The 51,892-nt window shown below is 35.4% G+C and carries 44 protein-coding genes and 2 pseudogenes; 25 read left to right on the top strand and 21 right to left on the bottom strand.

The window, feature by feature from the left end; genetic code table 11:
- Together ACRDEC_RS13525 and ACRDEC_RS13520 are read left to right on the top strand one after the other, a co-directional pair.
- Nucleotides 1-475: MarR family winged helix-turn-helix transcriptional regulator (locus ACRDEC_RS13525; RefSeq protein ID WP_431498891.1), on the top strand; the 475-nt coding region annotated here is incomplete at its 5' end.
- A 94-nt stretch (nucleotides 476-569) separates the two neighbouring features.
- Nucleotides 570-1,154: an HD domain-containing protein gene (locus ACRDEC_RS13520; protein WP_431498890.1), complete on the top strand. Its 585-nt coding sequence runs from the start codon at nucleotides 570-572 to the stop codon at nucleotides 1,152-1,154.
- A gap of 2 nt (nucleotides 1,155-1,156) precedes the next feature.
- On the opposite strand, the gene ACRDEC_RS13515 is transcribed toward ACRDEC_RS13520, so the two are convergent.
- From ACRDEC_RS13515 to ACRDEC_RS13480, 8 genes are all read right to left on the bottom strand, one after another.
- Complete coding sequence (locus ACRDEC_RS13515) at nucleotides 1,157-1,954, bottom strand: mechanosensitive ion channel family protein (protein ID WP_431498889.1); 798 nt, start codon at nucleotides 1,952-1,954, stop codon at nucleotides 1,157-1,159.
- Nucleotides 1,955-1,993: 39 nt separating this feature from the next.
- Nucleotides 1,994-2,491, bottom strand: coding sequence for a GNAT family N-acetyltransferase (locus tag ACRDEC_RS13510; RefSeq protein ID WP_431498888.1), 498 nt, complete (start codon nucleotides 2,489-2,491; stop codon nucleotides 1,994-1,996).
- 6 nt (nucleotides 2,492-2,497) lie between these two features.
- Complete coding sequence (locus ACRDEC_RS13505) at nucleotides 2,498-3,382, bottom strand: bifunctional 5,10-methylenetetrahydrofolate dehydrogenase/5,10-methenyltetrahydrofolate cyclohydrolase (protein WP_431498887.1); 885 nt, start codon at nucleotides 3,380-3,382, stop codon at nucleotides 2,498-2,500.
- A 69-nt stretch (nucleotides 3,383-3,451) separates the two neighbouring features.
- Entirely contained in the window at nucleotides 3,452-4,801 is a 1,350-nt protein-coding gene (gene ffh / locus ACRDEC_RS13500) for a signal recognition particle protein (RefSeq protein ID WP_431498886.1), read from the bottom strand.
- Between the two features lie 552 nt (nucleotides 4,802-5,353).
- Nucleotides 5,354-5,857, bottom strand: coding sequence for a hypothetical protein (locus tag ACRDEC_RS13495; RefSeq protein WP_431498885.1), 504 nt, complete (start codon nucleotides 5,855-5,857; stop codon nucleotides 5,354-5,356).
- A 165-nt stretch (nucleotides 5,858-6,022) separates the two neighbouring features.
- Nucleotides 6,023-6,487 (bottom strand): DoxX family membrane protein, encoded by a 465-nt coding sequence (locus ACRDEC_RS13490; protein WP_431498884.1) that lies wholly within the window; start codon nucleotides 6,485-6,487, stop codon nucleotides 6,023-6,025.
- Between the two features lie 8 nt (nucleotides 6,488-6,495).
- Nucleotides 6,496-7,578, bottom strand: a complete 1,083-nt coding sequence (locus ACRDEC_RS13485) for an HmuY family protein (RefSeq protein WP_431498883.1) — start codon at nucleotides 7,576-7,578, stop codon at nucleotides 6,496-6,498.
- 12 nt (nucleotides 7,579-7,590) lie between these two features.
- Nucleotides 7,591-9,708, bottom strand: a complete 2,118-nt coding sequence (locus ACRDEC_RS13480) for a TonB-dependent receptor plug domain-containing protein (protein ID WP_431498882.1) — start codon at nucleotides 9,706-9,708, stop codon at nucleotides 7,591-7,593.
- Nucleotides 9,709-9,818: 110 nt separating this feature from the next.
- Here ACRDEC_RS13480 and ACRDEC_RS13475 point away from each other — a divergent pair, with 110 nt between their 5' ends.
- Entirely contained in the window at nucleotides 9,819-10,718 is a 900-nt protein-coding gene (locus ACRDEC_RS13475; RefSeq protein WP_431498881.1) for a DUF6607 family protein, read from the top strand.
- 7 nt (nucleotides 10,719-10,725) lie between these two features.
- Nucleotides 10,726-11,073: a DUF6686 family protein gene (locus ACRDEC_RS13470; protein ID WP_431498880.1), complete on the top strand. Its 348-nt coding sequence runs from the start codon at nucleotides 10,726-10,728 to the stop codon at nucleotides 11,071-11,073.
- Between the two features lie 60 nt (nucleotides 11,074-11,133).
- Here the strand turns inward: ACRDEC_RS13470 and argS (ACRDEC_RS13465) are convergent.
- Nucleotides 11,134-12,324, bottom strand: a pseudogene (argS, locus tag ACRDEC_RS13465) (arginine--tRNA ligase); the annotation flags it as partial.
- Nucleotides 12,325-12,387: 63 nt separating this feature from the next.
- Nucleotides 12,388-13,074, bottom strand: a pseudogene (argS, locus tag ACRDEC_RS13460) (arginine--tRNA ligase); the annotation flags it as partial.
- A gap of 209 nt (nucleotides 13,075-13,283) precedes the next feature.
- Here argS (ACRDEC_RS13460) and ACRDEC_RS13455 point away from each other — a divergent pair.
- Nucleotides 13,284-17,591 carry a choice-of-anchor L domain-containing protein gene (locus ACRDEC_RS13455; RefSeq protein WP_431498879.1) on the top strand — a complete coding sequence of 1,436 codons (4,308 nt, stop codon included), beginning with the start codon at nucleotides 13,284-13,286 and terminating at the stop codon, nucleotides 17,589-17,591.
- Between the two features lie 166 nt (nucleotides 17,592-17,757).
- Nucleotides 17,758-20,274, top strand: a complete 2,517-nt coding sequence (locus ACRDEC_RS13450) for a TonB-dependent receptor domain-containing protein (protein ID WP_431498878.1) — start codon at nucleotides 17,758-17,760, stop codon at nucleotides 20,272-20,274.
- Nucleotides 20,275-20,338: 64 nt separating this feature from the next.
- Here ACRDEC_RS13450 and ACRDEC_RS13445 read toward each other — a convergent pair whose 3' ends face one another.
- The 4 genes from ACRDEC_RS13445 to ACRDEC_RS13430 all read right to left on the bottom strand — a co-directional run bounded on the left by ACRDEC_RS13445 (nucleotide 20,339) and on the right by ACRDEC_RS13430 (nucleotide 23,692).
- Complete coding sequence (locus ACRDEC_RS13445; protein WP_431498877.1) at nucleotides 20,339-21,346, bottom strand: 3-oxoacyl-ACP synthase III family protein; 1,008 nt, start codon at nucleotides 21,344-21,346, stop codon at nucleotides 20,339-20,341.
- A 112-nt stretch (nucleotides 21,347-21,458) separates the two neighbouring features.
- Nucleotides 21,459-22,403 carry an ABC transporter ATP-binding protein gene (locus ACRDEC_RS13440; RefSeq protein ID WP_431498876.1) on the bottom strand — a complete coding sequence of 315 codons (945 nt, stop codon included), beginning with the start codon at nucleotides 22,401-22,403 and terminating at the stop codon, nucleotides 21,459-21,461.
- Nucleotides 22,404-22,504: 101 nt separating this feature from the next.
- Nucleotides 22,505-23,200 (bottom strand): OmpA family protein, encoded by a 696-nt coding sequence (locus ACRDEC_RS13435; protein WP_431498875.1) that lies wholly within the window; start codon nucleotides 23,198-23,200, stop codon nucleotides 22,505-22,507.
- Nucleotides 23,201-23,212: 12 nt separating this feature from the next.
- A complete protein-coding gene (locus ACRDEC_RS13430) occupies nucleotides 23,213-23,692 on the bottom strand; it encodes a lipocalin family protein (protein WP_431498874.1) in 480 nt (159 codons plus the stop codon).
- Nucleotides 23,693-23,873: 181 nt separating this feature from the next.
- On the opposite strand from ACRDEC_RS13430, the gene htpG reads away from it, so the two are divergent.
- From htpG to ACRDEC_RS13405, 5 genes are all read left to right on the top strand, one after another.
- Complete coding sequence (htpG, locus tag ACRDEC_RS13425; RefSeq protein WP_431498873.1) at nucleotides 23,874-25,775, top strand: molecular chaperone HtpG; 1,902 nt, start codon at nucleotides 23,874-23,876, stop codon at nucleotides 25,773-25,775.
- 282 nt (nucleotides 25,776-26,057) lie between these two features.
- Nucleotides 26,058-27,914 carry a tyrosinase family protein gene (locus tag ACRDEC_RS13420; protein WP_431498872.1) on the top strand — a complete coding sequence of 619 codons (1,857 nt, stop codon included), beginning with the start codon at nucleotides 26,058-26,060 and terminating at the stop codon, nucleotides 27,912-27,914.
- A gap of 21 nt (nucleotides 27,915-27,935) precedes the next feature.
- Nucleotides 27,936-28,973, top strand: coding sequence for a hypothetical protein (locus tag ACRDEC_RS13415; protein WP_431498871.1), 1,038 nt, complete (start codon nucleotides 27,936-27,938; stop codon nucleotides 28,971-28,973).
- 67 nt (nucleotides 28,974-29,040) lie between these two features.
- Nucleotides 29,041-30,150 (top strand): SCO family protein, encoded by a 1,110-nt coding sequence (locus ACRDEC_RS13410; RefSeq protein ID WP_431498870.1) that lies wholly within the window; start codon nucleotides 29,041-29,043, stop codon nucleotides 30,148-30,150.
- Between the two features lie 115 nt (nucleotides 30,151-30,265).
- Nucleotides 30,266-31,537 (top strand): patatin-like phospholipase family protein, encoded by a 1,272-nt coding sequence (locus ACRDEC_RS13405; protein ID WP_431498869.1) that lies wholly within the window; start codon nucleotides 30,266-30,268, stop codon nucleotides 31,535-31,537.
- A 15-nt stretch (nucleotides 31,538-31,552) separates the two neighbouring features.
- Here the strand turns inward: ACRDEC_RS13405 and ACRDEC_RS13400 are convergent, their stop codons facing one another.
- The 6 genes from ACRDEC_RS13400 to ACRDEC_RS13375 all read right to left on the bottom strand — a co-directional run bounded on the left by ACRDEC_RS13400 (nucleotide 31,553) and on the right by ACRDEC_RS13375 (nucleotide 38,819).
- Nucleotides 31,553-32,512, bottom strand: a complete 960-nt coding sequence (locus ACRDEC_RS13400) for a hypothetical protein (RefSeq protein ID WP_431498868.1) — start codon at nucleotides 32,510-32,512, stop codon at nucleotides 31,553-31,555.
- A 7-nt stretch (nucleotides 32,513-32,519) separates the two neighbouring features.
- Complete coding sequence (locus ACRDEC_RS13395) at nucleotides 32,520-33,092, bottom strand: hypothetical protein (RefSeq protein WP_431498867.1); 573 nt, start codon at nucleotides 33,090-33,092, stop codon at nucleotides 32,520-32,522.
- Nucleotides 33,093-33,157: 65 nt separating this feature from the next.
- Nucleotides 33,158-33,823, bottom strand: coding sequence for a hypothetical protein (locus tag ACRDEC_RS13390; RefSeq protein WP_431498866.1), 666 nt, complete (start codon nucleotides 33,821-33,823; stop codon nucleotides 33,158-33,160).
- Nucleotides 33,824-34,063: 240 nt separating this feature from the next.
- Nucleotides 34,064-35,113 (bottom strand): TonB-dependent receptor domain-containing protein, encoded by a 1,050-nt coding sequence (locus ACRDEC_RS13385; protein WP_431498865.1) that lies wholly within the window; start codon nucleotides 35,111-35,113, stop codon nucleotides 34,064-34,066.
- Nucleotides 35,114-35,214: 101 nt separating this feature from the next.
- The gene (locus tag ACRDEC_RS13380; RefSeq protein WP_431498864.1) at nucleotides 35,215-36,186 is read right to left on the bottom strand and encodes a toxin-antitoxin system YwqK family antitoxin; all 972 of its coding nucleotides are present in this window, start codon (nucleotides 36,184-36,186) and stop codon (nucleotides 35,215-35,217) included.
- An 89-nt stretch (nucleotides 36,187-36,275) separates the two neighbouring features.
- Nucleotides 36,276-38,819 (bottom strand): fibronectin type III domain-containing protein, encoded by a 2,544-nt coding sequence (locus tag ACRDEC_RS13375; RefSeq protein ID WP_431498863.1) that lies wholly within the window; start codon nucleotides 38,817-38,819, stop codon nucleotides 36,276-36,278.
- Nucleotides 38,820-39,424: 605 nt separating this feature from the next.
- Here ACRDEC_RS13375 and ACRDEC_RS13370 point away from each other — a divergent pair.
- From ACRDEC_RS13370 to ACRDEC_RS13360, 3 genes are read left to right on the top strand one after another with little or no spacing between them, the layout of a single operon-like run.
- Nucleotides 39,425-39,853, top strand: a complete 429-nt coding sequence (locus ACRDEC_RS13370) for a hypothetical protein (RefSeq protein ID WP_431498862.1) — start codon at nucleotides 39,425-39,427, stop codon at nucleotides 39,851-39,853.
- Nucleotides 39,854-39,878: 25 nt separating this feature from the next.
- A complete protein-coding gene (locus ACRDEC_RS13365; RefSeq protein WP_431498861.1) occupies nucleotides 39,879-40,232 on the top strand; it encodes a hypothetical protein in 354 nt (117 codons plus the stop codon).
- Nucleotides 40,229-41,416, top strand: coding sequence for a hypothetical protein (locus ACRDEC_RS13360; protein ID WP_431498860.1), 1,188 nt, complete (start codon nucleotides 40,229-40,231; stop codon nucleotides 41,414-41,416). Before ACRDEC_RS13365 ends, ACRDEC_RS13360 begins: the two co-directional genes overlap by 4 nt.
- Before the next feature lie 64 nt (nucleotides 41,417-41,480).
- Here ACRDEC_RS13360 and ACRDEC_RS13355 read toward each other — a convergent pair whose 3' ends face one another.
- Nucleotides 41,481-42,068: a murein L,D-transpeptidase catalytic domain-containing protein gene (locus ACRDEC_RS13355; RefSeq protein WP_431498859.1), complete on the bottom strand. Its 588-nt coding sequence runs from the start codon at nucleotides 42,066-42,068 to the stop codon at nucleotides 41,481-41,483.
- Nucleotides 42,069-42,213: 145 nt separating this feature from the next.
- Here ACRDEC_RS13355 and ACRDEC_RS13350 point away from each other — a divergent pair, with 145 nt between their 5' ends.
- From ACRDEC_RS13350 to ACRDEC_RS13300, 11 genes are all read left to right on the top strand, one after another.
- A complete protein-coding gene (locus ACRDEC_RS13350) occupies nucleotides 42,214-42,660 on the top strand; it encodes an SRPBCC family protein (RefSeq protein WP_431498858.1) in 447 nt (148 codons plus the stop codon).
- Nucleotides 42,661-43,058: 398 nt separating this feature from the next.
- The gene (locus ACRDEC_RS13345) at nucleotides 43,059-44,051 is read left to right on the top strand and encodes an inorganic phosphate transporter (protein WP_431498857.1); all 993 of its coding nucleotides are present in this window, start codon (nucleotides 43,059-43,061) and stop codon (nucleotides 44,049-44,051) included.
- An 84-nt stretch (nucleotides 44,052-44,135) separates the two neighbouring features.
- Nucleotides 44,136-44,942 (top strand): hypothetical protein, encoded by an 807-nt coding sequence (locus ACRDEC_RS13340; protein WP_431498856.1) that lies wholly within the window; start codon nucleotides 44,136-44,138, stop codon nucleotides 44,940-44,942.
- A gap of 96 nt (nucleotides 44,943-45,038) precedes the next feature.
- On the top strand, nucleotides 45,039-45,950 hold the full coding sequence (locus ACRDEC_RS13335; protein ID WP_431498855.1) for an EamA family transporter: 912 nt from the start codon (nucleotides 45,039-45,041) through the stop codon (nucleotides 45,948-45,950).
- Nucleotides 45,951-46,006: 56 nt separating this feature from the next.
- Nucleotides 46,007-46,360 carry a DoxX family protein gene (locus ACRDEC_RS13330; RefSeq protein WP_431498854.1) on the top strand — a complete coding sequence of 118 codons (354 nt, stop codon included), beginning with the start codon at nucleotides 46,007-46,009 and terminating at the stop codon, nucleotides 46,358-46,360.
- Nucleotides 46,361-46,397: 37 nt separating this feature from the next.
- On the top strand, nucleotides 46,398-47,105 hold the full coding sequence (gene aqpZ / locus ACRDEC_RS13325; protein WP_431498853.1) for an aquaporin Z: 708 nt from the start codon (nucleotides 46,398-46,400) through the stop codon (nucleotides 47,103-47,105).
- Nucleotides 47,106-47,170: 65 nt separating this feature from the next.
- Nucleotides 47,171-47,773, top strand: coding sequence for an alpha-ketoglutarate-dependent dioxygenase AlkB family protein (locus ACRDEC_RS13320; RefSeq protein ID WP_431498852.1), 603 nt, complete (start codon nucleotides 47,171-47,173; stop codon nucleotides 47,771-47,773).
- A gap of 35 nt (nucleotides 47,774-47,808) precedes the next feature.
- Nucleotides 47,809-48,645: a sterol desaturase family protein gene (locus ACRDEC_RS13315; protein WP_431498851.1), complete on the top strand. Its 837-nt coding sequence runs from the start codon at nucleotides 47,809-47,811 to the stop codon at nucleotides 48,643-48,645.
- A gap of 83 nt (nucleotides 48,646-48,728) precedes the next feature.
- On the top strand, nucleotides 48,729-49,007 hold the full coding sequence (locus ACRDEC_RS13310) for a TIGR03643 family protein (protein ID WP_431498850.1): 279 nt from the start codon (nucleotides 48,729-48,731) through the stop codon (nucleotides 49,005-49,007).
- 90 nt (nucleotides 49,008-49,097) lie between these two features.
- Nucleotides 49,098-50,957, top strand: coding sequence for a peptidase M61 (locus ACRDEC_RS13305; RefSeq protein WP_431498849.1), 1,860 nt, complete (start codon nucleotides 49,098-49,100; stop codon nucleotides 50,955-50,957).
- 85 nt (nucleotides 50,958-51,042) lie between these two features.
- Nucleotides 51,043-51,756, top strand: coding sequence for a DUF4369 domain-containing protein (locus tag ACRDEC_RS13300; RefSeq protein WP_431498848.1), 714 nt, complete (start codon nucleotides 51,043-51,045; stop codon nucleotides 51,754-51,756).
- Nucleotides 51,757-51,892 lie beyond the last annotated feature (136 nt).

Raw genomic sequence — 51,892 nt, 5'->3', positions numbered from 1 at the left:
AAAAATGAAATCATCAGACAATACATTTAGTGTAGAAAAGGCCGAAGAAAGTTCCGGGTTCCTATTGTGGCAGGTAACGAGTTTATGGCAAAGACAACTCAAGAAAGCATTGGAACAGTATGGAATAACCCATTCGCAATTTGTTCTCATGGCAAGTATCCACTGGCTTACCTTACAAAAAAAAGAAGTAACTCAGATTGGCTTGTCTGCACATACAAAAATTGACCCTATGACTACTTCAACCGTGCTAAGAACATTGCAACAAAAAGGGCTTATCCAAAGACAGGAACACCTTACCGATACACGCGCCAAAACCGTTGTACTAACCGAAGAAGGAAAAAAAACAGTCAAAAAAGCAGTAGTTACTGTTGAAAGTTTCGATAGGGAATTCTTTTCCGTTCTTGGTAATGAAACAGGAGAATTCAATAAAAAACTGATCCAATTAAGCACTTTGGGAATTACTGCCGAAAACTAATTACAATCTTAATTGGTGTTTTTTTCTTCTTATATCAGAACTGAAAAACAAAAAGAATGCGCCTGAATTCTCAGATTTGAATTATTTTTGTTTTATGGAAAATCTAATAAAACAAATAGCATTTATCAGAGAAATTGACAAATTAAAGTACATTCTAAGAAAAACGCGGCTTATCAACAGTGACCGACACGAAAACGACGCGGAGCACAGCTGGCATTTGGCTATGATGACTATAGTCCTGGCGAAACATTCCAACGAGCCTATTGATGTTTTGAAAGTGCTGAAAATGGTATTAATTCATGACATTGTAGAAATCGATTCAGGTGACATATTCCTTTACGATACTTCAAAAAATCACACAAATACTGCAGAAGAACTAAAAACAGCGGAAAGAATTTTTGGCCTCTTACCGCCTGAACAAACGGAAGAATTAATAACCATCTGGAAAGAATTCGAATTGGGTCAGACTGCCGAAGCCAAATTTGCCAAAACAATGGACAGATTGGAACCGTTACTGCAAAATACATCAAACAACGGTGGAACCTGGGCAGAATTTAATGTCAATTATCAAACGGTGTATGGCAAGAAAAAAATCATGGCGCAAGGTTCTGTAAAAATCTGGGAATTTGTAGAAGGTATTTTAAATGAAAGCGTTCAAAAAGGAATCCTGAAAAAATAAGGCTATACTTTTTTCTCCAAAACAATACCTGCTTTATTCAATTCTATTTTACAGCTTTCCAGCGTTTCAGCACATACTCTCGAATAATCTTCATTCGTAGCCCAAGGCTTGATACTCAGCTTTACTCCCGTTTCCGTAAGTGCCGCAACATCAACGGCCGGAGCAGGATCCTGAAGCACTTTTTCGTTATTCTTTAAAATAGTCAAAATAATGTCTTTCGCTTGCTTAAGATCATCATTATATGAGATCATAATGGGCAAATCGGCTCTACGGGTTCCTTCCAGCGAATGGTTAATGATATTTCCATTCGATAAAGCACCATTCGGAATAAAAATAACCTGATTGTTTGAGGCCGTTAATTTGGTTACAAAAATCTGAATTTCGGCAACGGTTCCGGAAACTCCCTGCACTTCAATGGAATCACCAACTTCAAATGGTTTGAAAAGTATAATGAGTATTCCACCGGCAAAATTAGACAGCGAACCTTGAAGCGACAATCCTATAGCAAGTCCGGCTGCTCCAATAATTGCAACAAACGAAGCTGTTTCTATCCCTAGTTTTGAGATAAATGTTACAAAAAGCAACACGCGTAAAAGCCATGTGGCAATATTGATAAGAAATTTGGACAATGTAAGATCCAGCTCTCTTTTTCGCACTTCTCTATTGGCTAATCTCCTGAAAAGATTAATCGCATAATGACCTGCAAAAAGAATAAAAAGAGCGGTCAGCAGCTTAGGTGAATATTCAACAAACGCATTCACGTTTTCAGTAATATAATTTATAGTTGTAATGAGTGCCATGTAAATTTGAAATTTATTTTTAACTGATAACGTAAGAAATTAAGATAAATTTTTCTCCATCACATAATCTTCCATCAAATAACCATTCCCGATTTCGATGTTTACTTCATCTACAATGGCAAAACCTTTGTACTTATAAAATTCCAATGCATTGTTAAAACGGTTTACATTAAGGAACAAATGTGTATTTCCTGCTTTCCTGCCGGCATTCTCAACTTCTTCCAGCAATAATTTCCCAACTCCTTTTCCTTGTGTTTCAGGCAAAACGTAAATCTTATGAAGTTTTGTTTTAGTACTGTTATTGATATTCAATTCGTAAGCACAGAAACCCAAATACTTTCCATCGTCTTCAATTAGCATGAAAACCTGGTTTTTCTCCAGCATCTGCTCTTCAAGCGAAGCAATATTGTAAAATTTATCCAACATAAAATCCAACTGTATTTTCGATAGGATTTTACCATATGTATCTGGCCATATTTCATAAGCCAATCTTTGAACAATGCCTAATTGTTCTTTTGTAGCAACTGTAATTGTCATATTTTTTTAACTATTCAAACGTCTTTGTTCTCTCGCTAATAATGTGTTTTTAAGCAGCATCGCAATGGTCATAGGCCCAACTCCGCCAGGAACCGGTGTAATAAAAGAAGCTTTTTTAGATACATTTTCAAAATCGACATCTCCTGTAATTACATATCCTTTTTCTAACGTTTTGTCTTCTACACGGGTAATACCAACGTCAATTACGACAGCGCCGTCTTTAACCATTTCTGCTTTTAAGTAATTTGGAACACCCAAAGCCGTGATAATAATATCAGCCTGAGTGGTAATTTGTGCAATATTTTTAGTGTAACTGTGTGTCAAGGTTACAGTGGAATTTCCAGGAAAACCTTTTCTTCCCATCAGAATACTCATCGGACGGCCCACAATATGGCTACGACCAATAACGACTGTGTGCTTCCCTTTGGTTTCTACTTCATAACGCTCTAACAATTCTAAAATTCCGAAAGGTGTTGCAGGAATAAAAGTCGTCATATCCAACGCCATTTTCCCGAAATTCTCCGGGTGGAAACCATCAACATCTTTGCTCGGATCAATGGCCATAAGAACTTTTTGTGTATCGATCTGATCCGGCAATGGTAACTGCACTATAAACCCATCAATGTCATCGTTATCATTCAGTTCTTTAATTTTCTTCAGTAATTCCGTTTCCGATGTAGTACTTGGCATTTTAACCAAAGTCGATTCAAATCCAACCAGTTCGCAGGCTTTTACTTTGCTTCCTACGTAAGTCAAACTCGCGCCGTCATTCCCTACAATAATTGCAGCAAGATGTGGCACTTTTTCACCGTTGGCTTTCATTTTATTTACCTCGGCAGTAATTTCCGTTTTAATGTCCTGTGATGTTTTTTTTCCGTCTAGTAGTTGCATTCCTTAAAATATTTGTTGTGTAGTTATTTTATTTAAAAAAAAGACGCGAAATATCGCGTCTAATTTATGTTATTTCATTCCCGGCATTCCACCTTTCATTCCGCCCATCATCTTCATGAGGTTCTTTCCTCCCGGTCCTTGCATCATTTTCATCATTTTGCTCATTTGGTCGAATTGTTTCATCAGTTGATTAACTTCTTCCAATTTACGTCCTGAACCTTTCGCAATTCTGTTTTTACGTTTGATATCGATAATAGTCGGTTTACTTCTTTCTTGTGGCGTCATCGAATGGATAATGGCTTCAATATGTTTGAATGCATCGTCTTCAATTTCAACATCCTTCAGTGCTTTCCCTGCTCCAGGAATCATACCTACAAGATCTTTCATGTTACCCATTTTTTTCACTTGCTGGATTTGGCTTAAGAAATCATCAAAACCAAATTCATTTTTAGCAATTTTCTTTTGGATTTTTCTTGCTTCTTCTTCGTCATATTGCTCCTGAGCTCTTTCCACAAGGGAAACAACGTCACCCATTCCAAGAATACGTTCGGCCATACGGGAAGGATAGAAAACATCTATCGCATCCATTTTTTCTCCGGTACCAATGAATTTGATTGGCTTATCAACTACTGATTTAATAGAAATTGCAGCACCACCTCGGGTATCACCGTCTAATTTAGTAAGAATAACTCCGTCGAAATTCAACCTGTCGTTGAATGCTTTAGCTGTATTTACAGCATCCTGTCCAGTCATCGAATCGACAACGAACAATGTTTCCTGCGGCTGAATCGCTTTGTGAACATTGGCAATTTCAGTCATCATCTCCTCATCGACCGCTAAACGTCCGGCTGTATCGACAATAACAACATTTAATCCGTTTGATTTGGCGTGTTTGATCGCATTTAGCGCAATTTCTACCGGATTTTTATTTTCCGGCTCCGAATATACTTCAACACCAATCTGTTCCCCAACTACGTGTAACTGGTTGATTGCTGCAGGACGATAAATATCACAAGCTACTAAAAGTACTTTTTTGTTCTTTTTTGTCTGAAGGAAATTAGCCAGCTTTCCTGAAAAAGTCGTTTTTCCCGAACCCTGAAGACCAGACATCAGGATAACAGTTGGATTTCCCGAAAGATTTACTCCGGCAGCATCACCTCCCATTAATTCCGTCAGCTCGTCTTTAACGATTTTAACCAATAATTGTCCCGGCTGCAATGTTGTCAATACATCCTGACCAATCGCTTTTTCTTTTACACGAGTCGTAAAATCCTTAGCAATCTTAAAGTTAACATCGGCATCAAGTAAGGCACGGCGCACTTCTTTAAGAGTATCTGCAACGTTTACTTCGGTAATTTTTCCGTGACCTTTTAATATATGGAAAGCTTTATCCAGCTTATCGCTTAAATTATTGAACATAATTTTATTTTTCTAAATGTGATGCAAAGATAATATAAAGTCGCAAAGTCGCAAAGTTAGTGAGGTGCAAAGTTTTAGTATTTTATCTCATTGACTTTCCCTACCGTGATCTTCCACGTGTTATACTACATCAACCACGTTGTGTAACGGGGTAAACGGGGTCTTTAACGTCAAATACCACGTCAGGCAACGTGGTAAATGGGGTTCTTAACGTCAAACACCACGTCAGGCAACGTGGTAAACGGGGTTCTTAACGTCAAATACCACCTCAGGCAACGTGGTAAATGGGGTTCTTAACGTCAAACACCACGTCAGGCAACGTGGTAAATGGGGTTCTCAACGTCAAACACCACCTCAGTCAACGTGGTAAACGGGGTTCTTAACGTCAAACACCACGTCAGGTAACGTGATAAACGGGGTCTTTAACGTCAAATACCACATCGGGTAACGTGGTAAATGGGGTTATCTTTCTTTTTTTTAAAAATAACAAGGCATAAAAAAACCCGAAGTAAAAAAGTACTCCAGGTTTTTCCTTAAAAAACAAAAAAATAATTATTCTGCTACTGGAGCAGTAGTACTTGTGGCTTGGGCCGTAACACCCGAATTTCCTCCTGTAAAAAATTGCCCCACTTCTTTGACTTTGGTCTCGAAGCCCTGAGCCTGTGTGCTGAATTTGTATTTTGCAAAATCATAGTCGGTAAGCGAAGCCTGATAGTTGTCCCAGTCGTGGAGTATCTTCGCATTACCCAGCCCATCTATTAAACTTTGCAGACGCTGAATACTTGTTTGCAAAAAAGCACGAGTATTGAAATCATTCTGAAACTCAGTCCAATCGACATCAGGACTGCTAAGGGAAGGCTGGCTGTCTCGGAAATCCTTCACTTTATTAATAATCAGCTTGTTTTGCTCGTTGACACTTCCGTATTGCTGGCGTTCTTCCGGCGATAAGTTGGCCACTTTTGGAGCCAAGGCAGTTTCCAAGGCATTCAGTGTAGTGTTCAGAGCTGTTTTTTCAGCATCTGTAAAATGACGGTTGTCAAAATTTGTAAATGGCATAGTATTATTTTTATAAGATTAATACTACAATATAATTTACAAATTGAATATAAACCAAGGAAGCCAGATAATTTTTAACAAAAAAAACGGGTTTACCGTAAATAAAAAAACTGCCAGAAACGAATCTCCTGACAGTTTTTAGTAAAAATCAAACGTTATTTGTAATTACACTGCTAGTTTGAGTGCTTCTTTATCGAATAACAGCTGCTTCCAAATTTTATAAGTGAAGCCGATAAGTGCCACATTTGCAACAAAAAGTGCGAATGTTAATGCCAGTTCGCCCAATTCTTCCGATTCAAGAAATAAATGGAATAAAAAGATATTGATGGTTAATGGCAATGCGATAATTGCTCCTATTCTGGCGAAAACCTGGCTAAAAAGCAACAATCCCGCTAAAAGTTCGGCAAAGCCAAGGAACTGCCAGAAATAATTTGTCTGTTTCATTCCGAAAATATAGTTTTTTATCATCAGGACTTCAGTGCTTGGTGCAACTACTTCTCCTTTTTGAACCTGTTCGATAATTGAATTAGGCGCAGGAATAGGTTTTGTAAACTTTCCAATTCCACCATAAATCATAAATCCGCCAACGAAAAGATTCAATACTATAATTAAAATTTTGATTGTTTTCATATCGGAAATTATTTTAAAATAGCATATTCAACTGTTGGGTTTCCTCTAACACCAGCTTCGTTTGTCATGGTAAGGAATCTCAATTTGTAGTAGTTACCTGCTGCGTCTTTTAATACATAGAAACGATCGTCTCTGATACTTGGCAATGAATTTGGACCACCGCCATTTCTCCAGTTCGAACCGATTTTTCTCTGGTCTGTTGCTGAAGCATCAAAACTAGTTTCTACAACACTTGCTTTTACAAAGCTCTCATAAGTACTCGCTGAAGTTAAAACCTGATATACTTTTGTACCGCCTTTCCTATTTGAAACGATAAAATCAGAGTATCCGTAAGTTACTTCAGTACCCATATTTAAGTAGTTTGTGAAAGTTGTGAAACAGACATCCCAGTTTGCTTTTTTAGGCTCAACAGCTACTGTAGCTCCAGAAGCCATACTAAAGAATGTAAAGTTGAATTCTGCATCTTTAGAGATTGTTTTTTCTTGGTACGTTGCAGAATTTAAATCAGCATACTGGATTTTGTAACCGTTTCCGCTTCTTAAAATTCTAACTTTTTTCCATCCTCTGGCATCACCGTCAATACTAACAGAACCTACAGCTGGCGTAGCTGTTGAAACAGCAAAACCCAGGTTTACTAAATATACTTTATTGTCAGCATCAGTCGCAGAAACCTCTGCAATTGCAGTCCCGATTCCTGCTCCGCCACCTGCTAAAACTCCTGTTGGGTTATCACAATATCCATTGCTTGCAGGGCTAGTTCCCGCACCAACAGACACATCAGTATCTGCAGTTTGTGTCAAGGTCATGTCAGTTGTTTCTAATTTTTTTACCGCCATTTTAAGGGATCCATTGATCACAACTCTAAAGTCTGAACCTGTAGAGAATCCGAAATCCCAAGAACCTCTGTTGATAAATGTCGATGACTGTCCGCTAAAATCCAAGTATACCTGATTTGGTTGGTTTGGCCCACCTACAGATGGTTTTACTTTGGCTCCGCTTGAAACTGTTTCTTCCGCAGGAGTATTGTCATCACTTGAACAAGAAGCAAGTGTCAGCAAAGCTGCTGTTAAAAATAAAAATGTTTTTTTCATGATATTTATTATTTAGAAATTAAGATTATACAATAGTTTAAAGAAATAAGATCGGCCGTACGCCAGCATGATTTGGGATGAAGTAGCATGTGCAGCTCCTTCATTTGTTCTGGTTTGGTTTATACTGGTTATATTCAGCAGGTTTCTGGCACCGATGGTAGCCTCCAGATTATCTTTGAAAAAAGTCTTTCGGATGGAAGAATCAAGCCAATGACTCGCGTCAATATTTGAAATGACATATGCTCCATTACCTTCTACAAATTGCTGTGACTTTCCATTATATTTATAATAGGCCGATACTGTAGTGCCCCATTTTGGAATAGTATAAGAAGCGCTGCTGTTGATATTGAAAGCATACAGGTATTTTTCACTGGAAGTAAACTTCTGGTTTTCTATTTTTTGTGAAATCCCTATTATCGAAGCGCCCAAGCTGAATGACCATTTGTCTTTCCTGAACTGGTTCGTTGTAGAGAAATTCCACATTTTGTATTTACTGATATTAATGTATTGGTATTCCGGGTTTCCAGTTTCGGGATTATCCCGTATATAAGCCCTGTCTATTCTGTCGTTTACATCCAGAAAGCTCCCTGTAAAAGTGTTTGAGATTTGTACGCCGGAATTCAAAAGAGCACTTTTTTTAAGGCTTGCTTCATAAGAAGTACTGGTTTCCGGGATAAGGTTTTCATTTCCGGCAAAGAAGTGCCCGTCAAAAATCTGTTTGGAATACAATTCATCAAAAGTAGGCGTCCTGAACGAGTTACCATACGAACCTCGAAGCTCGATTCCTTTCTCAAACAAATAGCGCAAGCCTAAGGAAGAGGCATATTGGTCCTTAAATTTAGATTGGACAGAAAACCGCAACCCCGGACGGATAGAGAATTTTTCGGTAGCCTTGATTTCTGAAGAAGCAAAAAAATCATAGTTTTCAATCGTTTTTGCCACGGCAACCCAATTATTGTTGGTTTCCTGAACTAGCGCATACCCTCTGTTATTTGTGATTTCATACCCCAATTGCAGATCGACCGTTTTGTCTGAAAAAAAGTTACTTAGTGTTCCTGTACTATAAATCACTTCCATAGACTGGTCTTTTTCAGCCACATTTACCATTTCTTTTCTTGTCTTCAGGTTGTATCTGATTTTTTCCACATCACGCCCTTGCTTCTGATGGGAAATGGAGACATTATAGTTTAATTTGGAAAAGATTTTCCCTGTAACATTCAGGTTGTGGAAATACCTGTTAACCAAATACTGTTTGTCATCACCATACTGGTAAGTCCCTATTTCGTCATTATCCCCGGATTGAACGGTGCTGTTGTAGAAATCTATATTTTCATTCAGGTACTCGAATTTGTAGAAAATCCTGAATCGCTTTTTTTGATAGGAGATTAATGCGGTTCCGTTTATTTGTTCTTTTGGCAGCCATCTGTAACCGCGACTTCCATCATTTACTCTGTAATTCTTTCCTTTTTTATTTTCCAAAAAACCCTGAAAATCATTACGGTTCCCACCAATGCTCACAAACCAATTGTCATTAATCGTGTGGGATACTTTTAAGGATTGGATGTGGCGGCCTTTATCGAAAAATGAAAACTCGTTTTTAACGGTTTCTTCCTGTGCTGAAACAATAATGTTCCATTTATGTTGTGCCGTTTTTTTTGTAATAATATTCAGAATACCGTTCACTGCGTTGGCTCCGTGAGTAACTCCCATTGAACCTTCTACAATCTCAATTTGTTCTACATCATTCAGGTTAATTTGTGATAAATCGGTATTATTTCCCAAACCGGTTTCGTTAACCAGAGGCACATTATCTACTAAAACCTTAAAATATTGGGCATCAAGTCCAAATAAAGACACTGTTGAACGGCCTGTGGTTCCATCCGGTGTCATAGTAATATTTAAATATTGGTTCAATACATCCGATAAAGTAACTGCTGCCAGGTTTTTAATATCGGTACTGGTAATCACCCGAACATTAAAAACAGATTTTTTAAGAGATTGAGGCTCATATTGCCCTGTAACAACAACTTGTTCCAAATTTTTAACTTTTGAAGAATCAACTTGTTTTTCCTGAGCCAAACCGATAAAAGCAGGATATATGAGTATAGTATAGAAAAGTATTTTTCTCATTATTTAGATTGGGTCTTAATAATTTTTTTTGCAAATATATATGTTATTTTTAATTGTTCTAAATAAATATAATATATTTGCAAATGAAAAATCAAATCTATTTTTATACAATGAAAAAAATCGTTCTACTTATTTTAGCAACAGGCTTTGTCACAATCAGTTATAGCCAAGATAAAAAAACACAAGATGTTAAGTCCATTAAATCGATGTGTGGATGTTATGAAGTAAAGTTCAATTTTGCTGAAACTTTTAAGTATTCAAAAGACACATTAAACTACAAACCATCAAAAACAAAACATGATTACGGATTGGAATGGGTAGAATTAGTAGAAGACCAGCCAAATAAAATTGTCATGCAGCATTTATTGATTGTAGATGACAAAACCATAATCAAACACTGGAGACAAGACTGGTTATTTGAAAACACCAATTTCTACGATTTTTACAAAGACACTAGCTGGAAGTTTAAAAAATTAGCTTCAAATTCTGTAAAAGGACAATGGACACAGAAAGTATATCAGGTTGATGACAGCCCAAGATATGAAGGAACAGCTACTTGGTCACATTACGACGGAAGACATGTATGGGAAAACACAACTGATGCGCCACTGCCAAGAAGAGAGCATACGGTAAGAAAAGATTACAACGTTTTAAAAAGAACCAACGTACACGAAATAACATCTTACGGCTGGATTCACGATCAGGATAATGATAAAATAATCAGGACTGATAATGCTTCAGATGTATTGCTTGCGCAAGAAAAAGGACACGATGTTTATACTAAAGTAGCTGACTCAAAATGTAAAGCAGCACAAGACTGGTGGAAAGAAAACAATCAGCTTTGGAAAAAAGTAAGAGATAAATGGGAAACAGTTTTTTCTCAAAACAAAAACCTGAATTTAGAGAAAACAGTAGACAAGCAACCGCTTTTCATGACTCTTTTCGACTTAAAACCAGACACTTCAAAAGAAGAAATCAATAAAATAATAGATAGTTACATCATAAAATAAAGACAAGATGTGTCAGAAAATTAAATACTTAAACCAGACTCAAAACGGTCTCTTGATCTGTTGTTCTCATTCCGAAAATTACCAACTTTCGTTTAAGAATTTAAATTTTAACCTGACACCGGCTGAACTTGAAAGTTTCGTTACTTTTCTTTTAAAAATTGATGTAGCTTATTGGGAAAAAGAATACGAAAATTCTGTTTTCGAGAAAAAAATTCCCATACCCACATTACAAACCAATTTTATCATACTGATTGACCGGTATGAATTGAGTGAACTTATATGTTTGCTGGATTTTAACGAGAGGAAAGAATACCTAACTTATCGGGATATTAAATATCCGGTAAACTTTAATTGAATTTGTTTGTTTGTTAAAAATCCGTCGAGTTATACTAAATAACAAGACGGATTTTATTTTTTACATTCTTTCAGGAACATTGATTCCTAATAGGCTAAAGGCAGATTTTATAGTATCGCTTACTTTTTTGGACAATTGAACTCTGAATACTTTTTTAGCTAAATCTTCTTCTCCAAGAATGGAAACAGTTTGATAAAACGAATTGTATTCTTTAACCAAATCGTAAGTATAATTTGCAATTAAAGCCGGACTATGGTTAGCCGCCGCATGCTGAATCACTTCAGGATACATTTCAATTTGCTTGATAAGTTCTTTTTCTTTCTCATGCAGTTCAGATATACTGTCTACGTTCAAATCAAAATCTGCTTTACGAAGAATCGATTGAATTCTGGCATACGTATACTGAATGAAAGGACCTGTATTTCCAGCGAAATCAACGGATTCTTCCGGATTAAACATCATTTGTTTTTTAGGATCAACCTTAAGCATATAATATTTCAATGCGCCAAGACCAATAGTTTTGAAAAGCACTTCTTTCTCTTCTTCAGAATAACCTTCCAGTTTTCCTAATTCCTCCGAAATTTGTTGTGCTGTTCCTGTCATTTCTTCCATTAAATCATCAGCATCAACCACGGTTCCTTCACGGGATTTCATTTTACCCGAAGGCAATTCTACCATTCCGTAAGACAGGTGGAATAAATTTTCAGCCCAGTCAAAACCTAATTTCTTGATAATTAAAAACAGAACTTTAAAATGGTAATCCTGTTCGTTTCCTACGGTATAAACCATCCCTCCTACATCTGGCAAATCTTTAGCACGCTGGATTGCAGTTCCAATATCCTGTGTCATATAAACTGCAGTCCCATCGGAACGAAGCACAATTTTTCTATCCAAACCTTCTGCTGTCAGATCAATCCAAACCGAGCCATCAGGATCTTTTTCGAAAATCCCTTTTTCCAATCCAAACTGAACCACTTCTTTTCCTAATAAATAGGTATTGCTTTCGTAGTAATAAGCATCGAAATCGACTCCTAAATTTTTATATGTTATAGCAAATCCATCGTAAACCCATTGGTTCATAGTTTTCCAAAGAGAAACAACTTCTTCATTACCCGCTTCCCATTGGCGCAACATATCTTTTACTTCTTTACCTATTTTAGAATATTTATTAAAATAATCATCTTTAAAATAAGACTTAAACTCTTTTAACACAGAAGTTTCAGAAAAAAAATCTTCTTTATCATCTACTAGTTTAACTTCAGTTGCATCAATTTCATATTTAACATTTTCATTTGGAAACAATTTTTTCCAAAGTGGTGTGTTTTTAAAATTTTCGAGTTCTGATTGTCCTTCTTCAGTGAAAACCCATTCCGAATATTCTTTCTGAAATTCTTTTTCAAATTTAACATAATATTTCCCAACCAATTTATCTCCTTTCAGACCTGAACTTTGTGGTGTTTCTCCATTTCCGAATTTCTGCCAGGCCAGCATCGATTTACAGATATGGATTCCACGGTCATTGATAATCTGGGCTTTGTATACTTTTTTACCCGAAGCTTTGATAATTTCTGCCACCGAATAACCCAAAAGATTATTTCTGACGTGACCTAAATGCAAAGGCTTATTGGTGTTTGGTGAAGAATATTCAACTAAAATTGCCTTTCCATCTTCTTTAGGAGCAACAAATCCGAACTGTTCATTATTTTTAATTCCATTGAAAAAACTCAAATAATAAGTATCAGAAATTACGATATTCAGAAATCCCGCAACTACATTGAACTTTTCAACTTCGTCAACATTTTCAACTAAATACTCTCCTATTTTTGTTCCAATTTCAACTGGATTGCCTTTGATTAATTTCAATAAAGGAAAGATAACCATTGTAATATCTCCTTCAAACTCCCTGCGAGTCACCTGAAATTCTATTTTTTCGAGTGAAACATCAAACAAAGCCAGTACAGCTTTCTCAATTTGGGGTGTTAGAATTTGTGATAGTGTCATGATAATTAATTTTAAGCCTGCAAAGATAAGCTTATTAGCCGAATATGTCAATTTTAGGTCTTTCTTATTAAAATTAAATATAGAATATTAACAATCAAATATTTACATTTCCAAAAAGATTTAAAATAACTTTTCAAATCCAACCTCCTTACTTATTTATTTCGTAAATTTAAGCTACATTTGCCCCCTCAAAAATTTAGCATAAATTCATGAAAAGAACTCTTCTCATTCTTATGTTGGTGGTTAGCCTACCAATTCTTGCTCAATCGATTACGGTAAATACTACTACGTATAGTGAAGAAAACTTAGTAAAAACAGTCTTGGTTAACAGCCCGTGTGTAAACGTAGAGCATGTTAGTTTCAGAACAGGGACAAATTTTGGCTCTTCGAACGGAATAGGTTACTTTCAAAATGCAAATCCAACATTCCCGCTTCAAAACGGGGTTATTTTATCGACTGGAAATGTTTTAAACTCGCCTGGCCCGAATACATCGGAACTAAGCGACGGAAGTATGGCTTGGGATGGTGATTCTGATTTAGAAACAGCTCTTTTAGCCTCCGGCATTACCATCGATTCAAAAAATGCGACTGTTTTAGAGTTTGATTTTACCGCTTTTTCACCAAAATTTAATTTCCAATTTGTTTTCCTTTCCGAAGAATACGGAGCATATCAATGCCTTTTTCAGGATGCTTTTGCGTTTTTACTTACTGATACCTCAAATGGTACTACCCAAAATATCGCTGTTGTACCCGGCACAACAATACCTATTTCGGTACAGACTATTCGAAATAAAATATACAATTCGGGATGTGAATCAGCAAACCCTCAATATTTCGGAAGGTATAATGGCGGTGCATCGGCAGCATCTTCGGCTACGAACTTTAACGGGCAAACAGTTTTAATGAATGCTTCAGCAACATTAACTCCAAATACAACTTATCATATCAAACTTGTAATTGCTGACAAAGAAGACAATGAATTTGACTCTGCTATTTTTCTGGGAGGAGGCAGTTTCGATTTTGGCGAAGATGTTTTAGGTCCTGATCTGACCATTGCTAACAACACTGCGCTTTGTGTTGGTAACACCTATACAATTACTTCAGGATTAGACCCTAACCAGTTTGATTTTGTTTGGAAAGATGAATTTGGTAACCCTATCCCAGGCGAAACCGGACCAGATTTGACTATAAATGCACCTGGCACCTACCTGTTAACTTATTATATCCAAGCAAGCCTTTGTGAAGTGGATACCAATAATATAATAATTGAGTACAATACACAGCTAACCACTCCAAATCCGGAAAATTTATACAAATGCAATACAGGGCTGGCTAATTATACTTTTAATTTATCGTACAACACACCAATCGTAAATCCGACAGGTACTAATCAGGTGAGTTATCACGAATTACAGTCTGAAGCTGAGACAAACACAAATCCCTTGCCTTTAAATTACAGCACTACTGCAGGAAGCCTGCCAAAAACTATCTGGATCAGAATTCAAAATCCTGCAACAAGATGTTATATTACCAAATCTTTTGAATTGCGTCTTGTACCTCCACCGACAGCAGCCCCAACCTGGGATTTTGGCGTATGCGAGAACGTTACTGGAAGCGGGATTGCAGCATTCGATTTGCCATCGCAAAACAATTTGGCATTAAATGGGTCATCAGGTATGATTTTTAGTGTGACTTATTACACCAGTTTATCGGATGCGAATGCTGGTATCAACAATATAAATACAACTACAATATTGAATTCAAGCAATGCGGTAATATATGTTAGGGTTCAAAACATAACAGATCCGGGTTGTTCAAATGTATCTAGTTTAAATCTTGTAGTCGTACCAAATCCAATTGTTCAGGAAATTGCAGACCAATATGTGTGTACAAGCTATACGTTGGGCCATTTGACACAAGGAAATTATTATACAGGTGCCAATGGAACTGGAATACAACTTTTTGAGGGAGATGTCATCACAACCGAACAGCATATTTATGTTTACTTTGAAACCGGAGCTGTGCCAAGCTGTAATTCCGAAACTGATTTTTATGTTTGGCTTGTTGAACCAAGTGATTTATCTCCTGGAGACACTCAATGTGACCGATATATATTACAAGCTGCTCCAATACCAGGATCTCAATATTTTACTCAAGCTGGAGGACCAACGACTCCGGGAAATACAGAATTATTTCCAGGTTATTCTGCTTCTGTAGGAGAAGTAATCCACATCTACTTTACTTCTATGGAAACTCCTCCGTGTATTCTGGAAAGCAGCCTTACTGTGCATATTGATATTACGCCAATTATAACAGGCACATTTCCTAATCTGTTTGACTGTAATCCTATAAATTCATTACCCGCTTTATCCGTTGGAAATTATTATACACAAGATGCTTTAGGAAATTACAATCCGCTTATTCTTCCAATTAATGCAACAACAGATATTTTTGTCTTTGCTGAAAATAACAATTGCCGAACACCAATAATTCACTTCATTGCATTTATCGACCACATCCCAATGTCTAATCAGGATGCATGTGATTCTTATAATTTAGCAGCACCGCCTATTGGTGAATATAGAGATGCTCCAAACGGAGGCGGAAATGTTATTCCTCCTGGGATCATAACACCGCTTGCCGGATCAAATACAAAAAGAATATATTTTCATGTAGTCAGTTCAAATTGTACCGATGACGATTTTTTTGATATCACTTTCCACAGACCATTTATAGCTGATCAGCCTAATTACACCAACTGCGGTAATTATGTTTTACCTGTAAACCCTGATGGCGCTGATTATTATATTTTATCCGGAGGACCATCAGTGACCGGAAATGTGAAACTAACGCCAAACGTAGACTTCATAGCAACAACTACAACAATATATCTTTACAAAGAATCAGCGATTGTTCCAGACTGTTTTACAGAAAAACCTTGGAATATCATAATCAATACCAAACCGGTAATTGACGATTCTGCGGATCAGGTAGTTTGCTATAATTATACTTTATCGCCTTTAACAAACGGTAATTATTATGACGATCCAATGGGTGTGAATCCAATTACGGATCCATTTATTGATATAACCGATTTAAATGCTAACGATGATTTAGCAGATAGTGCCAAGATAATTTATATCTATGCAGCAAACCCTAATGATCCGGCGAATTGCTTCACACAGAGTACGTTCAAAATCTCGATTGATGGGATTGAAGCGATTGATTTAGGCAATCAAACAGCTTGTGACACCTATACACTTCCCGTTTTACCGGCGCAAAATCACTATTATACATTATCCGGAGGGCCAACAACTCCTGGTAATATTGAATTGATAACAGCAGTTCAAAGAACATTTACTTCATCAACAACCTCTCCTATTTATATTTACAGAGAAACGAGCAATCACTTGAATTGTCAAGATGAAAACCAAGTCAATATCACCATAAATCACTCTGTTACAGCTTTTCAGCCGACAGTAATCAGTGCGTGCGATACTTTTGCAGAAAACGATGGAATATTTCAATTTAACTTAACGCAAAGAGAATCTCAAGTTTTAGGAACTCAAACTCCTGCATCGGATTATTCTTTTAGTTATTATACTTCTTTGGCTGATGCCAATAATCCTTTGGCAACACCAATTGCTAATCCAACGACTTATCAGAATGATACAGCACTTAATGATAGTGTTTGGGTAAGAATCAGCAACAATAACAATGTCCCAATAAATTCGTGTTTTGGAGTAGTTGAATTACAACTGATTGTAAAACTATTACCAAACCCTGTTTTATTACCGCAATATTTAATTTGTAATGATTATGAAACCGGAACATTAATAAACCCTGTTTTATTAGATCCCGGAATTCCTTCTGCTAATCATACTTTCGAATGGACTTTAGCTCCAAGTCCAACAGTTATTAGTACAAGTACAAACCATTTAGCCATAGTTGACGGCGTTTATACTGTAAAAGTGACTGACACCTCTACGGGTTGTTTCAAAGAAGTAACAACTACCGTAACTAAATACGCACCATATATAGAAATTGTTTATAGCGACGCATTTGTACTTCCTTCTTATATCACAATAAATATTTTAGGTTCGGGTTCAGGAAATTACGAATATCAATTAGATGAGTCTCCGTTTCAGGACAGCAATGTTTTTTATGATGTCAGTCCGGGAGAACACATTGTTACTGTAAGAGATAAAGATGGTAAATGCTCGCCTGCTCCTGCAACAGCAATAATTATAAACTATCCCAAATTTTTCACTCCAAATGGAGATGGATACCATGAAACTTGGAATATTCCAAATTTAAAGCCTTTAAACCCGAACGCTCCAATATTTATTTTTGACAGGCATGGAAAACTAATTAAGCAAATCACTCCGTCATCACATGGCTGGGATGGAACTTTTAATGGTAAGCCACTCCCTTCAACTGATTATTGGTTTACAGTTGATTACTTCGAAAAAGGAGCTTCAAAAACATTCAAAGCTCACTTTAGTCTCAAAAGATAAATAACAAATGTATATTTTAAAAAAGCCGTCCTGTCAAAAAATAGGGCGGTTTTTTTATTTTTTTCCGATGTTAAACATTTCTTAAAATTGTAACAATCCCTTAAAAGGATAGTCTACTAAACACCCAATCATCAATCAGAGTCAAATAAACAAACAAACAATCAGTATGAAACTCAAACTTTTACTCATTTGCATATTAGCGCAATTTGTTAGTATGCACGCCCAAACGTCGGCACCAAATAATTTTATAAACCCCGGCAGTATTACCGGAAAAATAGTCGACAAAAAAACCAACGAACCAATTCCTTATGCTACAGTTACGGTAAAGGATGCCGGAAAAGTAGTTTCCGGAGCAATTTCTAAAGAAAACGGAACATTTACAGTTGGTAATTTAGAATTAAAAAACTTCACTATTGAAGTCCAGTTCATGGGATATAAGAAATACGAAGGTAATTTCAATTTATCCTCAGAAAACAAATCAATGTCGCTTAAAACTATTGCTCTTGAAGAAGAGGCAACGCAACTGGAAGGAGTTTCGGTTGTCAGAGACCGTACAACTATTGAGCAAAAAATAGACAGAAAAGTGGTTACTGTAGGAAAAGACATAGTGGCATCAGGAACCAATGCTTCGGAAATTTTAAACAATATTCCAACCGTTAGTATTGATCCGCAAACCAAAGAATTAAGCTTAAGAGGAAATTCTAATGTTCGTGTGTTGATTGACGGAAAACCATCAAATGTTGATGCAGCTCAATTATTACAGCAAATTCCTTCGGCATCTATCAAACAAATTGAATTAATCACCAACCCTTCAGCAAAATACAATCCGGAGGGAATGAGTGGAATTATCAATATCATTTTGCACAAAAATGCAAATATTGGTTTCAATGGCTCAATAAACACTGGAGTAACTTTTGGTAAAACACCTAAATCAAACTCTGCCTTAAACCTTAATTACAAAGTTGGAAAAGTGAATTTTTATACTAATTATGGTTTCAATCATGGTATAAATGCTAATCACGGTTATGTAAACAGTTCAAATCCCGGATTGGAAAACCTTCAGAATTTTGAGTTTAAGACTTTGAGCAACTCGCATTTAGTGAAATTTGGTATTGATTACTATATCAACGATAAGAACACTTTCTCGGTTTATACCAATCAAAGTTTAAATCATAGTAAAGGAACAGGGAAAACAATCGTTGATTATTCCGGAAATGCGAATAACGATAGTTATCAGTTTTTCAGAAATAATAATAAAAATGATTCACAGACCTATGATGTGGCTTTTAAACATAATTTCGACAAAAAAGATGAAATTCTGGAAGTTGAAGTAAATTATTCTAAAACCAAAAATAGCGAAGACACTCATTATGATGACAGTGCTAATGAATTTAATGGAAATTTATTTTCGGATTCTCAAACAAGAAATCTTATCAAAGGTGTAACTGATTATACACAGATAAACATCGATTATACAAATCCTCTAACTGAAAAAACAAAATTAGAATTGGGTGCTGAAACCAGAATTCAAACCACAAAAAACAATTTTAATTCCGGTGAAGTTGGAAATGAGTATGTAACTCCATATGATTTTAGCGAAAATGCTGACAATCGTTTTACTTTTAACAGAAATATCAGTGCTGTTTATGCAAATTACAGCAAAGAATGGAACAGTAAGTGGAGTACACAGATAGGTCTTAGAATGGAATATTATGATATTACCGGTGATTTTTCGAAAAATGAAACGAGATTCAAATCGGATGATGTTCCTCAAAACACAAGTGTAAATGAGAAAGACAAAGTAACAGATGACATCTTCACTTTTTATCCATCTGCTTTTGTAACCTATACTTTGAACGAAAAAAACTCTTTCAATTTTAATTATTCAAGAAGAGTTGACAGACCAAGTATTGGTCAAATCAGCCCTATTAGAGAATGGACAACTCCTTTGATCGAATCTAGAGGAAACCCTTCTTTAGAACCTCAGTTTACAAATTCATTTGAAGTAAATTACACTCGCACCATGAAATTAGGAACCGTTACAACTGGAGTGTTTTACAGAAGAATTAATGATGAAATTTCGAGAGTTATTTTTAATGATCCGAATGATCCTTCTAACAATCGTAAGATTCTTTCTTTTGATAATTTCAATGACAACAATGCTTATGGTATAGAAGCTTCTGCAAATTTAAAATTCACAAAATGGTGGTCAGCTAACGCAAGTGCCGATGCCTATTTTAAGACTGTCAGAGGAACGATACAAAATGTAACCAGCAATGCATTGGAAAATGCTGAAATTGATGTTACTTCTTTCAATGCAAGAATCAACAATACTTTCACAGCTACTTCAAAATTAAAATTCCAATTATTCGGAATGTACAGAGGGCGTGATTTAAGTCTTCAGTTTGAAAGGAAAGCAATGTACAAAGCTGATGTTGGTTTGACTTACAGCGTATTGAAAGGTAAAGGAACAGTAACTACACGTTTGAATGATATCTTCGATACTATGCATTTTGCTTTCGACGGAAATATCCCTTACAGACAGTATGGTGCTTTTTATTGGGAAAACCAGACGCTTTATGTTGGATTCAACTACGTATTTGGTGGTGGAAAAAACAGAGCATTACAGCGTAAACAACGTGATGCAAACGAAACCCAAGGCGGCGGCGGTGGATTATTATAACAAACTAAAAAAGCTCCATAATATTATGGAGCTTTTTTAGTTCTGTTGTTATAAACAAATCAGATTACCATTTTATAATGACACTTCCCCAGGTAAATCCTGAACCGAAAGCAGCAAGAACTACTGTATCCCCATCCTTAATTTTTCCTTTTTCCCAAGCTTCTGTTAATGCAATAGGAATAGATGCTGCAGTGGTATTTCCGTAATCCATAATGTTGTTGTATACCTGATCATCGGTCAATTTGAACTTTTGCTGGATAAATTGTGAAATTCTCAAATTAGCCTGATGAGGAATCAACATATCAATATCCGAAACCTGTAAATTATTAGCTTCCAAACCTTCATTAATTACTTCGCTAAAACGAACAACTGCATTTTTAAATACAAACTGTCCATTCATGTACGGAAAATAGCTCTCATCATCCGGATCAGCATCAGCAATAATATCAGTTACCCAACGTTGTCCCATTCCTGGCGCTTTAACAATCAGTTCTTCGGCATGCAATCCTTCAGCATGTAAATGCGTTGACAAAATTCCTTTGGTTAAATCCTCTTCTCTGCTCAAAACCGCGGCTCCGGCTCCATCACCAAAAATCACAGAAACACTACGTCCTCTGCTAGTCATATCTAATCCCGTAGAATGTACTTCGGAACCAATAACCAAAATATTTTTATACATTCCTGTTTTGATATATTGGTCAGCTATCGAAACTGCATACACAAAACCAGAACATTGATTACGAACATCAAGTGCTCCAACCGTTCTTAAACCAAGATCACGCTGTACTGAGACACCTGGTCCTGGGAAATAATAATCCGGGCTTAGCGTTGCAAAGATCACAAAATCGATGTCTTCTTTAGCAACTCCAGAACGTTTAATGGCAATTTCTGCTGCTTTAACTCCCATAGAGGTTGTCGTATCTTCACCTCTAATAATATGACGACGTTGCTTTATACCTGTTCTCTCCTGAATCCACTCATCATTAGTATCAATAATTTTCGACAAATCATCGTTTGTCACGATATTCTCCGGCACATAATAACCTAAACCAGTTATTTTAGAATGAAACATATTTTACGTTTTTAATTAAAAATGAATTGCAAATTTACATTTACAACAAAACAATACAATACAAGTTACTGTTTTTTTCTGATTAAACAATTTTTATGGGATTATCCTAATGCTATTTAATCATTAAAGTTACTTCCTGATTGAATTCCAATTCTTGATCATGCTCGAAGAAAATCACTTTTTTATCCAAAACTGATTTTATAAGATAATGACTACCTTTAAGATAGCATTGTTTTACAATTACTCTCAACAAACCATTTTCAACAACTATAAGCTGATGTGGATAAATTAAAATAGTTTCATCTTCTCCTTCCACAAAAGTTAACTGTGATAATTGCAATTCGTTTACTTCACCATACAAAGAAGCCACATATTTATTTAACGGATAATTGTAAATTTCACTGGAAATACCTTTTTCAAGAATTCTTCCGTCTTTCAGAATAATGGTTTCATCACTATAAGAAAGTGCGTCAGTACTATCATGAGTAGCTGTAATAACTGTAATTCCTTTCGCTTTTAAATAGGCAAACAAATTCCTGCGAAGTGCATTTTTTCTAAAATTGTCAATATGGCTGAAAGGTTCATCAAGTAATAAAACCTCTGGTTCTAAAGCTAAAACCCTGGCAATAGCTACACGCTGTTGTTGTCCACCACTCAGAAACTGTGCTTTCACATCAGCATATTGAGTCATTTCAACTATTTCGAGCAACTCCTGAATATGTTGTTTTTTCTCTTCAGGATAAAAATTAGAAAGAAACTTACCTACATTTTCCGCAACGGTGATATAAGGCATTAAGTCAAAATCCTGCGCCAGATATTTCATAAAAGGCATTCCCGGGACCAGGTTAAATTTCGGTCCTAAAATTTCGGTTTCGTTCCAAAAAATACTGCCTTCATCAATATCATACAAACCGTAAATCAGTTTAAGCAATGTGCTTTTCCCACAACCACTTTCACCTAAAACAGCTATGTTTTGGCCTTTTGCAATCGAAAAATCTACATTTTCAATAACTGGATTTTCGGTATATCCGAAGGTAATATTTTTAACTTGAAGCATGCTATAATTTTAGAACGACAAAACTACGAAGTTTATTTAAAAACAAAAAAGCTGTTCCTAAGAAGAAACAGCTTTTTATTTATTTATATCGTAACGAAATCTTAATTTCCAGCTTCTTTTTTAGCGTCTTGCACCATTTTATCATTTGCCGTAATAGCAAATTCCACTCTTCGGTTTTGTGATTTACCTTCAGCCGTTTCGTTTGAAGCAATAGGATCAGCTTCTCCTAAACCTGTTGTGGTAAAACGAGAATTTGCCAAGCCTTTACCAGACAGATAACTTCTTACAGATGCAGCTCTCTGATCTGATAATTTCAAATTATAATCGTCAGCACCTGAACTGTCAGTATAACCGTAAATTTGAATATTAGTGTCAGGATATTCATTGAAAACAGGCACTAATTTATCCAAGTTTGCTTTAGCGGCAGGAGTTAAAGTTGATTTATTAGTATCAAAACGTATAGAATTTTCACCCAATGTAAGCTTAATACCTTCTCCTACTCTCTCTACCTGAGCTCCTGGTAATGTTTCACTTATCTTTCTGGCTTGTTTGTCCATTTTGTTACCAATCATTCCACCGGCAACTCCACCTACTACACCTCCAAGAACTGCACCAAGCGCACCATTACCTCCTTTTCCTATATTATTTCCCAGAACACCGCCCAAAACAGCACCGCCCACTGCACCAATTACAGCACCACGTTGTGTATTATTTGAATTTTTAACCGCCTCACAACTGGTTAAAACCGTTCCTAAAAGAAGTACTACCGAAAGTATATATACAATTGACTTTTTCATAACAATATTTTTTTAGTTAGTTTTTCTGAATTGGTAAACAACATTGGTTAATTTACCACCAATATTAATGTTGTCAAGTAACTTGAATGATTCCATTGTCTGGTCATCTACTTTTAAAATATAACCTACCTGCTGTTGTTTTGCTTTCATTCCTTCGGCCAAAAATTTTAAAACAAATTGACCGTCTTTATTCACATACCATTTAATTGGCGAGCTAAAACCAGGGCAGCCAACTTGTGTCAGAGCCATTTCACCTGAATCATTATTGGAAATAAATTTCCATGTACTTCCTTCAAAACATTTTGCATCTGCAATATCAAAAGATTTAACTTTAAACATATCCGACCCTGGATAAGTAACGGAAACTATAGTCCAATTTCCTTTAATAGCTACTTGAGACCTCCTATCTACGGAAGTACTTGCAGCGGGTGCTGGAGTCTTACACGAAACAGCCAAAATAACTAACGTAAATACTAAAATTATCTTTTTCATAGTATAAAATTTATTGATATTCTTACAAAAATACGAATTTTGGATACATAAACTCTAATAAAATCGGAATATTACCTCAAGAAAAACAAAAAAACAGATGCGCCAATTTGTCATTTTTGTAACAATTGGTATCTTATTTGAAAGAAAGAAATCATCAAATTAAACTTAAAATCAAGATACTATGACAACAGGAAAAATTAATGTTTCGGTAGAAAACATCTTTCCCTTAATCAAGAAATTTTTATATAGCGATCACGAAATCTTTTTACGCGAATTGATTTCAAACGGTACAGACGCTACATTAAAATTAAAACACCTAACCAGCATTGGGGAAACCAAAGTAGAATATGGCAATCCAATTATCGAAGTAAAAATCGATAAAGAAGGCAAAAAACTACACATCATTGATCAGGGATTGGGGATGACTGCTGATGAAGTAGAAAAATACATCAACCAGGTAGCCTTTTCAGGTGCTGAAGAGTTTTTGGAAAAATACAAAGATTCTGCCAAAGATTCAGGAATCATCGGTCATTTCGGATTGGGTTTTTATTCTGCATTCATGGTAGCTTCTAAAGTGGAAATTATTACGAAATCCTTCAAAGAAGAACCGGCAGCACACTGGACTTGTGATGGCAGTCCTGAATTTACTTTGGAACCTGCTGACAAAACGACTCGCGGAACTGAAATCATCCTGCATATTGCTGACGATTCTTTAGAATTCCTGGAAGACTTCAAAATCAACGAATTACTAAATAAGTACAATAAATTCATGCCTATTCCGATTAAATTCGGAACCAGAAAAGAGAAAATAGAACAGAAAAAAGGAGAATTTGTTGAAACAGAAGACAAAGACAACATTTTTACTGAAGTAGAAGTTGATAACATCATCAATAATCCTAATCCGGCATGGACAAAGCAACCAACCGAATTAAGTGATGAAGATTACAGAAGTTTCTACCGCGAATTGTACCCGATGCAGTTTGAAGAACCTCTTTTCAATATTCATTTGAATGTAGACTACCCATTCAACCTGACAGGAATTTTATACTTTCCTAAGCTGGGTTCTGACATTCAAATTCAAAAAGATAAAATTCAATTGTTCCAAAATCAGGTCTATGTTACCGATAACGTGGAAGGAATTGTCCCTGAATTCTTAATGATGTTAAAAGGAGTTGTTGATTCTCCGGATATTCCTTTAAATGTTTCCCGTTCCGGATTGCAGGCAGACAGTGAAGTCAAAAAAATATCAAACTACATTACCCGTAAAGTAGCTGATAAATTAAAATCATTGTTTAACGAAAACCGTGAGGACTTCGAGAAAAAATGGAATGACATTAAAATCGTATTAGAGTACGGAATGCTTTCAGAACCGAAGTTCTATGAAAAAGCAGGTGCTTTTGTATTGTATCCAACAGTTGATGGGAACTATTTCACTTTAGAAGAATTAAAGGAAAAAATCAAAGCCAACCAAACTGACAAAGACGGAAAGTTAATTGTTTTATACGCAGGAAACCAGGACGCACAACACAGTTACATTGACATTGCCAAGGAAAAAGGTTATGAAGTGTTATTATTGGATTCACCAATTATCTCTCATTTAATTCAAAAATTAGAAGCAGATAACGAAAATCTGACTTTCACTCGTGTAGATTCTGATCACATCGATAATTTAATCCGTAAAGAAGAAGCTGCTATTTCTAAATTATCTGAAGAAGAACAAAATAGCTTAAAAACTGTTTTGGAAAATCTTGTACCAAAACAAAATTATTCGGTACAACTGGAAGCTTTAGACAGTAATGCTGCTCCATTTATCATTACACAGCCTGAATTTTTGCGTCGTATGAAAGAAATGAGTCAGTCCGGAGGCGGTGGAATGTTTGGAATGGGCAATATGCCGGAAATGTACAATCTGGTTGTAAATACCAATTCTAATCTGGCCTCAACAATTTTAAACACAAAAGAAGAATCAGCTCAGGAAGGTTTGGTTAAACAAGCTCTGGACTTAGCTAAATTATCTCAAAACCTGTTAAAAGGTGAAGAGTTAACTGCTTTTGTAAAAAGAAGTTTTGAACTGATTAAATAAGGCATTCGCCAAAGAATTAAAAATTAAAACCTGTGGGGCTTCTGCTCACAGGTTTTTTTTATGGGCATCAATCGCTAAACTTTCACATTCCTTACTGAAAAACCATACTGAAAAAAGGGAAATACCTTGTTAAAAAAAGGGGAAATACCCTGTTTAGCTATTTAATTTATAATCAAACCTTTACATAATAGAAATTCGAATTAAACCAACCTTTTGAAATCTTATAAAATTAGGTATAAAGTATGTCCTTTAATAAGAATAAAAACAATTAAAAAATAAATTATGAGACATTATTATTTTATCTTCTGTTCTGTTGTTATTGCATTATTTGCAAATAGTTGTGCAGTAATTCCAACTTGTCCAAGCTCACGCATGCCGCTAGTTGAAATACAAGTCAACAATACAGAATCGAACCACGACGATTATATTGGAACATCAGGATTTATCCAATGTAGAGCAAGAATCACTAACTTCAACAAAGATTTTGGAAGCGGTTTGCAGTTTCCAGGAGGAGTTGAAGTAGAATTCCGAAATAAGAGATTAAGCAGTGATTTAATTATTTCTTCAACAAACTCAGGCTCCAGCACATCATTTTTTGCCACTTTACCAGGCAATGGCGGTTGGCTCAACTTTTTTATAAAAGGGAGCAGTTTATCTGTTGCAGACAAATCAAGCATAATAGAAATGGCAACTGCAGGAGCAACATGTAATGAGGTTGTAATAGCGCGAAAAGGATTAATGGTAAGTAATTCCCCTGGCCCTATTCCTAATACACGTCCACAAGTAACCATAGAAGTAGGCAGCATTACCACTATTGACGATTATATAGCCTGGAATCCTGTTTCCTGCAGAATGAAATGGTTAAATCCCAGTGCACCTGGCGCAACCCTTAATGTTACAGTCCAAAATATGCCTTCCTTAAATAGGCTACGATTTGCAACTGGAACCCTTGCTGCAGGTACAACCGCGACAGATGTAACTTCAAACCTTACATTAAGTGGTGATGGTTCTTGGGTAAGTTTTAAAATTGCCGGCAATCAAAATAATCCAAGTGCAGAAGATAAAGATGCCGTATTTGAAGTTTTACAAGGACCTGATTTATTAACTCGTGAAGCCGTAATGGTCAGAATCAGAAAGAATGCCAACTCTCTATCAACAAATGAACGTGATAGGTATTTAGAAGCATTAAGAGAAATACATCAAACGTATAATTTCTACGAATTATTTAAAAACTCTCATAGTGGTAATGCCGCAGGCTTTGATGTTATAGCGCATAGACAAGCTCATGTTGGCTCTGCATTTTTACCTTGGCACAGGGCTTTTATGCTGCATATTGAACGTTTATTACAATCAAGCGATCCTAGTGTTGCACTACCCTACTGGCATTTTGACATTTCATCACCAAATATGTTCAATGCTGATTTCATGGGAGCTAACCCAACTTTAGTTGGTGCCACACAAGCAATTATAAATCCTTCAAATCCAATAAGTACTTGGCAAATAACCGGTCAGGCAGCAGGTATTAGAAGAAAAACACCTTATGGCAACAATGGAATTCCTAGTAGTGTAATGGGAACAGGTACAGGAGTGGCCACAGAAATGGCAACATTTGCTCTTGGTGCCAACTATTCCAGTTTTAAAGGAATGGAAGGAACAACCCACAATGGTGCTCACAATAATTCCGGTAATAATGGAGTTTCCTGGATAGGTGGTAGCCCGCATATTGCTCCGCAAGATCCTTTGTTTTATTTTCTACATGGAAATATTGAACGATTATGGGCAAAATGGCAATGGTTAAATAATCGTTTTGATGCCACGCAAAGCAGCACTTACGATTTACAAGGCGGTCATTCAAACAGTCCTTCATCACCTCCTGTATTTACTGTAGATCCTGGAAACCCAAATAGGATTACTTCAAACAGGACTTTTGGACAATATGTAGATGATTCTTTATGGCCATGGGACAATAAAACCGGCGTATCACAAGGAACAGGAACATTAGCCAGACCAACAACTGCTCCGCTTACTCCTTATCCAATTGTAGTTGGAGGTTTTTTCCCGGGTGCACAACCTACTGTTAAAACCACAATTGATTTCAGATTGCTTAACTTTGGGTATGATGATTTTTATCCTTATTAATAAATTTTAAAATTTAAATAAATGAAAACATATATAATATTGACACTATTACTTTTTAGTTCCGCAGTTGTTTTTCCACAACAAACTAAAAGAGATTCTATACTTAGAAATGTAGAAGAATATAAAGGCAGAGTATTTAAAGATGCCACTGTTTTTATTAATAATTCAAACCCGGCCGAACAGCGGATAAAAGCGATTCAAAAACATGCTATCATTTATGATGAACAGCAAAAAATGCTATTTAAACGTATTGTGCTTTCTGAAAATGAAAATCCTGTAATAAGGGCTTTAGCATTAAACAAGATTTATAATGAGGCTGATAAAGATGCTGAATTTTTTAATCAGATAGTTAATTGGTTTTCCAATTCGCGAACACCTAAGCCACTAAGAGATGAAACTTTAGGTTTAATTGGTAATCTTTCTTTTTCTTCTATGCCGGGAATATTGGATGCGTATCATAAAATGGTTGAAGATCCCGACCTTGTTTATAGAGAATTCGCCTTTAACAAACTGGTACTAAACGGAGATACAAAAGCTCAGCAATTACTGATTAGAGGCTTAGAAGATTCCAATGCAAGACCTTTAGATGTTCTTACTTCTATCAGAATCCTTTCATCTGCACCTAAAAAAGATTTTTATCCGGTTGTTTATAAGATAATGCAGGAAACAAAAAATGAAGAGGAACGCTTATTAGCTATTCAGACTTTAGGAGGGTATCCGACGGCAAAAGACAAATTAAAATCTATTTTTCTTTCCAGAGAAGAGAAATCGAAATTCAGAGAAAGTGCATTGATTGCCTTTTATAATTATAATAAAAGGGAAACCGTTAATTATTTAACAGAGATTTTAAATGATCCTTCTGCTTCTTCTGATTTGAAAATTATTGCTGTTCAACTTGCGATAAATGAAAGAAAAGCAATTACCTACAGAAAAAAAGCAAAAAGAGCGGACACGCTGGACAATTTAATCCGGGAAATAGCAAACAGCAAAAATGATTCTGAAAGAGAATTAGTAGCCATCTCGAAGAAATATTTGCTGCTGGTAAGACCCACTTTTTAAAACTGTTATGAAAAAGCCATACTTGTTATTAATCTGCTTCTTTTTGAATTTTCACATGTATTGTCAAATGAAAAGTGAGATAAATTCAAATACAGTAAATTTTGAAGCTAATGAAGAGGACTTTGCAGAAAGAATTAAAAAGGCAAACGGAAAGAATTCATTTACCGAGTTAACAGCACTAATAGAAACATCAAAATCGAATTATAATCAATCGGATTCAATTGTAGAAAACTTATCACTTTGGTTAACCGAAAACCATCCTATCTATGATGGCAAAGGCTTTAATGATGCTTTGGAGTTTAGGTCTTATTTGTTGTATTCATTTTCATTTTTTCCTGAAAACAAGCGGGTTCTTGACTATCTGATTTCTGAATTAACGCTTTCTGATAACCAAAATATTATTTGCTCCGCTATTTTTACGGGTAGAAAATATCCTGATAACAGGATAATACCCCTTATCGAAAAATTTACCTCTGACGATTATAACATTAAAGTAAATTTTTCTGATTTTCAATTTAACAGCAATTATAATTATAAAACTACGATTCAGGAAGAAGCTGTGAAGACTTTAAATGCATTAAAACTGCAACAAAAAGAACCTGTTAGTCACAAAGCCTCTTGTTGTTCTTCTAAAATTGGCACAGAAAAAGAAAGCTTTTCAAAATTGACAGAAAAAAAAGAGAGAAGAAATAAAGATTTGAATATTGCATTTTTAGATCAGAATAATGACTCTTTCAAATTAAAAAACACAAAGAAACCGTTTATTGTGACGTTTTTTTACACGAGCTGTACCAATCCGAAAAAGTGTGCAAGCACCATATCCAAATTAGCAGAACTGCAGAAAAATTTGTCAGGAAAGAAGAATAAATTTGGAATTTACGCCATCACGTATGATGAATATGTTGATAAAGCCGAAGTCCTGAAAAAGTATGGTGATTCTTATAATTTCATGTTCGACAGCAACAACAAATTTCTCCTTCCTTTAAATACGGAGGAAAAAGAAAAAATGGATGTACAGTTCAACACTACAGTAAATTATGGAAACGGCACTGTAAATCAGCATGGAATCCAGTTATTTTTATTTGATAAGGCCGGAAAGCTGGCTTCAATAATCAAAAATGAGAATTGGACAGTGCTTTCGGTTTCAGACAAAATTAATTCTCTGCTGAAGGAATAATCCGGGTTTCTCAAAATTCGGATTTATAAAATAAGCTGTCAGGAACAAATCTGGCAGCTCTATTTTGTTTTACGAACATATTTTGTCTTGGTATTTACTTGATAAATTAGAAATCATGGATAAAACAAAGTTTACAGAAAATGGGGATATTTATTGCATCCTGGATGATTTACGATCCCAAATTAAGGATAAGAAATTTTCGGATATTGTAGATTCACATGGAAATCAATATGTAGATTTAGTTCAGGAAGGTGGCGGAGTACTCGGAATTGCCTTGGTTGGCTACGTCTATATTTTAGAACAGGCCGGGATTCGCTTTCTGAGCCTTGCAGGAACATCGGCAGGCAGTATCAACACCATGCTCATGGCATCGGCAGGAACTTGCGATATTGAAAAATCCGATTGGATCTTGGATTGCCTGTGTAATAAAGATTTATATGATTTTGTTGACGGCGATGACAATGCCCGTGATTTTATCAGTGCCTTGTTGAAAGGTTCAGGAACTTTAGAATTAATTCTGGAAGGTTTACCTATTTATGGTGATTTTAAAAAGGATTTCGGATTAAATCCCGGTAAAAATTTCCATCAATGGATGAAAAAGCTGTTGCTGAAAAAAGAGATAAAAAACTATGCCGACCTAAAAGCATTACGAGAGAAAGGTGTCGCAGACGGAAATAAACTCTTCAGAATAAACGACAACGGTGATAAAGAAGAATACACAAAAACAGAGCATTGGAGCGAAATAGCCATAGTTGTCGCCGACATTACTACTGAAAGTAAAATTATCTTCCCAAAAATGATGGATCTGTTCTATTCAAATCCCAATGCACAGAATCCCGCTGATTTTGTAAGAGCGTCGATGTCAATCCCTTTTTTCTTTACTCCTTTTAAAATAAAAAATATCCCTAATGGAGCCAAAGCCTGGAACAGATGGAAAGAAGAAACCGGTCTAAATGCCTCAGTCCCTACCGAAGTGCTGTTTATGGATGGAGGCATAATTTCCAATTTTCCCATCGATATTTTTCATAAAAACCTACAAATTCCTGCATCACCCACTTTTGGAGTTAAACTCGGATATGACAAAAAAGAAATTAATAAAAACGCAAAAATCCCCAGCTTATTAGGATCCATATTTGACACTTCACGGTTTGCCTATGACTTCGAATTCTTAAATAAAAACCCTGATTTCAGGCACCTCATCGGTTATATTGACGTTGGTGACCATAACTGGCTTGACTTTGGCCTTACTGAAGAAGCTAAAGTTGATTTGTTTATCAGAGGTGCGCAAAAAGCTGCAGAATTCTTAATTCGTTTCAATTGGGAAGAATATAAAAAAATAAGAGTCGCTAAGCGGGATTATTACGAAAGCACCTGCATCACTTGTTAAACTATTTTCTGAAAATCATATACTTGCCGGACTTGCTTTTTTATAGAACCAACGTTTAAAGACCGGAAGTTTTACAGGAGCTGATTCTTTTTCAAAGTAAAAATTAGTCAGATTCCAAATAATCATAATCGCGGAAAAATAATACAGGTTCAGTACCAAAGCAATACCCAAATGCATAGAAATAGTGAGCACCATCCAAGTCTTTTGCGTTTTAGGAATCCAGACAAAAATAGGATACAGCATTTCAATAACGATTGTTGACCAGCCAATGAAAATTAAAACCGAAGAATAATCTGCCATCCATGAAAAATCAAAATTAAAATCTCTGTTGGCATAAGGCAGGTTAATAGCTTTCCAGATAGATTCACCATTTCGCCAGTTGTAACCTAATAATTTATCAAATCCGGAAAAGAAATATGCCATACTGATGTGTATTTGAAACATTCTTTTGACCGGCATAAAGTTTACTTCTCTGACCTTCGTTTTAAAAAGAAAACGAAGCACTGAAAAATGAGCATCTGAAGGCAATAATATCAGATAAAACAGTGACATGCTTGTGAAAAAATCAACTCCATAAATGAAAAAAGAACTTCCTTTCAGCAAAGCAACTTGTAAGATCAGTAGCAGAAAAGCGCTTATTCTGGAATAAAATCCGATGATAATGGTACAGCATAATGTAATAAACAGTGTTTTTGTCATAAAGATCACAGCGATTTCAGCCACTCCTACTGATTCGAAAAAGGAGGTTATTTTTGAAAAAGTAAGCAGCCAGCTCGGATGAAAAACAGCCATTATATCCTGTGGCACAATACTTTGACTGGAAAAAAAGTTATCAAAATCGCTTATTATGGATAAAAAATGCAATAATACCATTACCCCTATTGAAATTCTGAAGAAGCCTAGGAATTCCATATTCCCTTTGTTTTCAAAAAAGAAATTTTCGATTTTTGTGTATAAAACGGTCACTTTTCTCATGATTTGCTTATTTAATTTGACTTACTAAGATCAGATTGTCTGTTTTTTCTCCTTTTTTATATCGCTCCAGGCTCGGATAATCATACAGATAAAGTTTGGCAGAGCATCTTGCAGCATTAGGACTTTCTTTAAGTACGCTTTTAGCAATCTGCTTCAGCACTATGTCTAAGTATTCATGGTATTGGGATTCGTTTTTCTTTTTGGAAGAAACTACTTTGTCCATAAACATATTAAAAACGGAGGTATATCTTACGATACCTTCTTTGCTCTTTAATCCCGGCATAATACGTTCTTCCAAAACATTTCCTTTTGCATCTTTCAACTCGAAAAGCAACACAAAATCACTCGCTACATTTGGCGCAAAAAAACCGTAACCTGTATCAAATCCTGTGTAAGCCGTAAATAAGCTGACCGGGGCAAGCTCAACAATTTTATTTGAAAGTTCATAGACCAATGGTTTTTTATAATCTTCTTTGTCGTAATAAAAACCATAATAACCGTCAAAAGTCCCTTTTAATCCAATAGTGAATACCAGAAACAGTAAAAGGAATATTCCAAAAAGCTGCCATTTTCTTTTCATTTTTTTGTATTTTATTAATTGTAAAAACAAGGGCAAACCATGTTGATAAACCCTTGTTTTAGTAATTATTGATATTTTTTGATAACATTGATAACCTGCTGGTTTAAATTTTCATCAAAAGGAGTTCTGGTAGTTCTTATCAGTAACCTGCTAAATGCCTTGGTTCCCATATAATCATTGCAAATATTATTTTCATCAATACCTACAACAGTAAGACGGTTGAAAGTCCCCATATCTTCTTCAGATAATTTGGCGGCATTAATTACAATTTTGTTGGCAGTTATTCCGATGTTTCCATCCAAAGATGTGTATTTGTATTTAGATAGTATTTTATCCAATCTTACTTTAATATCACCAAAACTATTCCAATCAATATCAGCTCTTTCAAAGCAGCCTCTATGGATAATATTCAATTTTGTAAATTTTGCCAAATGATCCCAAGCCTGAATTTTAGCAATGCGCTGGATTTGAGCAATGTGCTGGATATTTTGCGTATGAACGATGTAATTCAAGAAACCGGCACCTCCAATTTTCTCATACTCCTTGTCAAGAGCGATAAGACCGTCAATATCCGTTCTGGACATTTCCTTAGTGTCCTTAATCAGGAAATTATTGTCTACAATATAATTTCCGTCTTCATTGTAGACCAGCATTTTCTTTGGCTTGCACTGAGAAAGTAGCAGTAACCCAAAGGCAATAGTACCAATAAGCAACAGTGTTTTTGTTTTCATAATTTTAATGTTTTTTTAGTACCTACTCTTTTTTGGCTTTTCGGCTTCCTCCATTTTAAATGCTTTATTTTATGATAGATAAAAGTACTTTCATTTAAAATAGTGATAAAGAGGACAATAACCCATTTTAAAAGGGTGTTTTCACCCTTAACGAGTAAGGTTTTTCCTTATAAAAAGTTAACCCCTGTTTGTGCTTACATACAGGGGTTAAAATCAACTAATTATGTGTTTAAAAAATGACTATATTTTTATAATTACCGTACCTGAAAATGTCCGACCATCTGACGGCCATATTCCCGGGCCAGGGTAAAACTGTGGGCGTTTGGTAAAATAATGCGCATTAAAAATATTATTGCCATTCAACTGTAGTTTTATTTTATCCAATAAACGGATACCAATATTTAAATCAAACAATTGATAGGAAGGAACTATGCCGACAGCTCCGTTTGCCGATGGTTCGACTGTATTTAATGCATCTGCAAAACTCTTGGATGTATAACTGTAAAACACTAATAGACTAACCGAATCATATTTAAAAATAACTCCATTTCTGGTAATACAGGAAGGAACGCTTTCTACTTTTTTACCATCAATACTAACATTTGTATTTCCTGATTTTATTGTAGCATCCTGGTATTTTGCTTTCATAAGTGAAGTTGAAGTAAACAACGATAAACTTAATCGCTCACTTAATAAAAAGTCTTCCTGCAAAAACAATTCGAGACCATTCGTTTCAGAATCTCCAATATTCGTTCTAAAAACAGTTATGTTTCCATTGGCATCAGTTCCTGCCAGTGTTCCCATGCGTTTATTGTATTGAAGATGAAAACCGGTCACATCCCATTTTAAAGATTTCCATTTTCCTCTAAATCCTATTTCTGTGTTATAACCATTGGCATCTTTCAGATTTTTATCAGTTGACTCATAAACAGATGCAGGAATAATATCTTTAAAAATAACAGGTCGATAAGCTTCAGACCATCCGGCATAAAAATTCATATTCCGGTTAACATCGTATTGAGCCGATACGCCAAATAATGGAAATTTGTGCTTGATGGTATTTGGCAATACCTCATCCGGATAATAGGTAATAACTCCGCTCATATTAGTTTTGCCAATTTCTACTCTTGCTCCGGTATTGATTGAAAATCGTTCCGTTAGTAACCAGCGATTTTCGGCAAACAGAGCATTATTTCCTGTTTTAAAATAAAGATCTCTGCCCCATCCCGGTGTAACAAGTGTTAAATCATAATCACTTCCGTTGTATCTGAAAATGTTTGTGATATACAAGTCGCAGAAAAGGAAACTGCTATTAGAGTTACTAAAAATCGATTCATTAAATAAGTAAAAAGTAAGATGTTTTTAAAAGTTGTAGTTAGCTGTAAAACGGATTAATATTGAAGGATACTTGTTGGCTTTTCAAATATTTTTTTCAGAAACAGCTTTCCTTTTTCATCATAAAATTTCCATGATCCTGATTTTTGTCCCATAAAATAAGTGCCTTTTTCCTTTTTCTTTCCATTTTCGGAATAAACAATCCAATTACCATTTGTCAGGTCTTTTTCAAAAGTTCCTTGAGAATATAAATTCCCGTTTTCAAAATAAAAAGAATATTCTCCCTGTTTTTCGCCGTCCATATAATTAGCGATTTCCTTCGAATTTCCGTTTTGGTAGAAAGATTTCCATAAACCGGTTTTCATTCCTCCTTTATAAAACTGCTCTGCCAGTATGTTGCCCTCTTCATCATAAAAATACCATGCACCAATTTTCATATCACGGTCAAAAAGCCCTTTTTCTTTAATTTGTCCATTGGGATAATAAGTAGAAGCTTCTCCTTGCTGCATATCGTTTTCGTAGGTTACTTCAAAGAATAGCTCTCCGCTTTCATACCATTTTTTCCAATGTCCTGTTTTCGTATATTCCTTATGATATTCTTCTCTAAAAGGCTTCCCATTCGGATAATATTCAATTGCTTTTCCATATAAAATACCGTAATCGAAATTCTTTTCCGATTGCAGTATCCCATCTTCATAATAACTTTTAAAGAGTCCATTTTCCTTATTATTATCATAACTTCCTTCAGTACATTTGCTTCCGTTTTCAAACCATGAAATATAAGGACCGTGTAATTTATCGTTCAAATAAGTCGCTTCAGATGCTTTTTTCCCATTAGAATAGTAAATAGTCCAGAGTCCTTCTTTTATTCCGTTTATCAGATTTCCTTCCTGCCTAGATTTTTTCATTTCTTCAGGAAAAAGAGCGTCTTTTTTCTCTTCGGATAAAATAGCAGAATTCTTTTGAGCTGTTATTTCATTTGCCCAAAACAATAAAACTATAAATAGTATTATTTTTGATTTTATCATATTACTGTCATTTAAAAAAGAATAAAATCACAAGAGCTTTTATGCAAATTCAGATTACCTGCTCCTGTGATTTATCTCCTTACCGAAATTTATATTTTACTATTGATAAGTACCTGAAACGTTTCGCTTTTATTGTCAAAAGCCAGTTTAACGATATACATTCCTACACTAAGTTTACTGCTGATATCCCAAGGAATCGTTTGTGAACCGTAATCTAAATTTCCTTTAAAAATGGTTTCTATCGTTTTTCCTGACAAATCAGCCAATTCAATTTTCACATTCTCTGATGCTGATGGCAGTTCAAATGTAATCTCTGCATGAGAAACAGCAGGATTCGGGTATACCTTCAGCTTTCCATTTCCTTCGGTGGTAGCCGCATATGATTTTGTACCCAGCGTAGGATTATAAACAAAGGCTTTTTCTGTTGACCAAGAACTCCATTTTAGATTTTCATCTCTGTAACGAACTCTGTAATAATAAGTTTGCCCGGTTACAAGCCCGTATGTTGAAGCATTCAATTTAGAAATATTCAAATTAGCATTTTTGTTTATTGGCGTATAATTAGGCGCTCGAGTATCATCATAAATATTATATTTATCCTGTTCTTTATTAATTAATAATGTGTTGTAATTTCCTGAAGTAGCCGTAACCTGAAAATGACAGGTTTGCGGCAAATCAACACCTGCCATTGGTGACGCTGCTAAAGTAGTTTGTCCTTCTATTCCGATTGCAGTTGGCGTTTGTGGCTTTGCCTGATTTAAATTCAAATGAAATTCATCGACTAATTCATTTACTACCGGCCTGTTGCTGTTTCCAAAACTAAACGTCTTCGCATTAAACGATTTATTGTCTACATCAATATCCAGTAAAGTCCAGGAATAAATATCTTTACTTACTTTTATTTCAGGATAATCCGTTTGATTACCATACATACCCCAACGATCTAATGCTGACCCTGCTCCTCCTGACAATTCCAAATACATATCGTGAGTTCCTGTAGTAATATCGGTTACTCCTCTTTCATAATTATGGGAATGACCGTAAGCAAGTAAGGCGTTTTTAGGATATTGTTTTAATTTTGGAAGAATACTATTTTGTACAAAAACCTCGTTCCCGTCTGGCCAGATTTCGCTATGACCCGGATGATGTAAGAATGAAAATACAAAGTCAATATCAGCGTTGTTATTCGACTCTTGTAATCTGGCATCTATCCAATTAATCTGATCGCTTACTTTATATCCGGAATTGCCATTAACTGCTAAAATCTGAGTATTGCCATAAATATAATTGTAGAATTTTTCATTGTATGTATGTCCGGCAGGATAACCGTTAGTTAATTCTTCATACTTCATATATTTAAAGAAATTTAACGAATCTCCTTCGTGATTACCAATACTGATCATGGTTGGGATGGAAGCCGTCAAAGGAGCAAAAGGAGTAAAATATTCATCTGTATATTGACTCACCACTGACCCGGTAGAAACGATATCTCCACAGTTTAAGATTAAATCTACCGAATTGTAAAAGTTGGGACCATACAATTCTACCAGCTTACTTTTAATTTGCTGTACATTTTGCGTTGTTTTAGCTACATCAGTTCTGTTATCTCCCAAAAGAACCATTCTGATATGCTGATTTAAGGCACTTCTTAGTGCAGGTGTTCTAAAAGCATTAACTGATGAGGCCGTTGTACCATTATAGCATTGGTAAAAATACTCAGTATCAGGCTGCAAACCTGTTAATTTAACGGTATGCCAGTAGTAATTTGCCGAAGAATTTATTCTTTCCCATGTTCCTGAAGTCGTTTGGTTCAGATTAGCACTGCTTGTTCCGAATTTTACTACGGGATTTTGTGCCGTATTAGTAGAATGCCAGGAAATATAAGTGGATGTTGGTGTAGCAGTCTGCAAATAAGGATTCATTCCAGTAGACACCGGTGCTGGAGTATGTCCATATCCTCCAATAGTTGTTACTTCCGCTGCTGTCAAAGCTCTATTGAAAACTCCTATAGCAGCAACATCCATTTGGTTATCTTCTCCGTTATCATCGGCCAAAAGCAATAATAAAGGATCTAAAGCATAACGACCATTTAGTGTATTGGGAAGGCCCGGATTCCACAGTTGCCCATCAACATACATTTTTATTTCATTACCTACATCGACAGTAACAACCAAACGATACCATTCATTTGGCAGAACAGTTGAATTGGAATACGTCAAAGCAGTAACCCCTATTTTTCCTGCCGGATTGATAAACAAATCTCCGTCGTTTCCATTCCCTTGATTGGTTTGAATAAAACTGTAATACTGACCTATTGACGGTACCTTGAAGTCAATCATAACCGAATATTTGTTAGGATAGGTTTGCCCATAATTAGATACACCATGTGTGCATTTAAAATAATTACCAACTGTTTTCCTAACGGCAAAATTGGAAACTGTAGGCCCTGCAACTTGTGTAAAAGACCCTTGTGCTGCAAGATTGGCACCTACTTGTGCCTGAACAAGATTGGCACTATTATCAAAATTCCAATACCCGGATAAAGAACTTGTCCAATCCCCGGGAACAAAACTAGTTTGCCCCATACCGAGATACGTTCCCGATAATAACAATAATGTGAATAATTTTTTCATTTTGGTTTACTGTTTTTCGTTTGTTTACAAATATTAAATATATACAGCAAAATAAAGCCATTATTTATAAATAGTAAAAAACGAGAGTTTATTTAATTGTTAAAAAAAGAACAACTAATAGTAATTCACATCTCTGATTTTCATACAATTAAGACATTTCTATTGCTCTTTATTTAACAAATAATTAAGTAAACGTAAGATTATTTTTATTAAAAATAAATTATTCTATAGCATGATTATAATTTGATTTCTCCAAAGAGAAAAATCTAAAAATCTTAACAAATTATAAGGAAAAACCTCGGTCAGCTTTTTTTTATATGACTAATTTTAGTCTGCAAACGAGTGTTAATAAACTTCTTGATTTACCTATCTGTAAATAAAATCTTTGAATAACTGGGCGGAAAAAACAGAACTATGCTATTTATTTGTAAATTATTTCACACATTTGCAGTTAATAGAATAATATCTTTAACATAACGCTGTCTTGATGTCTTTTTCTGTTTTGATGCCTAATTTTAAAATTCCAAATAAATAGAATCAGGTAACACAAGACTTTAGAAAACATCAAAACGGTTAAACCAAAAGCGGAAGCTAAACAGTAGCATATGACCCGGGAAATTAAAACGAATAAGGATATAGAAACCCTTGGAGGAAGTCCAAAAAAAGCTGATAATTACAAAGAAAAGCTGGTTAAATTAATTCCTTCAGAAATTATAGCGGCCTATGTGACTATTTATGGATTGGTAACAGGAATAAAAAGCCAGCATGAAAACTTAATACTCTGGATCGTAATTGCCTTATTGCTGGTTATAACTCCTTTATATTCCATTAGAATTTCTTTAGTTACCAAAAAAAGCCAAGTCATATTTACCACTTTTGGGTTTTTAATCTGGGCTTTTGCAACCGGATCTCCAATTAAAGAAATAGATACCGTTCCAGTATCTTTTATAGCTTCGGTTATTTTAATATTATACACTTTGTTTATACCAATAGTATATATGGAAAGACCTGACAGACCAAAATCTGAATTATAAAACAAGGAAATTTAAATTATAAACTATGGCAACTTCATACTATAAAAAGCAAGAACTCTATAAATTAAAGACGGAAAACGGTGCTATTACTATTTCTGCACCTTCATTTAATGGACAAGGTGGCAGTTATGTGATTTTTAAAGGACAGAAACTCTTAGGAGCCAATGAAACCGTTAATGTTGGAACCGCAGATTCCTGCAATGGCAAAATAATAAAAATCATAGCCACTATTCAGGACAAACTCCCACAGACAAACTGGACGAATGTAACAGTCACAATCACAGAAAACGGTACAAATACAGAATACTTATACGAGGAAGAATTGCCTGCACATTTAGACACTGCCTGCTATATTATTAAAATAACTATGGAAAAATGAGAAACGCAAACAGACTACTCGTTTTAATTGCATTATTCTTCTGTTCAGGATTATTCAGTCAGGATTTACGTATCCCAAATACTCCTGCTTTCAGTATATTGGACTATGAACCGGCTTCAGTGATGCGTCCTACTTCAACAAAAAAGTTATCTACTGATTTATTGAATTCTTTCGATCAGGAAGGCCATTTATTAATGAATATGGGGCTTGAAGTAACACCCTACTGGCTGAAAAGCAGGTCAAAACTGACTAGAGAAGAATACCTCAATCCCGGAACCTTTCAAACCATCCTGCAAACATTATCGCTTTCTGCTGCAACAGTAAAAGATACCGTCAATGGAAACAATAATCTGGGACTTGGTTTGCGATTCGAGATTGTAAAAGGAGCATTGAGTAATCAATTTAAAATAGCAGAGAATGAAATGCTGCAACTGGAAACTATCAACAGCATCATTGTTAATGCAAAAACCGATGATTCTTTCGATACAAAAGACAAAGCTCTTGAGTCTATTATCAATTGGCTGAAAGAAAACACAATCCCTAAGATTGATGAATCTCAAATTACTGATTTGAAGCAACGGGCTGACAATCTGAAAAAAAACTCCTCGCTTTCTGTAAGTGCATTTTGCGAAGCTCTTGAGGTTTCTTATCAGCAGGAAAGGAAAGAATTAGCGAACAGAATCATAGAAATGGAGAACAAGCGGACTGGGTTCAGTCTGGAGGCCGCTGCTGCCTCAAAATTTATAAATACCACCGGAAATCAGGCTTTCCAGAAAATGGGTTTTTGGATTAATGCCAATTATTATATTACCGAAAAAGATGCCTGGACCGCAACCGGAAGAATAATGACTTCAACCGGAGACACTACGTCTGTTAATTCCGATCTTGGATTCAGTTATATCAGACTGGAAAAAGATTTTAATATTTCTCTCGAATCCATGATACGATGGTACAGAACGGAAATCCCTGACCTCAACAGCAACGGAGATCCAATAATCCGCCTTGAGAAAAACTTTACCTACAGGATTGCTGCTCAATTTTCTTATACCGTTGCAGAAGACATCAGTCTTAACCTGAGTATAGGCAAGGAATTTGATGATCCGGTATTGTCTAAAACAGCTTTCTTTTCTATACTTGGAGTCAATTATGCGATTTTTAACCGGCAATTCCAGAAATCAAATTAAGGATTACAATTCCCAACATACAAAGCCCCAAGACTTATTGTTTTTGGGGTTTTACTTTTGGTTTCTATTCAATTATCCAAAGCAATACCGGTTTCTTTATAGTCTTCAGCTTGGTATCCAGTTTTTTCATAAAAGCATCGGAAACTGCCGGACATCCCCAACTTAACGGGCTATAATCCGGGAATATTTCTTCATTTGCTACAGCTTCCCAGGAATGAAGAACCACAACACGTTCCACCGCATTTTTATTCGATTGTTCTAAACCATCTAACCAATATTTTACACGGATGCCCCACGAACTGTAATCTCTTTTACCGATTTTATATTTCCCTTTCATCGAACAATGGCTGTCTATTCTGTTACTGAATTTTGCTTTCTTATATTTATTCAGGTTAGTATCAAAATGATCACAAGCGCCATGAGTTACAAGATTTTCATCAACTATTTTAGATTGATTGAAGTCATAAACATAAAATCTGTTTTTCCCGGAATGAACGCTTAAATCGATTAAAAAATAAAAATCCTCATTAAATTGGTTGTCCTGGCAATACTTTTTGGCACTTAAATGATAACTGTTATAATTTTTTTTCTCTACTTTCGAATTGTTACAACAAACAAAAGAAAGGACTAACAGAAGGCTTACTATTTTCATAAAAGAAGGGGATATTTTTGAAATAATTCAGCAACAAAATCTATGCCATATAGCAACGTTTCAAAGTTTACCGGAACGTACTGCTTATTAATTTTCACTTTGTCCACATTCTAAAGTTTTGTATATTTGGATAAACACTCTAATTATGGAAAATCTGGAATTTAAAATCGAGATAAATGCTTCCGCAGCCACCGTTTGGAAGGCTTTATGGGAGGATCAGAATTATAGACAATGGACCACTGCTTTCTGTGATGGTTCTTATGCAAAAACGGATTGGAAAGAAGGCAGCAGAGTCCATTTTTTGGCACCAGCCGGAGATGGAATGTATAGTACCATCGAAACACTGGTTCCTAATAAGAAAATGTTTTTTTCACATATTGGAGAAATCAAAAACTTCGAAGAGCAACCTCTCAATGACGAAACCAGGCAATGGTCAGGTGCCCGAGAAAATTATACTTTATCCGAAAACAATGGAACGACTACACTTCAGGTCGATTTGGATATCACAGAAAAGTATGCTGACTATTTCAAAGGAGCATTTCCAAAAGGATTGACTTTGGTAAAGGAAATAGCCGAAAAATTAAATGGATAACAAACAATAATAATTGTAAGACAAGATACATTGTGCCAAAAGGGTAAATCCTTGTTCTTTTTCAAACAGGAATTAGAAAAGCCGAAGAATTTCAAATCTGCAACTGGATTACTAATTCAATAAAAAGATTTTAGAAGCTGGTTTTAGAATATCAGAACATATTTAAAAAATATTTTCGACATTAAACCTTTTCATTCTTAACGGTAACTTTACATGGAAAATAACTGAAATTCTAAATTTTTTCGTAAATTCATGCTGACAATTATATCTTGTGAAGACCTATTAAGTTTGAGTTTATAGTGTTGTGCCTCACGAAAGTAAATTGCTTTACTTTTAAATGCAATTGAAACGAAAATTTGACTACAAATTAGAATGTAATAAACTTTGAAAGTTCAGTCATGACCTTTTTACTGGTTATCATATCTTTAGCACTACTATTTGATGTCATAAACGGATTTCATGACGCAGCCAATTCTATTGCAACAATTGTAGCCACAAGAGTTTTAAGTCCTGTACAAGCTGTAGTTTGGGCAGCTTTCTTCAATTTTATTGCATTTTTAATCTTCGGACTACATGTTGCCAATACCATAGGCAAAGGAATTGTAAATCCGGAAATAGTAACATTACAGATAATAATGTGCGGACTTATTGCAGCGATTATCTGGAATTTACTGACTTGGTATTTTGGCATACCTTCCAGTTCCTCACATACGCTAATTGGCGGTTTTGTAGGAGCGGCTATAGCTTCCGCAGGTTTTGCATCTGTTTTTTATTCCGAAATACTAAAAATTATCATTTTTATAATAGTAGCACCTTTACTAGGTGCTGTCGTATCCATAACAATATCTCTGATTTTAATGCATGTCTGCAAAAATAGGGCATACCAGCCTACAAACAAAATGTTCAGACGCTTGCAACTTATCTCTGCCGCAGCATACAGTATCGGACACGGGTCCAATGATGCCCAAAAAATCATGGGAATTATTTTTGTGGCATTGATTGCTTCAGGCCATTTGACGCCTAATGACAGCATCCCTTTCTGGGTGGTAATTACTTGTCACTCAGCAATGGCTGTGGGTACTTTATTGGGAGGCTGGAGAATTGTAAAAACAATGGCATCAAAATTAACACATATCGGATCCTTCCAAGGTTTCAGTGCAGAAACTGGTGGAGCCATAACCCTATTTTCGACAAGTATATTGGGAATACCCGTAAGCACAACCCATACAATTGCTGGATGCATTATTGGAACAGGTTCTATAAGAAGACTATCCGCTGTAAGATGGGGCCTTACTAGAAATATAATTATTGCCTGGATAATTACAATTCCTGTAACATCTATAATGTCGGCCTTAATTTATTTTCTTACCGATTTTGCTTTCAATCCTTGAATCTGGAACCTAAAACAATCCTCATTCAGGATAATTTTAAACCTTTCCCTATTTCGATAGTCTTACCCTATAAATTAAAAGACTATGAAAAAAATAACCACCATCCTGCTAGTCGTTTTGGGAATAACTTCAGGATTTAGCCAAGAAAACGACAAACCTGAAGTAACTGGAGAAGACTTCAGTTTAGAAGGTGCATTAGCCGTTTTTAAAAAATCCAATTCATTAGAAGAATTTGAAAAGAAAATTAACGACGAGAACAGCAATGTAAATAATCTTGACCTCAACAGTGATGGTCAGACAGACTATATTGTAGTAGAAGACATCAAAGAAAATAATACTCATGTAATTGTTTTAAGCACTTACGTTAGTGAAAATCAAAAGCAAGATATTGCCACCATTGGTATTGAAAGAACCGGTGAAGCAGAAGCTGTACTTGAAATCACCGGTGACGACGAATTGTATGCCGCCAATACCATTGTTGAACCCTATGAAATTACACAAAGCATGAATAATCAAAAATCAGGACCTGCCATGCCTGAAATCAGCATAAACAGGATAGTGGTGAATGTTTGGTTTTGGCCAAGTGTCCGTTTTCTTTACGCTCCCGGTTATGTCGTTTGGGTTTCTCCGCACCGCTGGGCGTATTATCCTCGCTGGTGGAAGCCATGGAGAGTATGCCATCATAGTGTTTTCTATAAAAGATGTGCTCCTCACAGGGTATATTACCATAAAACTCCTTCACATCGTGTCGTTCTTGCTCAAAAAGTATATGCTCCTAAAAGACATACTTCTACATTGGTAGTCAAAAATCGTAAGAATACAACAATAGTGCACAAAAGCAGACATGGGCATGTAAAAGCGGTAAAAAATACCCGAAGAGGGCGACGCTAATATTTTTATTGCTTACTTTTTAATAAAAAAACCTACTAATAATTTATAACTCCCAACTAAATTCTATCTTTGTCGGCTTTTTAAATTTAGAAGATAATGACAAACAATAGTGTATTAAAAGGAGTTTTATTAGTAGGTTTAGGCGCAACCAGCTATGGTATGTTAGCCACTTTTGTAAAACTGGCTTACGATGATAAAGGTATAACCGGCCTCCCTTTTACACCCGCAGAAGTAATCACAGCTCAATTCGTATTAGGTATTTTGATGGTACTTCTGATCAATGCTTTCCAAAAGATGAAAAAAGGAAGCGAAGTAACTAAAGCCTCCAAAAAGAACATAACTCAGCTTATGATTGCTGGAACCTCTACAGGATTAACAAGCATATTCTATTATCTGGCAGTAAAATACATTCCGGTTTCGATTGGAATTGTATTATTGATGCAAACGGTTTGGATGGGAGTTTTACTGGAGATTATTTTAGAGAAAAGAAAACCTTCTGCAATAAAAATCACTGCCGTCGGGATTGTTTTATTAGGAACGGTTTTGGCTACCAACCTACTTCAAAACCAAACTGCTTTAGATTGGCGTGGTATTATTTTAGGATTATTGGCTGCAGCCTCTTTCACTACAACAATGTTTACAGCAAATAGAGTAGCTATTGATATTTCATCAGCACAGCGCAGTTTGTATATGCTTTTTGGCGGCGCGGTAATCGTTTTTATTTTTGCTGTTTATACACAAACTACACCATTTAACTATGATATTTTCTTTAAATGGGGAATCTTACTGGCATTGTTTGGTACGGTTATTCCACCCATATTAATGAATGCCGGATTTCCGCATACAGGAATCGGATTAGGGAGTATTGTTGCTTCGTTGGAATTACCAGTTTCGGTAACCATGGCATTCCTTATTCTAAAAGAACCGGTAGTATTTTACCAATGGGTTGGAATCATTCTGATTATTCTCGCAATTGCCATAATGAATATTCAATTTCAAAAGAAGTAGCTACATTTCTGTTTTTTAGATTTTTTTAAGTAAATTCGTAAGAAATAATTTATAATATGAATTTACCCTGGCATTTATATGTAATGGCTTTCCTGTATGTTATAGCAGGAATCAATCATTTCAGAAAGCCAAGGCTATACTTAAAAATCATCCCTCCTTATTTTTCCCATCCTAAAATGCTGAATTTTTTAAGCGGTTTTGCTGAAATTCTATTGGGAATCTTTCTTTGCATCCCTTTGCTCTCAAAATATGCAGCTTGGGGAATCATTGCATTACTGGTCTTTATTTTTCCGGCAAATTTATATATGTATCAAAATGACAATGCAGGTTTGGGTTTGTCCAAAAAGCTTCGGCTAATTAGATTACCCTTACAGATTGTCTTAATCATATGGGCTTATTTATATACGTAAAAGCTATTTTTTTAACCAACAATCAAACTTTATTACTATGAAAAAACTATTTGCAGAATTTTTTGGAACGTATTGGTTAGTTTTTGGAGGATGCGGAAGTGCATTATTTGCTGCCGGATTCCCGGATTTAGGAATTGGATTTGCCGGTGTGGCATTGGCATTTGGTTTAACCGTTTTAACAATGGCTTATGCGGTAGGGCACATTTCAGGGGGGCATTTTAATCCGGCCGTTTCTATAGGACTATGGGCTGGAGGAAGATTTTCATCCAAAGAATTGTTTCCTTACATACTTTCACAATGTGCAGGAGCCATTTTAGCTGCAGGAACATTGTTCTTAATTCTTAGCGGAAAGCCAGGATTTGCTATTGACAATACCAAAGCAGGAGCTTTTGCCTCAAACGGATTTGGGGCCTTCTCACCCGATGGATACGGCATGGGATCTGCTTTTTTAGCAGAATTCATCCTGACCATGTTCTTCTTAATAATCATTTTAGGGGCTACAGACAAATTTGCTAATGGAAAAGTAGCCGGAGTAGCTATCGGTTTAGGACTTACATTGATACATCTGGTAAGTATTCCTATCACTAACACATCTGTAAATCCGGCACGATCTTTATCACAGGCAGTCTTTGCAGGTGGTGAACCTTTATATCAGGTTTGGTTGTTTTGGGCAGCTCCTATTGCCGGAGCGCTGCTGGGCGGATATTTATATAAAACGTTGTTACAGAAAAACGAAACAGAATAGTCATTTAAATAAGATGTATTAATCAGCGGTGGATTTTCCATCGCTTTTTTTTATATTTTTGAAATATGAACTCTTTATTTCCAGAAGAAAAAATCACTTTCCATCTTCCAGATGCAGCAATCGAATACTATCCGAATTTCTTTTCTACGGCAAAAGCCAATGAGCTCTTCGAGAAATTAAAAAACGAAATTCCCTGGCAACAGGATAACATTACCGTTTTTGGAAAAACACATCCGCAGCCAAGATTAACAGCTCTGTATGGAAACGAAGGCAAACCTTATGGATATTCGGGCATTATTATGCAGCCTCACGTTTGGTCACCGCTTATCATGCATATTAAAGACGAAATTGAAAAAATCTGCAATGAAAACTTTACTACCGTTTTACTCAACAAATACCGGGACGGAAAAGACAGTAACGGCTGGCATGCAGATAATGAAAGAGAATTAGGTCGAAATCCGATTATTGCTTCCGTAACTTTTGGTGCTGAAAGAATGTTTCAGCTCAAACATAATACAGACAAAGAAGCCAAGCAAAATATCTTGCTTCAGCATGGAAGTCTGCTTATTATGAAAGGCAGTACACAGCATTTCTGGAAACACCAGATACCAAAAATCACAAAACCGATTGGGGTAAGAATTAATCTCACTTTTAGAATAATCAAATAATATTTTTTGCTAAATTTGATATAAACAAATCCCCAATGAACGAAATTATAGCTTACTTTCAAACTATTCCTTCCTCACATAGGAGCCTGCTTTTAATAGGTGGGATTACACTTTTTTGGATTATAGAAAACGGATTTCCTCTTTTTAGGTTTGAATATAAAAAATGGCATCATGCCGGCATTAATTTCTTTTTTACAATAACCACCATTCTGGTCAACTTTTCTCTGGCCTTTTTATTGTACGGCATATCCATTTGGGTTACTCAGAATCATTTTGGAATATTGTATTGGCTTTCAGTACAATCACTATGGCTTCAAGCTATAATCGGTTTGCTTCTGATGGATTTAATTGGCGCCTACCTAGCCCATTACGTACAGCACAAAACCAAAACATTGTGGCAGTTTCACCTGATACATCATACAGATACCTGGATTGATACAACTTCAGCAAACAGGCATCATCCGGGAGAAAGTATCATTCGGTTTGTGTTTACTCTTTTGGCTGTTATTATCGTTGGGGCACCTATTTGGTTATTCTTTTTATACCAATCGCTTTCAGTATTTCTGTCCCAGTTTAACCACGCCAATATCACTTTACCAAAGAAATTAGATACTATAATCAGTTATCTGATTGTTTCACCAAATATGCACAAAGTGCACCATCATTATATTTTACCTTATACTGACAGTAATTATGGTAATATTTTTTCGGTTTGGGACAGGCTATTTGGTACTTTTTTAGTTTTGCCGATGGACCAAATTATATACGGTGTAGATACACATATGACACACGAGGAAAACAATAAACTCTCACGTTTATTAAAAATCCCGCTTGAAGGATATCGAACTCTGGTAACAGAATCAAAAAATTAAAAAAAATGTTTTTTAATCTTAGGTTTTTTATTAATATTGAAATACAATTTTGCAACTATTATTATTGAATTAATCATTGAGGAATGAGAAAAAGTAAAATAGCTGAACTAGACAAAGAAAACTTAGAAAGGCTAGTGAGCATGGCGCAAGAGGAACGTAAACCTTTTGAAGCAATTAAAGAAGAATTTGGAATTTCAGAAAATGAAATTACCGAATTGATGAGAAAACGATTACCAAAGGACAAATTTGAACTTTGGAAGAAAAAAGTAACAGCAGCGAAACCGAAACCGAAACAGGTTAACATCGACGAATTCGATGAAGATCTGGACGGGAAATACTATTTAAAAAATAAATTTGACTAAATTTTAACTCCTGTTCCTCAGGAGTTTTTTATTCTTTATGTAACATAAAACACAAAAACAATACAAATACTGAATCAATACAAATAAATTATGAAAAAAATAATCTGTTCGGTTGCAATTGCCAGCTTACTGCTAAGTTGCAAAACAGCGCAAACAAGCAAGGCGACTACAAGTCCTGAGGTTCAAGTTACGATTGACTTAAACAATCCAAAAGACGATAAGGTAATGGTGACTCTTGTGCCTTCACCAAGTAATCAGGACATTGTTACTTTCAGCATTCCTAAAACTGTTCCGGGAACCTATTCAACAGATAATTATGGAAAATATATAGAAAATGTAAAGGCATTTGACACAAAAGGCAACCCTCTTACTGTTACTAATGTTGATCAGAACTCATGGAAAATTGCCGATGCAAAAAAATTAGGCAAAGTTACCTATTGGGTAAACGACACTTATGATACTGAAAAAGGCGGTGGTTTTGGAAATGATTCAGACGTATTTTCGCCTGCAGGAACCAATATTTCGCCTGAAAATTACATGCTGAACACACATGGGTTTGTAGGCTATTTTTCAGATAAACTTGCAACTCCATACACTACAACTGTTTTGCATCCTGAGGCATTATTTGGAGCAACATCAATGGATGATTTAGATGCAAGCGCTTCTAAAGATGTTTTCAAAACAGCTCGCTATGCAGAGTTAGTTGAACACCCTATTATGTACTCCAAACCAAATTACACTATTTTCAAAGTAGATAATATGGAGATTCTTATCAGTGTTTATTCGCCAAACGGAACCTACAAAGCAGCTGATATCACACCTGCAATGGAAACAATGATGCGTGCTCAAAAGAAATTTTTAGGATCCATCAATAACAATAAAAAATACGCTGTCTTATTGTATCTTTCCGATATGAAAAAACAGGATGCCAAAGGTTTTGGTGCTTTAGAACATCCTACTTCTACAACAGTTGTAATGCCGGAGATGATGCCAGCTGAGGAAATGGCGGAACAATTGAAAGATGTTGTTTCTCATGAGTTCTTCCATATTGTAACACCTCTTGGCGTACATTCAAACGAAATCCATAATTTTGATTTCAACAATCCGAAAATGTCTAAGCATTTATGGATGTATGAAGGTGTGACTGAATATTTTGCCAATTTATTCCAGGTAAATCAAGGGTTAATATCTGAAGAAGATTTTTACAACCGTATGTCAGACAAGATCCGTCAGGCATCAACTATGAACGACACTATGCCATTTACCACAATGAGTGCCAATGTGTTAACACAACCTTACAAAGACCAATACCTGAATGTATATCAAAAAGGAGCTTTAATAGGCATGTGTATTGATATTATCATCAGAGAAAACAGTCATGGAGAAAGAGGAATTCTTGATTTAATGCAAAAACTGACGAACGAATACGGACCAAACAAACCATTTAACGATGATGAATTATTCGATAAAATCACAGCATTTACCTATCCTGAAGTAAAAACTTTTCTTGACACATATGTTAATGGACCAACTCCGATTCCTTACGAAAAATATTTCGCAAAAATGGGCGTAACAGAAGCTAAAACAAAAAAACCAGGAAACGTTTTCCTAAAAGGACAAACCCCTTATATCACGGTAAACCCTGAAACTAAAGAAATCATGATGCTTCCAGGAATTGACTTACCTGAGTTCTATTCAGTGTTGGGTATTAAAAATGGAGATGTTATTACTGCTATAAACAATAAGAATTATAATCTTGACAATATCTATGATTTAATTATGGAAAGTCAGAATTGGAAAGAAAACGATGCTATTACAGTTAAAATTAAACGTGATGGTAAAGAAACTGAATTAAAAGGGAAAATTAAATTGCCATATGAAGAAGTTGATGGCTATCAAGCAACTGATGCAAGTAAAAAAGCATTAAAAGAAGCTTGGTTAAAAGGATAATCCTGAAAAACTCCTAATATTAAATCCTCATTTTGTAACTCAATTTGAGGATTTTTTTATTATTTTGCGACAAATTAAAAAAATCATGCACAAATTCATAATTGCCATATGCTCATTGGCTATTTTAGCCTCCTGTAGCGATAAAAAAACAGAAGGTAACCTCGAGATTACCGGAACCATAAAAGGGCTTAAAAAAGGGAAATTATACATTCAAAGAGTTCAAGACACTACTTTAGTCGCTCTTGACACAATTGTCCTTAACGGAAAATCAACTTTTGAAAGCACAATACAATTAGATTCTCCGGAAATGTTGTATTTATTTTTAGACCGAGGCGTTTCGAACTCCATTGACAACAACCTGCTTTTCTTCGCTGAACCAGGAAAAATAAACATTGATTCCGATTTGGAATTCTTTTTAAGCAAAGCGAAAGTAACCGGTTCGAAAAACCAGGAATTGTATGACCAGTACAAATCGATTGTTTCTAAATTCAACGATCAGCAATTGGACTTAGTTAAAGACGAATTGATGGCATTTAAAAACAAAACCGTAATCTCTCCTGAAAACAAGGTAAATCAAGATGCTCTTTTAAAAAGACGTTACTTGTATGCAGCCAATTTTGCCTTAACAAATGCGGATCACGAAGTAGCTCCATACATTGCTCTAACCGATATTTATGACATGAACATTAAATATTTGGATACTATTCAAAAATCAATGACTCCACAAGTAGCAAAGTCAAAATACGGTAAGAAATTGAACGAATTTCTTGCAGAAAGAAAAAAGAAAGAAAAAGAATAAAATCGTAAGTGAGTCGTCCTAAAATAGGTTGACAAGTTTTACAATAAATTAATTAAAACCAGTGAAGTTAACTTCACTGGTTTTTTCATATACAAAGTTAGGTGTTTTCATATTTAAACTCAAATGTGGTCTTTTA

The sequence above is a fragment of the Flavobacterium sp. genome (genome assembly GCF_050696275.1).
Lineage (GTDB): Bacteria > Bacteroidota > Bacteroidia > Flavobacteriales > Flavobacteriaceae > Flavobacterium.
The sequence above is the reverse complement of the archived record's forward strand: the minus strand, read 5'-3'. Positions and strand labels throughout refer to the sequence as shown.

Bases quoted from the DNA above. Each gene is read 5' to 3' on its own strand.
- ACRDEC_RS13520 (WP_431498890.1), top strand. From the start codon at position 570: ATGGAAAATCTAATAAAACAAATAGCATTTATCAGAGAAATTGACAAA.
- ACRDEC_RS13515 (WP_431498889.1), bottom strand. From the start codon at position 1,954: ATGGCACTCATTACAACTATAAATTATATTACTGAAAACGTGAATGCG.
- ACRDEC_RS13510 (WP_431498888.1), bottom strand. From the start codon at position 2,491: ATGACAATTACAGTTGCTACAAAAGAACAATTAGGCATTGTTCAAAGA.
- ACRDEC_RS13505 (WP_431498887.1), bottom strand. From the start codon at position 3,382: ATGCAACTACTAGACGGAAAAAAAACATCACAGGACATTAAAACGGAA.
- ffh (WP_431498886.1), bottom strand. From the start codon at position 4,801: ATGTTCAATAATTTAAGCGATAAGCTGGATAAAGCTTTCCATATATTA.
- ACRDEC_RS13495 (WP_431498885.1), bottom strand. From the start codon at position 5,857: ATGCCATTTACAAATTTTGACAACCGTCATTTTACAGATGCTGAAAAA.
- ACRDEC_RS13490 (WP_431498884.1), bottom strand. From the start codon at position 6,487: ATGAAAACAATCAAAATTTTAATTATAGTATTGAATCTTTTCGTTGGC.
- ACRDEC_RS13485 (WP_431498883.1), bottom strand. From the start codon at position 7,578: ATGAAAAAAACATTTTTATTTTTAACAGCAGCTTTGCTGACACTTGCT.
- ACRDEC_RS13480 (WP_431498882.1), bottom strand. From the start codon at position 9,708: ATGAGAAAAATACTTTTCTATACTATACTCATATATCCTGCTTTTATC.
- ACRDEC_RS13475 (WP_431498881.1), top strand. From the start codon at position 9,819: ATGAAAAAAATCGTTCTACTTATTTTAGCAACAGGCTTTGTCACAATC.
- ACRDEC_RS13470 (WP_431498880.1), top strand. From the start codon at position 10,726: ATGTGTCAGAAAATTAAATACTTAAACCAGACTCAAAACGGTCTCTTG.
- ACRDEC_RS13455 (WP_431498879.1), top strand. From the start codon at position 13,284: ATGAAAAGAACTCTTCTCATTCTTATGTTGGTGGTTAGCCTACCAATT.
- ACRDEC_RS13450 (WP_431498878.1), top strand. From the start codon at position 17,758: ATGAAACTCAAACTTTTACTCATTTGCATATTAGCGCAATTTGTTAGT.
- ACRDEC_RS13445 (WP_431498877.1), bottom strand. From the start codon at position 21,346: ATGTTTCATTCTAAAATAACTGGTTTAGGTTATTATGTGCCGGAGAAT.
- ACRDEC_RS13440 (WP_431498876.1), bottom strand. From the start codon at position 22,403: ATGCTTCAAGTTAAAAATATTACCTTCGGATATACCGAAAATCCAGTT.
- ACRDEC_RS13435 (WP_431498875.1), bottom strand. From the start codon at position 23,200: ATGAAAAAGTCAATTGTATATATACTTTCGGTAGTACTTCTTTTAGGA.
- ACRDEC_RS13430 (WP_431498874.1), bottom strand. From the start codon at position 23,692: ATGAAAAAGATAATTTTAGTATTTACGTTAGTTATTTTGGCTGTTTCG.
- htpG (WP_431498873.1), top strand. From the start codon at position 23,874: ATGACAACAGGAAAAATTAATGTTTCGGTAGAAAACATCTTTCCCTTA.
- ACRDEC_RS13420 (WP_431498872.1), top strand. From the start codon at position 26,058: ATGAGACATTATTATTTTATCTTCTGTTCTGTTGTTATTGCATTATTT.
- ACRDEC_RS13415 (WP_431498871.1), top strand. From the start codon at position 27,936: ATGAAAACATATATAATATTGACACTATTACTTTTTAGTTCCGCAGTT.
- ACRDEC_RS13410 (WP_431498870.1), top strand. From the start codon at position 29,041: ATGAAAAGTGAGATAAATTCAAATACAGTAAATTTTGAAGCTAATGAA.
- ACRDEC_RS13405 (WP_431498869.1), top strand. From the start codon at position 30,266: ATGGATAAAACAAAGTTTACAGAAAATGGGGATATTTATTGCATCCTG.
- ACRDEC_RS13400 (WP_431498868.1), bottom strand. From the start codon at position 32,512: ATGAGAAAAGTGACCGTTTTATACACAAAAATCGAAAATTTCTTTTTT.
- ACRDEC_RS13395 (WP_431498867.1), bottom strand. From the start codon at position 33,092: ATGAAAAGAAAATGGCAGCTTTTTGGAATATTCCTTTTACTGTTTCTG.
- ACRDEC_RS13390 (WP_431498866.1), bottom strand. From the start codon at position 33,823: ATGAAAACAAAAACACTGTTGCTTATTGGTACTATTGCCTTTGGGTTA.
- ACRDEC_RS13380 (WP_431498864.1), bottom strand. From the start codon at position 36,186: ATGATAAAATCAAAAATAATACTATTTATAGTTTTATTGTTTTGGGCA.
- ACRDEC_RS13375 (WP_431498863.1), bottom strand. From the start codon at position 38,819: ATGAAAAAATTATTCACATTATTGTTATTATCGGGAACGTATCTCGGT.
- ACRDEC_RS13370 (WP_431498862.1), top strand. From the start codon at position 39,425: ATGACCCGGGAAATTAAAACGAATAAGGATATAGAAACCCTTGGAGGA.
- ACRDEC_RS13365 (WP_431498861.1), top strand. From the start codon at position 39,879: ATGGCAACTTCATACTATAAAAAGCAAGAACTCTATAAATTAAAGACG.
- ACRDEC_RS13360 (WP_431498860.1), top strand. From the start codon at position 40,229: ATGAGAAACGCAAACAGACTACTCGTTTTAATTGCATTATTCTTCTGT.
- ACRDEC_RS13355 (WP_431498859.1), bottom strand. From the start codon at position 42,068: ATGAAAATAGTAAGCCTTCTGTTAGTCCTTTCTTTTGTTTGTTGTAAC.
- ACRDEC_RS13350 (WP_431498858.1), top strand. From the start codon at position 42,214: ATGGAAAATCTGGAATTTAAAATCGAGATAAATGCTTCCGCAGCCACC.
- ACRDEC_RS13345 (WP_431498857.1), top strand. From the start codon at position 43,059: ATGACCTTTTTACTGGTTATCATATCTTTAGCACTACTATTTGATGTC.
- ACRDEC_RS13340 (WP_431498856.1), top strand. From the start codon at position 44,136: ATGAAAAAAATAACCACCATCCTGCTAGTCGTTTTGGGAATAACTTCA.
- ACRDEC_RS13335 (WP_431498855.1), top strand. From the start codon at position 45,039: ATGACAAACAATAGTGTATTAAAAGGAGTTTTATTAGTAGGTTTAGGC.
- ACRDEC_RS13330 (WP_431498854.1), top strand. From the start codon at position 46,007: ATGAATTTACCCTGGCATTTATATGTAATGGCTTTCCTGTATGTTATA.
- aqpZ (WP_431498853.1), top strand. From the start codon at position 46,398: ATGAAAAAACTATTTGCAGAATTTTTTGGAACGTATTGGTTAGTTTTT.
- ACRDEC_RS13320 (WP_431498852.1), top strand. From the start codon at position 47,171: ATGAACTCTTTATTTCCAGAAGAAAAAATCACTTTCCATCTTCCAGAT.
- ACRDEC_RS13315 (WP_431498851.1), top strand. From the start codon at position 47,809: ATGAACGAAATTATAGCTTACTTTCAAACTATTCCTTCCTCACATAGG.
- ACRDEC_RS13310 (WP_431498850.1), top strand. From the start codon at position 48,729: ATGAGAAAAAGTAAAATAGCTGAACTAGACAAAGAAAACTTAGAAAGG.
- ACRDEC_RS13305 (WP_431498849.1), top strand. From the start codon at position 49,098: ATGAAAAAAATAATCTGTTCGGTTGCAATTGCCAGCTTACTGCTAAGT.
- ACRDEC_RS13300 (WP_431498848.1), top strand. From the start codon at position 51,043: ATGCACAAATTCATAATTGCCATATGCTCATTGGCTATTTTAGCCTCC.